Annotated in this window: 54 protein-coding genes, 1 tRNA gene and 1 pseudogene; 27 read left to right on the top strand and 29 right to left on the bottom strand. The window is 36.2% G+C overall.

Annotation, left to right across the window (positions count from 1 at the left end; translation table 11 throughout):
• Positions 1 to 42 precede the first annotated feature (42 nt).
• Complete coding sequence (locus tag JEP36_RS11010; RefSeq protein ID WP_198630197.1) at positions 43 to 810, top strand: L,D-transpeptidase family protein; 768 nt, start codon at positions 43 to 45, stop codon at positions 808 to 810.
• Here JEP36_RS11010 and JEP36_RS11005 read toward each other — a convergent pair.
• Positions 781 to 1,548, bottom strand: coding sequence for a class II glutamine amidotransferase (locus tag JEP36_RS11005; RefSeq protein ID WP_198630196.1), 768 nt, complete (start codon positions 1,546 to 1,548; stop codon positions 781 to 783). The two genes, JEP36_RS11010 and JEP36_RS11005, sit on opposite strands and share 30 nt — an antisense overlap.
• A gap of 53 nt (positions 1,549 to 1,601) precedes the next feature.
• Positions 1,602 to 2,180, bottom strand: coding sequence for a D-sedoheptulose 7-phosphate isomerase (gene lpcA, locus JEP36_RS11000; protein ID WP_006534804.1), 579 nt, complete (start codon positions 2,178 to 2,180; stop codon positions 1,602 to 1,604).
• Between the two features lie 238 nt (positions 2,181 to 2,418).
• On the opposite strand from lpcA, the gene fadE reads away from it, so the two are divergent.
• Complete coding sequence (gene fadE, locus JEP36_RS10995; RefSeq protein WP_198620984.1) at positions 2,419 to 4,866, top strand: acyl-CoA dehydrogenase FadE; 2,448 nt, start codon at positions 2,419 to 2,421, stop codon at positions 4,864 to 4,866.
• 109 nt (positions 4,867 to 4,975) lie between these two features.
• Here fadE and lysA read toward each other — a convergent pair whose 3' ends face one another.
• Entirely contained in the window at positions 4,976 to 6,217 is a 1,242-nt protein-coding gene (gene lysA, locus JEP36_RS10990) for a diaminopimelate decarboxylase (RefSeq protein WP_198626079.1), read from the bottom strand.
• A gap of 112 nt (positions 6,218 to 6,329) precedes the next feature.
• Between lysA and JEP36_RS10985 the strand changes: the two genes are divergently transcribed.
• A complete protein-coding gene (locus JEP36_RS10985) occupies positions 6,330 to 7,256 on the top strand; it encodes a LysR family transcriptional regulator (RefSeq protein ID WP_198630195.1) in 927 nt (308 codons plus the stop codon).
• Here the strand turns inward: JEP36_RS10985 and JEP36_RS10980 are convergent.
• Entirely contained in the window at positions 7,233 to 8,153 is a 921-nt protein-coding gene (locus tag JEP36_RS10980) for a LysR family transcriptional regulator (protein ID WP_198620987.1), read from the bottom strand. The two genes, JEP36_RS10985 and JEP36_RS10980, sit on opposite strands and share 24 nt — an antisense overlap.
• A gap of 105 nt (positions 8,154 to 8,258) precedes the next feature.
• Between JEP36_RS10980 and JEP36_RS10975 the strand changes: the two genes are divergently transcribed.
• Entirely contained in the window at positions 8,259 to 9,131 is an 873-nt protein-coding gene (locus JEP36_RS10975; protein ID WP_198626078.1) for an MBL fold metallo-hydrolase, read from the top strand.
• Positions 9,119 to 9,787, top strand: a complete 669-nt coding sequence (locus tag JEP36_RS10970) for a DsbA family protein (RefSeq protein ID WP_198620989.1) — start codon at positions 9,119 to 9,121, stop codon at positions 9,785 to 9,787. Before JEP36_RS10975 ends, JEP36_RS10970 begins: the two co-directional genes overlap by 13 nt.
• A gap of 107 nt (positions 9,788 to 9,894) precedes the next feature.
• On the opposite strand, the gene JEP36_RS10965 is transcribed toward JEP36_RS10970, so the two are convergent.
• A complete protein-coding gene (locus tag JEP36_RS10965; protein WP_198620990.1) occupies positions 9,895 to 10,548 on the bottom strand; it encodes a prepilin peptidase in 654 nt (217 codons plus the stop codon).
• 251 nt (positions 10,549 to 10,799) lie between these two features.
• Here JEP36_RS10965 and rsmE point away from each other — a divergent pair, with 251 nt between their 5' ends.
• From rsmE to ruvX, 4 genes are all read left to right on the top strand, one after another.
• Entirely contained in the window at positions 10,800 to 11,531 is a 732-nt protein-coding gene (gene rsmE, locus JEP36_RS10960; protein ID WP_196534276.1) for a 16S rRNA (uracil(1498)-N(3))-methyltransferase, read from the top strand.
• A 10-nt stretch (positions 11,532 to 11,541) separates the two neighbouring features.
• Positions 11,542 to 12,498: a glutathione synthase gene (gshB, locus tag JEP36_RS10955; RefSeq protein WP_109373905.1), complete on the top strand. Its 957-nt coding sequence runs from the start codon at positions 11,542 to 11,544 to the stop codon at positions 12,496 to 12,498.
• A 143-nt stretch (positions 12,499 to 12,641) separates the two neighbouring features.
• Positions 12,642 to 13,205, top strand: a complete 564-nt coding sequence (locus tag JEP36_RS10950) for a YqgE/AlgH family protein (protein ID WP_023581015.1) — start codon at positions 12,642 to 12,644, stop codon at positions 13,203 to 13,205.
• Positions 13,205 to 13,624 (top strand): Holliday junction resolvase RuvX, encoded by a 420-nt coding sequence (gene ruvX, locus JEP36_RS10945; RefSeq protein ID WP_198626077.1) that lies wholly within the window; start codon positions 13,205 to 13,207, stop codon positions 13,622 to 13,624. The genes JEP36_RS10950 and ruvX overlap by 1 nt, the downstream gene beginning before the upstream one ends.
• 48 nt (positions 13,625 to 13,672) lie before the next feature.
• On the opposite strand, the gene JEP36_RS10940 is transcribed toward ruvX, so the two are convergent.
• On the bottom strand, positions 13,673 to 14,677 hold the full coding sequence (locus JEP36_RS10940; protein WP_198626076.1) for a type IV pilus twitching motility protein PilT: 1,005 nt from the start codon (positions 14,675 to 14,677) through the stop codon (positions 13,673 to 13,675).
• A gap of 21 nt (positions 14,678 to 14,698) precedes the next feature.
• Between JEP36_RS10940 and JEP36_RS10935 the strand changes: the two genes are divergently transcribed.
• The 5 genes from JEP36_RS10935 to hemW are packed head-to-tail and all read left to right on the top strand — an operon-like array spanning position 14,699 to position 18,534.
• The gene (locus JEP36_RS10935; RefSeq protein ID WP_198630194.1) at positions 14,699 to 15,397 is read left to right on the top strand and encodes a YggS family pyridoxal phosphate-dependent enzyme; all 699 of its coding nucleotides are present in this window, start codon (positions 14,699 to 14,701) and stop codon (positions 15,395 to 15,397) included.
• A gap of 14 nt (positions 15,398 to 15,411) precedes the next feature.
• On the top strand, positions 15,412 to 16,230 hold the full coding sequence (proC, locus tag JEP36_RS10930) for a pyrroline-5-carboxylate reductase (RefSeq protein ID WP_109373901.1): 819 nt from the start codon (positions 15,412 to 15,414) through the stop codon (positions 16,228 to 16,230).
• Between the two features lie 18 nt (positions 16,231 to 16,248).
• Positions 16,249 to 16,806: a YggT family protein gene (locus JEP36_RS10925; protein WP_196534281.1), complete on the top strand. Its 558-nt coding sequence runs from the start codon at positions 16,249 to 16,251 to the stop codon at positions 16,804 to 16,806.
• 11 nt (positions 16,807 to 16,817) lie between these two features.
• Positions 16,818 to 17,411, top strand: coding sequence for an XTP/dITP diphosphatase (locus JEP36_RS10920; RefSeq protein ID WP_160230042.1), 594 nt, complete (start codon positions 16,818 to 16,820; stop codon positions 17,409 to 17,411).
• Positions 17,404 to 18,534 carry a radical SAM family heme chaperone HemW gene (hemW, locus tag JEP36_RS10915; protein WP_198630193.1) on the top strand — a complete coding sequence of 377 codons (1,131 nt, stop codon included), beginning with the start codon at positions 17,404 to 17,406 and terminating at the stop codon, positions 18,532 to 18,534. The genes JEP36_RS10920 and hemW overlap by 8 nt, the downstream gene beginning before the upstream one ends.
• Before the next feature lie 93 nt (positions 18,535 to 18,627).
• Here hemW and JEP36_RS10910 read toward each other — a convergent pair whose 3' ends face one another.
• The 5 genes from JEP36_RS10910 to trmB all read right to left on the bottom strand — a co-directional run bounded on the left by JEP36_RS10910 (position 18,628) and on the right by trmB (position 22,558).
• Positions 18,628 to 19,578 (bottom strand): siderophore ABC transporter substrate-binding protein, encoded by a 951-nt coding sequence (locus tag JEP36_RS10910; RefSeq protein WP_198630192.1) that lies wholly within the window; start codon positions 19,576 to 19,578, stop codon positions 18,628 to 18,630.
• A gap of 173 nt (positions 19,579 to 19,751) precedes the next feature.
• Complete coding sequence (locus JEP36_RS10905; protein WP_198630191.1) at positions 19,752 to 20,489, bottom strand: DUF2884 family protein; 738 nt, start codon at positions 20,487 to 20,489, stop codon at positions 19,752 to 19,754.
• A gap of 22 nt (positions 20,490 to 20,511) precedes the next feature.
• On the bottom strand, positions 20,512 to 21,438 hold the full coding sequence (glsB, locus tag JEP36_RS10900) for a glutaminase B (protein ID WP_198620996.1): 927 nt from the start codon (positions 21,436 to 21,438) through the stop codon (positions 20,512 to 20,514).
• 74 nt (positions 21,439 to 21,512) lie between these two features.
• Positions 21,513 to 21,839, bottom strand: coding sequence for a YggL family protein (locus JEP36_RS10895; protein ID WP_023581025.1), 327 nt, complete (start codon positions 21,837 to 21,839; stop codon positions 21,513 to 21,515).
• Complete coding sequence (trmB, locus tag JEP36_RS10890; RefSeq protein WP_109373894.1) at positions 21,839 to 22,558, bottom strand: tRNA (guanosine(46)-N7)-methyltransferase TrmB; 720 nt, start codon at positions 22,556 to 22,558, stop codon at positions 21,839 to 21,841. Before trmB ends, JEP36_RS10895 begins: the two co-directional genes overlap by 1 nt.
• Before the next feature lie 216 nt (positions 22,559 to 22,774).
• Here trmB and mutY point away from each other — a divergent pair, with 216 nt between their 5' ends.
• The 5 genes from mutY to JEP36_RS10865 all read left to right on the top strand — a co-directional run bounded on the left by mutY (position 22,775) and on the right by JEP36_RS10865 (position 27,907).
• Positions 22,775 to 23,815 carry an A/G-specific adenine glycosylase gene (mutY, locus tag JEP36_RS10885; RefSeq protein WP_198630190.1) on the top strand — a complete coding sequence of 347 codons (1,041 nt, stop codon included), beginning with the start codon at positions 22,775 to 22,777 and terminating at the stop codon, positions 23,813 to 23,815.
• Positions 23,816 to 23,844: 29 nt separating this feature from the next.
• Entirely contained in the window at positions 23,845 to 24,117 is a 273-nt protein-coding gene (locus tag JEP36_RS10880; protein ID WP_098943971.1) for an oxidative damage protection protein, read from the top strand.
• A 63-nt stretch (positions 24,118 to 24,180) separates the two neighbouring features.
• Positions 24,181 to 25,251 carry a membrane-bound lytic murein transglycosylase MltC gene (mltC, locus tag JEP36_RS10875; RefSeq protein ID WP_198620998.1) on the top strand — a complete coding sequence of 357 codons (1,071 nt, stop codon included), beginning with the start codon at positions 24,181 to 24,183 and terminating at the stop codon, positions 25,249 to 25,251.
• Positions 25,252 to 25,501: 250 nt separating this feature from the next.
• Positions 25,502 to 25,577 (top strand) — tRNA-Phe (locus JEP36_RS10870).
• A 1,073-nt stretch (positions 25,578 to 26,650) separates the two neighbouring features.
• Positions 26,651 to 27,907, top strand: coding sequence for a Zn-dependent hydrolase (locus JEP36_RS10865; RefSeq protein WP_196532201.1), 1,257 nt, complete (start codon positions 26,651 to 26,653; stop codon positions 27,905 to 27,907).
• Here the strand turns inward: JEP36_RS10865 and JEP36_RS10860 are convergent.
• Together JEP36_RS10860 and JEP36_RS10855 are read right to left on the bottom strand one after the other, a co-directional pair.
• Positions 27,901 to 28,785 carry a helix-turn-helix domain-containing protein gene (locus tag JEP36_RS10860; protein WP_109373888.1) on the bottom strand — a complete coding sequence of 295 codons (885 nt, stop codon included), beginning with the start codon at positions 28,783 to 28,785 and terminating at the stop codon, positions 27,901 to 27,903. The genes JEP36_RS10865 and JEP36_RS10860 overlap by 7 nt on opposite strands.
• A 274-nt stretch (positions 28,786 to 29,059) precedes the next feature.
• Complete coding sequence (locus JEP36_RS10855; RefSeq protein ID WP_198626071.1) at positions 29,060 to 30,256, bottom strand: ROK family protein; 1,197 nt, start codon at positions 30,254 to 30,256, stop codon at positions 29,060 to 29,062.
• 205 nt (positions 30,257 to 30,461) lie between these two features.
• Here JEP36_RS10855 and JEP36_RS10850 point away from each other — a divergent pair, with 205 nt between their 5' ends.
• The 7 genes from JEP36_RS10850 (at position 30,462) to JEP36_RS10820 (ending at position 40,792) form a co-directional block, all read left to right on the top strand.
• Positions 30,462 to 31,280, top strand: coding sequence for a purine-nucleoside phosphorylase (locus tag JEP36_RS10850; RefSeq protein ID WP_109373886.1), 819 nt, complete (start codon positions 30,462 to 30,464; stop codon positions 31,278 to 31,280).
• An 84-nt stretch (positions 31,281 to 31,364) separates the two neighbouring features.
• Positions 31,365 to 32,612, top strand: coding sequence for a nucleoside permease (locus JEP36_RS10845; protein ID WP_198619443.1), 1,248 nt, complete (start codon positions 31,365 to 31,367; stop codon positions 32,610 to 32,612).
• A gap of 203 nt (positions 32,613 to 32,815) precedes the next feature.
• Positions 32,816 to 34,435 carry a M10 family metallopeptidase C-terminal domain-containing protein gene (locus JEP36_RS10840; RefSeq protein ID WP_198630189.1) on the top strand — a complete coding sequence of 540 codons (1,620 nt, stop codon included), beginning with the start codon at positions 32,816 to 32,818 and terminating at the stop codon, positions 34,433 to 34,435.
• Positions 34,436 to 34,772: 337 nt separating this feature from the next.
• The gene (locus tag JEP36_RS10835) at positions 34,773 to 36,191 is read left to right on the top strand and encodes a serralysin family metalloprotease (RefSeq protein ID WP_198630188.1); all 1,419 of its coding nucleotides are present in this window, start codon (positions 34,773 to 34,775) and stop codon (positions 36,189 to 36,191) included.
• 167 nt (positions 36,192 to 36,358) lie between these two features.
• Complete coding sequence (locus tag JEP36_RS10830; protein WP_198626069.1) at positions 36,359 to 38,098, top strand: type I secretion system permease/ATPase; 1,740 nt, start codon at positions 36,359 to 36,361, stop codon at positions 38,096 to 38,098.
• Between the two features lie 16 nt (positions 38,099 to 38,114).
• Complete coding sequence (locus JEP36_RS10825) at positions 38,115 to 39,440, top strand: HlyD family type I secretion periplasmic adaptor subunit (RefSeq protein ID WP_198619439.1); 1,326 nt, start codon at positions 38,115 to 38,117, stop codon at positions 39,438 to 39,440.
• The gene (locus tag JEP36_RS10820; RefSeq protein ID WP_160230036.1) at positions 39,440 to 40,792 is read left to right on the top strand and encodes a TolC family outer membrane protein; all 1,353 of its coding nucleotides are present in this window, start codon (positions 39,440 to 39,442) and stop codon (positions 40,790 to 40,792) included. The genes JEP36_RS10825 and JEP36_RS10820 overlap by 1 nt, the downstream gene beginning before the upstream one ends.
• 498 nt (positions 40,793 to 41,290) lie before the next feature.
• On the opposite strand, the gene arnT is transcribed toward JEP36_RS10820, so the two are convergent.
• Together arnT and JEP36_RS10810 are read right to left on the bottom strand one after the other, a co-directional pair.
• Entirely contained in the window at positions 41,291 to 42,937 is a 1,647-nt protein-coding gene (arnT, locus tag JEP36_RS10815) for a lipid IV(A) 4-amino-4-deoxy-L-arabinosyltransferase (protein ID WP_198619438.1), read from the bottom strand.
• 409 nt (positions 42,938 to 43,346) lie between these two features.
• Positions 43,347 to 43,685, bottom strand: a complete 339-nt coding sequence (locus JEP36_RS10810) for a carboxymuconolactone decarboxylase family protein (protein WP_109373878.1) — start codon at positions 43,683 to 43,685, stop codon at positions 43,347 to 43,349.
• A 130-nt stretch (positions 43,686 to 43,815) separates the two neighbouring features.
• Here JEP36_RS10810 and JEP36_RS10805 point away from each other — a divergent pair, with 130 nt between their 5' ends.
• Positions 43,816 to 44,190: a DUF1992 domain-containing protein gene (locus JEP36_RS10805; RefSeq protein WP_198630187.1), complete on the top strand. Its 375-nt coding sequence runs from the start codon at positions 43,816 to 43,818 to the stop codon at positions 44,188 to 44,190.
• 80 nt (positions 44,191 to 44,270) lie between these two features.
• Here JEP36_RS10805 and JEP36_RS10800 read toward each other — a convergent pair whose 3' ends face one another.
• The 14 genes and pseudogenes from JEP36_RS10800 to JEP36_RS10735 form a co-directional block, all read right to left on the bottom strand.
• Complete coding sequence (locus JEP36_RS10800) at positions 44,271 to 45,845, bottom strand: AbgT family transporter (protein WP_109373876.1); 1,575 nt, start codon at positions 45,843 to 45,845, stop codon at positions 44,271 to 44,273.
• A gap of 560 nt (positions 45,846 to 46,405) precedes the next feature.
• Positions 46,406 to 46,723: a helix-turn-helix domain-containing protein gene (locus JEP36_RS10795; protein WP_109373875.1), complete on the bottom strand. Its 318-nt coding sequence runs from the start codon at positions 46,721 to 46,723 to the stop codon at positions 46,406 to 46,408.
• Between the two features lie 23 nt (positions 46,724 to 46,746).
• Positions 46,747 to 47,580 carry an MrpH family fimbial adhesin gene (locus JEP36_RS10790; protein WP_198619436.1) on the bottom strand — a complete coding sequence of 278 codons (834 nt, stop codon included), beginning with the start codon at positions 47,578 to 47,580 and terminating at the stop codon, positions 46,747 to 46,749.
• A gap of 20 nt (positions 47,581 to 47,600) precedes the next feature.
• The gene (locus tag JEP36_RS10785) at positions 47,601 to 48,152 is read right to left on the bottom strand and encodes a fimbrial protein (protein WP_196532213.1); all 552 of its coding nucleotides are present in this window, start codon (positions 48,150 to 48,152) and stop codon (positions 47,601 to 47,603) included.
• Between the two features lie 10 nt (positions 48,153 to 48,162).
• Positions 48,163 to 48,609 (bottom strand): fimbrial protein, encoded by a 447-nt coding sequence (locus tag JEP36_RS10780; RefSeq protein ID WP_406588704.1) that lies wholly within the window; start codon positions 48,607 to 48,609, stop codon positions 48,163 to 48,165.
• 56 nt (positions 48,610 to 48,665) lie between these two features.
• Positions 48,666 to 49,214 (bottom strand): fimbrial protein, encoded by a 549-nt coding sequence (locus JEP36_RS10775; protein ID WP_109373871.1) that lies wholly within the window; start codon positions 49,212 to 49,214, stop codon positions 48,666 to 48,668.
• Positions 49,215 to 49,225: 11 nt separating this feature from the next.
• Positions 49,226 to 49,984, bottom strand: a complete 759-nt coding sequence (locus JEP36_RS10770) for a fimbria/pilus periplasmic chaperone (protein WP_196532215.1) — start codon at positions 49,982 to 49,984, stop codon at positions 49,226 to 49,228.
• A 45-nt stretch (positions 49,985 to 50,029) separates the two neighbouring features.
• Entirely contained in the window at positions 50,030 to 52,651 is a 2,622-nt protein-coding gene (locus JEP36_RS10765; protein WP_198619434.1) for an outer membrane usher protein, read from the bottom strand.
• A 20-nt stretch (positions 52,652 to 52,671) separates the two neighbouring features.
• On the bottom strand, positions 52,672 to 53,232 hold the full coding sequence (locus JEP36_RS10760) for a fimbrial protein (protein ID WP_109373868.1): 561 nt from the start codon (positions 53,230 to 53,232) through the stop codon (positions 52,672 to 52,674).
• A gap of 87 nt (positions 53,233 to 53,319) precedes the next feature.
• Positions 53,320 to 53,847, bottom strand: a complete 528-nt coding sequence (locus JEP36_RS10755; protein ID WP_109373867.1) for a fimbrial protein — start codon at positions 53,845 to 53,847, stop codon at positions 53,320 to 53,322.
• 1,939 nt (positions 53,848 to 55,786) lie between these two features.
• Positions 55,787 to 56,107, bottom strand: a complete 321-nt coding sequence (locus JEP36_RS10750; RefSeq protein ID WP_109373866.1) for a helix-turn-helix domain-containing protein — start codon at positions 56,105 to 56,107, stop codon at positions 55,787 to 55,789.
• A 21-nt stretch (positions 56,108 to 56,128) separates the two neighbouring features.
• Positions 56,129 to 56,956 carry an MrpH family fimbial adhesin gene (locus JEP36_RS10745; protein WP_098943998.1) on the bottom strand — a complete coding sequence of 276 codons (828 nt, stop codon included), beginning with the start codon at positions 56,954 to 56,956 and terminating at the stop codon, positions 56,129 to 56,131.
• 21 nt (positions 56,957 to 56,977) lie between these two features.
• The gene (locus tag JEP36_RS10740) at positions 56,978 to 57,526 is read right to left on the bottom strand and encodes a fimbrial protein (RefSeq protein ID WP_198619433.1); all 549 of its coding nucleotides are present in this window, start codon (positions 57,524 to 57,526) and stop codon (positions 56,978 to 56,980) included.
• A 10-nt stretch (positions 57,527 to 57,536) separates the two neighbouring features.
• Positions 57,537 to 57,671 (bottom strand): annotated as a pseudogene (locus JEP36_RS10735) (fimbrial protein); the annotation flags it as partial.

Here is a 57,671-nt window from a genome sequence, read left to right as displayed (position 1 = left end):
CTACTTTATCAACAAATTTTAAGCTATTTTTCTGATAAAACCATGACCAGTCACGCAAAACAACTAATCAGTTTTTTAACATTAATGTTAATTTCTTTATTTGTTAACGCTGAAAATAATTCAAGTTTTCTAATGAAACCTGTTAAAAAAAGTACAGGTCAGCCTATCTATATTCAGATTTTCAAAGAAGAAAGCTTACTTGAACTTTATACGGAAAAATTAGATGGGCAATTAGAAAAAGTACGTACTTACCCCATTTGTAGCTATTCTGGAGGCCTTGGACCTAAAAAGTTTCAAGGTGATTTAAAAAGCCCCGAGGGTTTTTATCAGGTTAATTTCTCACAATTAAATCCGAACAGTCGATTTTACCGAGCTATCAACCTAGGATTTCCTAATCAATATGATAAATCAAAAGGATACACTGGCGATTTTTTAATGATCCACGGGGCTTGTAAATCGGTTGGTTGCTATGCAATGACAGATTCTGTGATGGATGAAATTTATCAGTATGCTGAATTGGCGCTACAAGGTGGTCAATCTACGATTAATATTCATATTTTTCCATTTAAAATGACCACTGAAAATATGAAGAAACATCAGTATTCAAAAGATATGGATTTCTGGCAACAGCTTATGCCAGCCTACCAATATGTTGAAGAACGCAAACAAATCCCATCTGTTACCGTTCAAAATGGACGTTATTTCGTTAATAGCACTTTGACTTCACCTAATAGTGTAAACCCTGTCCTTAACTTATCGAAAAATAGTGAAAGCAAATGGTTACAGAATACGCACACCACGATCAAATAAGACAAACCCACCAGCGGGAATACGCTGCCAAGATTCATTTCCAGTCAATGGTAATGTTGAAATAACAGAAACCACATCATCTGATTGTGTGTGTTGTTGGAAATCGATTTCTACATCTTGATCAAGTAATTTGGCTTTGCCGAAAGGTGCTTTACGCGTAATCCAATGTAAATTAGTTGAACAATATGCCATTACAAATCGACCATCTGACAACAGCATATTAAAAACCCCTTTTTGCTTTAATTGAGAGGCTAAAACAGCGATAAAACGAAATACAGCAGGCCAATTCACAGGGGTTCTTTTATAACGATTTTCGAGCTGATTTAAGATCCAGCAAAAAGCTTTTTCACTATCCGTCTGCCCTATGGCTCTAAAACGCCCCGTATCAAGAGATTGATAACCTTTTAGTTGACCATTATGTGCATAAGTCCAGTTTTTTCCCCATAATTCACGAGTAAAAGGATGGGTATTTTCTAAAGAGACATTACCTCGATTCGCTTGACGAATATGAGCGATCACAGCCTCTGATTTAATTGGGTATTCTTGAACAAAGCGAGCGACTGGTGAAATTGCACTAGCTTGAGGATCTTTAAATGTACGACATCCCAACCCTTCGTAGAAAGTAATTCCCCAACCATCTTTATGAGGCCCTGTCTTACCACCTCTTGGAATTAATCCACTTAGACTGAAATTAATATCTGTCGGTACATTTGCACTCATGCCTAACAACTCACACATCGCTCACTCCTTCTTGCCGATGTTTCTTGCTAATTTATAGCAATATCAACAAATTATTTTTCCATTTCTTTTTCAATTAATTGGATCAGAATATGGATAACTTTAATATGAATTTCTTGAATACGATCAGCGTAACCGAAATGAGGTACACGAATTTCAATATCTGCTGTACCGTCCATTTTTCCGCCATCTTTACCCGTTAGCGTAATGACTTTCATGCCTTTCTCACGCGCAGCACTAATTGCTTTGATGATATTGCCTGAATTGCCTGAGGTTGAAATACCCAGCAGAACGTCACCTTCTTTACCCACAGCTTCAACATAGCGAGAAAAGATATATTCATAGCCAAAATCATTACTTACACATGAGATATGGCTTACATCTGAAATAGCAATGGCAGGATAACCAGGGCGATTTTCACGATAGCGCCCAGTTAGCTCTTCTGCAAAATGCATTGCATCACAATGAGAGCCACCATTACCGCAAGATAATACTTTACCGCCTGCTTTAAAAGAATCTGCTAATAACACCGCAGCTTTTTGGATAGCTTCAATATTTGCGTCATCTTGAAGAAAGCGAGATAGCGTATCTGCTGCTTCTGTTAATTCACCACGGATAAGATCTTGGTACATAGGATTTTTACTCCAGAAAGGGTAATCGAAATTTTCTGTTTCTCAGTGTAACGGATTAAATGTCATGAAAGAAGATGCCTATTATAGACAAATGCTAACTTCTCTCATTTACGAATAATTTGTGAGCTATATTGTAATTAGAATGTAAATATATTGATAAAAGTTAGTGACTAGATTAGATCTAAATAACAAACAACAGGTCTGACCTCTGATCTCTTGCTAAATACAGGAGTTTATTATGACACTACTCAGTATCGTACTTTTTATCGTTCTTATTGGCTTACTTAGTTATCGCAAATTCAGTATCGCGGTAAGTAGCCTCGCGCTTATTGCTTATACATTAGTCATGGGTGTCGCCAATATTTGGAGTTACTGGTTACTCCTTCCCGTTGCATTGGTTTTATTACCCTTTACTATTCCTTCTATTCGTAGAGCCTATATCTCAGTACCTGCACTTAAAGCATTTCAAAAAGTCATGCCTTCTATGTCTAAAACAGAACAAGAAGCTATTGATGCAGGTACAACATGGTGGGAAGGTGAGTTGTTCCGTGGTGCTCCCGACTGGAAACAACTTCATAATTACCCTAAACCACAGCTAACAGCTGAAGAGCAAGCTTTCCTTGATGGCCCAGTCGAAGAAGTTTGTCGCATGACAAATGACTTTGAAATCACTCATGAATTAGCTGATTTACCTCCTGAAATCTGGCAATACCTTAAAGATAATCGCTTCTTTGCGATGATCATTAAAAAAGAGTACGGCGGGTTAGAGTTTTCAGCCTACGCTCAATCACGCGTATTGCAAAAGCTGTCAGGAGTGTCTGGTATTTTAGCCATCACCGTTGGTGTACCTAACTCTTTAGGTCCTGGTGAGCTACTGCAACACTACGGTACTGATGAACAGAAAAAACGCTATTTACCAGGCTTAGCCAAAGGGGATGAGATTCCTTGTTTCGCCTTAACAAGCCCTGAAGCGGGTTCCGATGCAGGAGCTATTCCTGATAGTGGTGTTGTCTGTATGGGTGAATGGCAAGGAGAGCAAGTGCTTGGCCTTCGTTTAACATGGAATAAACGCTATATCACTCTTGCTCCTATCGCGACCGTATTAGGATTAGCATTTAAATTACGCGATCCTGACCATCTATTAAGTAATGACGAGAACCCAGGCATTACCTGCGCGTTAATTCCAACTAATGTCAAAGGTGTTGAAATCGGTCATCGTCATTTCCCATTGAACGTACCATTTATGAATGGGCCAACTCGTGGTAAAGATGTTTTTGTTCCTATCGATTACATCATTGGTGGGCCAAAAATGGCAGGTCAAGGTTGGAGAATGCTGGTGGAATGTCTCTCTGTAGGTCGAGGGATTACTCTGCCTTCAAATTCTACTGGTGGATTAAAAAGTGTGGCAATGGCAGCTGGTGCTTATTCTCGTATCCGTCGTCAGTTCAAAATTCCAATTGGCAAAATGGAAGGTATTGAAGAGCCATTAGCACGTCTGGCTGGTAACGCCTATCTTTTAGATTCTGCAGCGACCTTAATTACTACGGGTATTATGCTAGGAGAAAAACCCGCCGTATTATCAGCTATCGTCAAATATCACTGTACTCACCGAGCGCAACGTGGCGTTATCGATGCAATGGATATCGTGGGTGGTAAAGGGATCTGCCTTGGACCATCAAACTTTGTCGCACGTTCTTATCAAGGCTCTCCAATTGCCATCACTGTTGAAGGTGCCAATATTTTAACTCGTAGCATGATCATTTATGGTCAAGGTGCTATCCGTTGTCATCCTTATGTATTAGATGAAATTGCAGCAGCACGAGACAATAACCTACATGATTTTGACCGCGCTTTATTTGGTCATATTGGTCATGTGGCAAGTAATACTTTACGTAGTTTGTGGTTGGGTATCACTAATGGTCGATTAAGTAATTCTCCTACTAATGATGAAACCCGTCGTTATTATCAACAAATTAACCGCCTAAGTGCCAATATGGCGCTATTGTCTGATGTTTCAATGGGAGTTTTAGGTGGAAGCTTAAAACGTCGTGAGCGTATTTCAGCACGTTTAGGTGACATATTAAGTCATATTTTTCTCGCTTCTGCCGCGCTTAAGCGTTATGAAGATGAAGGTCGCCATACCGCGGATTTACCTCTCGTACATTGGAGCGTAAAAGAGTGCTTATACCAAGCTGAAAATGCAATTGATGAACTGCTACGCAATTTTCCAAGCCGTGTTATCGCAGGCACCATGCGTGCAATTATTTTCCCACTAGGTAAAGCTCAAAAATTACCATCAGATAAATTAGATAGCAAAGTAGCACAACTTATCCAACAACCGTCTGAGACTCGTGATCGCATTGGTAGAGGTCAGTACTTAACACCGAGTGAGCATAATCCACATGGTTTAATGGAAGAAGCACTACTGGATATCTTAGCTGCTGAGCCTATTTTCGACCGCATTTGCCGCCTCTATGAGAAGAAATTTAGCTTTACTCAATTAGATAAATTAGCGGATAAAGCACTGGCTGATAAACGAGTAACTCAAGAAGAAGCCGATATCTTACGTAAAGCAGAACAGAGTCGCTTACGGAGTATCAATGTTGATGAGTTTGACTTTGATGCATTGGCGGTACCTGCAAAAAAGCAGAAAGCTGACAATCTCAAAACAGATAAAGCCGCTTAAAAATATATAGGGGAAGATGTTTCCCTATAAAACACAAACACCTCATCACTAAAATTGTCATGAGGTGTTTTTTATTTTTCAATGAAAGCATATTTAATAAAAAAATGAATTAGAGATCTAATTCCAACGCTAATAACTCTTCTATTGTTTGACGACGACGAATTAATTGGGGAACGCCCTCTGTTATCAACACTTCAGGAATAAGTGGTCGGCTATTATAATTTGATGACATTGAAGCACCATAAGCTCCAGTATCATGAATAACTAAATAATCACCTACCTGTGCTTGAGGTAATAAACGAGGAACAACAGTGCCTCCCTCCTGCTGAGTAAAAACATCTCCAGATTCACACAAAGGACCAGCCACAATCGTCTCTTGTAATTCTGTCATTGGTTTTATTTGACCATGGCTATCTAAAACTGAAATTTGATGATAACTGCCATACATTGCAGGGCGCATTAAATCACTAAATCCAGCATCCACCAGCACATAATGACGACTTCCCATTGATTTAACGGCTCTCACTTGTGAAATCAATACCCCTGACTCAGCCACTAAAAAACGTCCTGGCTCGATTTCTAACTCAACAGAATGTCCTAAGTGTTGTGCAATACGCTGACGAGCCTTATCCCATAAAGAAAAATAATGATCCAAATCGACTGTCGCATCACCCTCTTGATAAGGCGTTGACAATCCACCTCCTGCCGAAATAGCCTGAATATCAACTTGAGAGGTAAGCACTTGCTCTACCATTGCATCACAGACACTAGAAAGGTGTTGATAATCAACACCAGAGCCAATATGCATATGAAAACCAACTAGCGTTAAATTGTATTGTTGGATCACGGCTAACGCTTCAGGCACATCTTCATACCAAATACCATGCTTACTGTTTTCTCCGCCTGTATTGGTTTTTTGGCTATGTCCATGACCAAATCCAGGATTAATTCTTATCCAAACCGCATGCCCTTGATTGCGTTTACCTAATTGACGAAGCATATCAATGGAGCCAGCATTAACAGGAATATCTAATTCAACAACACGCTCAATGGTTTTTTCATCAAGTAAATCAGCCGTAAAGACAATCTCACTTTTTTCTCTACCTCCTTGATAACCCGCAACTAAAGCACGTTCAATCTCTCCTAATGAAACAGAGTCAACTTTAACACCCTGTGCTTTCATTAAACGTAATATATGAATATTGGAGCAGGCTTTTTGAGCAAAACGAACCACATCAAAAGATTTAAGCTGAGCAATACGCTGAGAAATCGTATCGCCTTGATAAATCCATAATGGCGTTCCATAAGTTTGTGCTAATTGGTATTGAGCCATAGTTATTGATGTTGTCATGTTATCTACTCATAAAAATCACGGGGGAATAAATTCATTATTTATTAACTTACAAGGGAATAAAAATATCAAATAAGCTACACTCTATTCATCCGTGATATAGGAATAGACAATGAAAGCTCCTTTTAATTGGCGGCATATTGAAATTTTTCATGCAGTGATGACCACTCAGAATCTAACTGAAGCCGCAGAGTTACTGAAAACATCACAACCCACTGTCAGTAGAGAGTTATCTCGTCTTGAGCATCTATTAGCATTTAAATTATTTGATAGAATAAAAGGCCGTTTACAACCCACAACTGAAGGGTTACGCTTTTTTGAGGAAGTACAGCGTTCTTATTATGGCTTAGATAGAATAATTAACGCAGCTGAAAATATTCGCCATTTTAACCAAGCAGAATTGAATATCACCTGCTTGCCCGCATTTGCTCAGTCATTATTACCTTCAATTTGCCGACAATTTCTAGATACATATCCTGATGTTAACTTAACCATTGTTCCGCAAGAATCCCCATTATTAGAGGAGTGGTTATCGGCTCAACATTATGATTTAGGATTGACTGAACACACTCAAACGCCAGCAGGAACGCGACAAGAAACGCTACTCACACTCAATGAAGTTGCAGTTTTTCCAAAATCACACCCATTGTGTAAAAAGCCATTGTTAAATCCTGCTGATTTTCAAAGCCAGCGTTTTATTAGCTTGTCTGCCAATGATAGCTACCGACAATTGATTGATACCGTTTTTATTAAAGATGGAATTACACGACAGCTAGTGATGGAAACACAAAGCGCCGCCTCTATTTGTGCAATGGTGAGTGAAAATATCGGCATTTCAATTGTTAACCCGATTACCGCACTTGATTACTTAGATAAGTCTATTTGTCTTCGTCCTTTAAGCTTTTCTATCCCCTTTACCATCAGCTTAATTACTCCAACACATCGCCCGTCATCACAACTTGTTTCCTATTTTATTGATGTGATGAAAGAGACATTATCAGATTACCCTAAGCAATTAACCCAAGCTTTTACCCGATAAAGCAAGCCAGTAAGGTGATGATGAAAACCACTCAACTAAGAAATCCAACAATACTCTGACAGCTGCGGGCATATTTTGCCGACTCGCTAAAACTGCATAAATCCCCATCGGCAAAGCTTGATAGTTAGCCAAAACTTGTTCTAATTCACCGCTTTCAAGATAAGGTTTGGCTGAATAATAAGGTTGTAGCGATATGCCGACTCCTTTTAACGTAGCTTGCAATAAAACAACTGATTCATTTGCACTTAAATTACCGCCAACAGGGACTGAATAACGTTCATCACCTAAATTAAATTCCCACAAGCTACGACCAAAAAATCGGTAAGTTAAACATTGATGCTGCGCAAGCTCATCTGGCGTTTGAGGTATACCTTTTTTTGCTAAGTAATCTTTATGAGCACACACCACTGAAAGACATGTCGCTAATGAGCGTGCGATTAAATTAGGCTCAAGGTGATTCGTAATACGCAATGCAATATCAATTCGTTCTTCTACCAAATTCACGGTTTGATTGGTAATTTGTAAATCAACCGCAATTAAAGGATAACGTTGCATAAACTCGCATATCGCCACTGACAAAATGCTATTTGCTAATGATTGTGAACTGGTAATACGAACAAGCCCGCTGATTTGATGACGTTCTTTCGGAATATTGGCAGGAATACGTTCAGCCATTTCTAATAGCTGTAAACTCTGTTCATATACCATTTCACCTACTGATGTTAGGCTTTGTTTGCGTGTCGTTCTATGCAATAAACGCACCCCTGCCCACTCTTCCATTTCATTTAAATATCGCGTCACCATCGCTCTAGACATACCTAGATAATCAGCAGCTTTTATCATGCTTCCCTGCTTCACAATGGTTACAAACACTTCTGATGCTTTTATTTTATCCATTTCATTTACTCGATTTACGCAACAATCAATTGCCTAAAATAGGGTTTTTCTCTTGTTTTATGCAACATATTATAGTCAGCAACAACATTATGGAGAAAACAAAAGATGAAAAAATTACTTCCTTTAACACTTGCAACTACCGCATTCTTCGCAACATCAGCGCTAGCAACTGATTTAACATTAGATATTTATAACCCAGGAGAAGCGAGTGTTTTTCCTGTCTCTTCTGAAATTATTTATGGCGATAAAGATGCCGTATTAATTGATGCACAATTTCAAAAAAATGATGCACAAGCGCTGGTTGATAAAATAAAAGCCTCTGGAAAAAACCTGACTTATATCTATATCAGCCATTCTGATCCTGATTTTTATTTTGGGTTAGATGTCATTACTAATGCATTTCCAAATGCCAAAGTGATTGCAACCGCCCCCACAATTAAAGCCATTAATGAAACACAAGCAGGAAAACTTGCCTACTGGGGGCCTGTGCTTAAAGAAAATGCCCCTCAGAAAATTATCATTCCTGAAGTACTAAAAGGTGATAGTTTTTCTTTAGAAGGTGAAACCATTTCAGTCAAAGGCTTAGACGGACAATCTCCAGATAGAACATATCTTTATGTTCCAAAACTTAATGCAGTAATGGGTGGTGTTTTAGTTTCTGAAAATATTCATGTTTGGTTGGCTGATACCCAAACTGTGGCAGAACGCCAACATTGGGTTAGTGCATTGCAGCAAATAAAATCACTATCCCCAAAAACCGTTATTCCTGGTCACTATTTACCAAAAGCAACATATGACCTACAAGCTGTTGACTTCACAATGAATTACCTAATTGAAGCTGAGAAAAATCTTGAAAAGACAAAAAATTCAGATGAATTTATTGCAGCAATGGAAAAAAATCATCAGAATTTAGCAGATAAATCAAGCCTAGAGCTTAGTGCAAAAGTACTAAAAGGAGAGATGCAGTGGCCTCAGTAGCAAGCAATACAGGTAATACCCAAGGTACTAAAATATTGCACTATATTTATGATCCTCTTTGTGGTTGGTGCTACGGCATTGCCCCTTTGATTGAAGCAGTAAGCAATGCATTTCCACATTCCATTAAGCTACATGGTGGTGGATTGTTTACACCCGCAAGAGTAGTAACGGGTGGTCAATCATGGAAAGAGCATGTCACGCCAATTGATGACCGTATTAGTCAATTATCTGGCCAAGTTTTTAGTCATGCGTATCGTGATTGCCTTGGTAATACGGAGATGGTATTAAATTCACTGCTACCTATTTCAGCTATTCTTGTTGCCGAAAAAATGGGAAACCGTGATGTTTATTTACTAAAAGCATTACAAGAGGCCTATTATCTTGATGGTTTAAATATCAGTGACAAAGACACACTGCTATTTATTGTGAAAAAACTTGGCTTTGATGTTGAACAATTTGCATCCTTATTATCTGACATCAGCAATAACCAAGTTCAGCAACATTTAAACCAAACACAACAATTAATGCACCAAGTTAATGGTCGTGGTTTTCCGACTTTATTTATTGAAGATAACCAAGGTTATCGCCTGATATCGATTGAAAAATATTTAGGTGATACAAAACGTTGGCAGCAATTTATAAAAGAAAATCTATAATCTTCTTTTCAGTGTGCTGATTAATTTCCGCACACTGCCTTCTTTATTTCGATTTTTACTATTATATTTTTTGTTATAAATGCCTAACCAGAACAGATTGAAATCAACTAATTAAAGGAGTTATAAGACGAAAAATAAAAACCTAATATCATTAATGTTGAAAATGAAAGACAAGAGCCAAATGCTACTTTTTTTAAAAACTCTTTCGTTGTGAGCAATACTCCGCAATACACACTTAATCCCAACAAAGAGCCGAGTAATAAAATATAAGGTAATTTTTCAAATCCACACCATGCACCTATCGCACTAAATAGTTTCACATCACCAAAACCTAAAACACATTTTTGATAGATCAAATATCCCCATAAATAGATGCCATAAAAAAGCCCTGCACCACCTAAAAAACCATAAAAAGCATGATCAAAAGGTACTATCCCAAAGGTTGTGTAATTGCACGATAGCCCTAAAAATATTAGCCAATAAGTCAATGTATTAGGCAAAATAAAATAGTCAGCATCAAAGAAAGAGAGCATTAATAAATAAAAGCTTAATACAGAAAGTATTATCAATAAAGAAAGCGAATAAATTGAAAAAAACCAATATAAACAAATAATAATATAACTTATAGCAAGTTGTTTACGACGGGTTTTAGGTAACAAAAATAATAGTAAAAAAGGCAGACAAAACTTAATAAAAACAAGAAACTCATTCAAAAAAGAGAGTAAAGGTGTTTTTATAAAACAACAACGGCTTAATGGCATAAATATCTACTCCTTAGATACCTCGTTATCCCTGTTAAACGACTGTATAAGAGTCTCCATTTAATACCGAGAATTTTCTTTATAATAACAATGAAAACATGAAATTTTGCGACAAAACACGCAATAAGATCCGCGCTATACTAACGATAAAAGCAAAGTGATAACTTGCATGCCATAATGTCATGCGTATGATGCATATCACATATTTTATTTATCACGGTTAACCATCTTTTACGTAAGGGTTTCACGTTATGCGTATTCCTCGCATTTATCATCCAGAACCACTCACAGCAGGTACTCAAACAGCATTAGATGAAGAAGCATCTAATCATGTTGGGCGTGTATTAAGAATGTCTACTGGGCAAAAACTGGCACTATTTGATGGTTCAAATCAAGTATTTGATGCTGAAATTATCGAAAGCACAAAGAAGTCAGTCACTGTGCAAATTAATGATGGCATTGTTGATGATAAAGAATCCCCTCTCGACCTCCATTTAGGGCAAGTGCTTTCACGAGGCGAGAAAATGGAGTTTACTATTCAAAAATCAGTTGAGTTAGGTGTTAATACGATCACTCCACTGATCTCAGAACGCTGTGGTGTTAAACTTGACCCTAGCCGTTTAGAGAAAAAGCATCAGCAATGGCAAAAAATTATTATCTCGGCATGTGAGCAATGTGGCAGAAATAGCATTCCACAATTAATGCCAGTGATGTCATTAGAAGAATGGTGTGCTCAAGATGATGGTAGTTTAAAACTCAATTTACATCCTAGGGCTAACCAAAGTATTAATACCTTACCCTTACCGGTTAAAAAAGTGCGCTTATTGATTGGCCCTGAGGGTGGACTTTCTCCTGAAGAAATCGCCATGACAGCAGAGCACCATTTTACTGATATTTTATTAGGTCCTCGTGTATTAAGAACTGAAACAACAGCACTCACCGCAATCACCGCTTTGCAGGTTCGGTTCGGCGATCTGGGATAAAGGAGAAGTAATGATTAAATTAGGTATTGTGATGGACCCAATTTCATCCATCAAAATCAAAAAAGACACCAGCTTTGCCATGCTATTAGAAGCGCAACGCCGTGGCTGGGAAATTCATTATATGGAGATGAACGATCTTTACCTACACCAAGGTGAAGCACGCGCTCACACTCGTTTACTCAGCGTAGAAGAGAACCCAGAAAAATGGTTTGAATTTGGCCAAGAGCAGGATATTGCTTTAGGTGAATTAGATACTATTTTAATGCGTAAAGATCCGCCTTTTGATACCGAATTTATCTACGCAACCTATATTTTAGAACGTGCTGAAGATATGGGAACACTGATAGTCAATAAGCCACAAAGCTTACGTGACTGTAATGAAAAACTCTTTACTGCATGGTTCCCGACATTAACACCCGACACATTAGTCACTCGTGAAGCTAAGCATTTACGAGCTTTCCATGAAAAACACGGTGATGTTATTTTCAAGCCACTAGATGGTATGGGTGGTGCATCAATCTTCCGCTTGAAAAAAGATGATCCAAACGTAGGTGTTATTATTGAAACATTGACAGAACATGGTCATCGTTTCTGTATGGCACAAAATTTCCTACCTGAAATCGTTAACGGCGACAAACGTATCCTTGTTGTTGATGGCGAACCAGTGCCTTATTGCTTAGCTCGAATTCCTGCAAAAGGCGAAACGCGAGGTAACTTAGCTGCTGGTGGTCGTGGAGAAGCTCGTCCATTAACAGAAAGTGATTGGGCAATTGCGCGTCAAGTTGCACCTATTCTTAAACAAAAAGGTCTTATTTTTGTCGGACTAGATGTTATTGGCGATCGTTTGACTGAGATTAACGTTACAAGCCCAACCTGTGCCCGTGAAATTGAAGCAGCTTATCCTGATATTTCTATTACAGGCATGTTAATGGATGCTATTGAAGTGCGCTTAAACAAGAAAAACTAACTTTTAGACACAGAGATTAACGGGTTTAAAAGTATGAACCTAGCCCCCACATATTAATCAATAAGCGGTATACATTAAGAAATACAATGTATAAAAGGGCTAGGTTTTTTTAATAAAAATGATCAGGGAACAGTACTACTATTATGAATTTACTTAACCATTTTCTTATTGCTATGCCTTCATTAAGCGATCCGTTATTTGAACGCTCGGTCGTCTATGTTTGCGAACATAATGAAAACGGTGCGATGGGCTTAATTATTAATAAACCTATCGAAGATATCTCTGTGGAAGGTGTATTAGATCAATTGGAAATTTTTTCGACTGATAGAGACGAAGCAATTAGCTTACAAAAACCGGTGATGTCAGGAGGCCCAGTTGCAGAAGAACATGGTTTTATCTTGCATACTCCAGTTTCAGGTTTTAGTTCTAGCATCAAAATTAGTGACAGCACAATGATCACAACTTCCAAAGATGTATTAGAAACCCTAGGTACAGCAAGGCAACCAGAAAAAACATTAGTCTCTCTAGGTTATTCCAGTTGGGAACAAGGCCAATTAGAGAAAGAGATTTTAGAAAATAGCTGGCTAACAGTTGAAGCCTCACCTCAAATTATTTTTGATACCCCTATTGCTGAACGTTGGCATAAAGCCGCTGAATTAATTGGGATTAATATCCACACCATTTCACCAATAGCGGGTCACGCATAATGTCAAACAGAACGGTAATGGGCTTTGATTTCGGCACTAAAAGCATTGGTGCCGCTATTGGTCAAGAAATTACAGGAACCGCTAGACCTTTAGCCTCATTTAAAGCAAAAGATGGTATTCCCGATTGGACTCAAATCGAAAAAATCATAAAAGAGTGGCAACCTGATTTAGTGGTTGTCGGCTTACCTCTTAATATGGATGGCACCGAACAGTTAGTCACAACTCAAGCTAAAAAGTTTGCTAATCGCCTTCATGGTCGATTTGGTGTACAAATTGCGTTGCATGATGAACGCCTTAGCACCGTAGAAGCTCGCGCTCATCTTTTTGAACGTGGTGGTTACCGCTCCTTAGATAAAGGCAGTGTAGATGCAGCATCTGCCGTTATTATTCTTGAAAGCTGGTTTGAACAGCGATCCTAAAAAATAGGTTCCACTTCGTGATCCCAACCTATTTTTACTTATAAGTTATCATTCAGCTTGAATTAAACCTTCATGTTGGCGTTGCTGCCGACTTAACATGAAGGTTTGCATTCCGTATTCACTACCTGTTTGCATTAATGTTGTCACTTGGTGGTATTTTCCTTCTCTTATAAGATGTGAAATACCCTGCGTAACCTGCATTATTTCAAATAACGCCACACGCCCACCTTCAGTTGAAGGCACTAACTCTTGTGAAATTATCGCCCTTAAACTGCACGCTAATTGCGATGAAATCCATTGTCGCTCATTACCTGTAAAGACATTAGTGACGCGCTCAAGCGTTTGTACTGCTCCTTGAGTATGCAATGTTGCCAGCACCAAATGCCCTGTTTCTGCTGCCGTTAATGCCAACTGAATACTTTGTGCATCTCTTAACTCACCCAACATAATGACATCTGGATCTTGGCGTAGAGCACTCTTTATTGCATTTGCAGTATGTTGAACATCTCGCCCTATTTCCCTTTGCTGTACAATGCTTTGCTTATTGCCATGTATAAATTCAATAGGATCCTCTAATGTCAAAATATGCTGACGTTGATATTGATTTAAATGGTTGATCATTGCGGCTAATGTCGATGATTTTCCACTTCCTGTTGCACCAGTCACTAAAATAAGTCCATGAGAATAATTATCTAATAATGTTGAAACCGACTTGGGTACTCGAAGTTTATCTAAAGAAGGAATTTGTGTTTCAATTATTCTTAATACTGCTGAGACACCTTTTTGTTGGCGAAATAAATTAATACGAAGTCGTTGCCCACAAGACAGCGTAAGTGCCGTATCAACCTGCCCTTCATGCTCAAAAGTTTGCTTTTGAGCATCACTTAAAAAAGGCTTGAGCCACGTGAGTAGACTATCGGAAGTGATAGGTTTACATTGATTTTGTTGATAAAGTATTCCATTGATCCGCAATCGAGGTACATCACCACAACAAAGGTGCAGATCCGAAGCGTTATGCTTTACACTATATGCAATTAAATTTTCCATTTTCATCTTATTATCTCCTGAGTTGCCATGAATACTATTAAACAGAATCTCGTCAATGTCAGGTCTCACATTGACACAGCAGCGCAGAAATGCGGCCGTTCTTCAGAAGAAATAACACTACTTGCAGTGAGTAAAACCAAACCTGTGAGTGACATCGAAAAAGCAATAGCATGTGGACAAACTGAATTTGGTGAGAACTATGTCCAAGAAGGTGTTGATAAAATCCATTATTTTGCTAATAACCACACCTTAGTTTGGCACTTTATCGGCCCTTTACAGTCAAATAAAACACGCCTTGTTGCTGAGAATTTCGATTGGTGCCATACCATTGATAGATTAAAAATCGCTCAAAGATTAAGTGACCAACGTCCTGACTCATTGCCAGCATTGAATGTACTTATTCAAATAAATATCAGTGATGAAAATAGTAAATCAGGTATTAATCTGAGTGAGCTTGATGGGTTAGCAGCACAAATTTCTATTCTTTCAGGCATTAAATTACGTGGATTAATGGCTATTCCAGCACCTGAAAGCAAGTATGACAAACAAGTTGAAGTGCTAGAAAAAATGCATCTCGCATTTAAGCAATTACAATCTCAATATCCCAATATAGATACGTTATCTATGGGAATGACGAGTGATATGGAAGCAGCTATTGCTTGCGGTTCAACACTCGTTCGTATTGGTACAGCAATTTTTGGCGCAAGAGATTACGCGGCTAAGTAGAAATAGAGGTTTATATGGAACATCGTAACATCGCTTTTATTGGCGCTGGAAATATGGCTCAGGCCATTATTGCAGGATTGGTTCAAGGTGGATATCCAGCACATAAGATAACCGTCAGCTCACCTTCTGCCGTTCGCCGTGAACCTTTAGAAAAAGAGTTCGGCATTCATAGTACTAATGACAATATTGATGCCGTTCAAAAAGCGGATGTTATTGTGCTGGCAGTAAAACCACAAATGATGGAAGAAGTTTGTAAGCCCTTACAAAATATCGATATGAGCAAAAAGTTAGTCCTTACTATCGCTGCTGGCATCCCTGCCACACGTTATAACGACTATTTTGCGACCCAATTACAGCTTGTTCGCATTATGCCAAATACTCCAGCACTGGTAGGTAAAGGCTTAAGTGGTATGTTTGCGCACAATTCACTTTCATCTCAAGATAAACAGTTTGCCGACGAATTAATGAAAAGTGTCGGAACAACTGTTTGGGTAGAGCAAGAATCTGCCATCAATGATATTATCGCCGTTGCTGGTAGTGCACCCGCTTATTTCTTCTTGTTTATGGAATCAATGCAACAAGAAGCTGAACGTTTGGGTTTTTCTCCTGAAGTAGCAAGAGCTATTGTGCAACAAGCCGCAAGTGGTTCTACCGCCTTAGCTGAGAAACAACATATGTTGCCTTTCTCAACTTTACGAGAGCAAGTAACATCAAAAGGTGGAACGACAGCGGCTGCACTTATGCAGTTTTATGAAGGAAAATTACCTGAAAACGTCGCTTCTGCCATGCAAGCTGCGATTAAACGTGCGCAAGAAATGGAAAAACAATTTTAATTTCATCAGGGCCAACTAATGAATTTTTTAAATTTCGTCATTCTGACTCTTCTTCAACTCTACACATCCGTACTTCTATTACGTGTTTGGATGCAATGTGTTAGAGCTGATTTTTATAATCCTTTTTCACAATTTATCGTCAAGATCACACAGCCAATTGTTCGTCCATTAAGAAGTGTTATTCCTTCTATTGGCCCTATTGATACCGCGTCAGTCTTATTAGCCTATATACTCATTCTGCTTGGTATTATTATTCCATCTTACTTATCAGGAACATCAATTCCTTTCGCTTTAATGTTCCCATTTGCCTTTATTGAACTGCTCACAGCAGCAGGTAAGATGATTTTCTGGTTGATTATTATCCGAGCAATCCTTAGCTGGGTAAGCCAAGGTCGTAATCCAATTGATCACCTTTTATTTCAATTAACAGAACCTTTAATGGCACCAATTCGTCGTGTAATTCCGGCAATGGGTGGCTTAGATTTCTCTGCAATGATTGTTATTCTGGTACTTTATGCCTTGAATTATCTGCGTGTAGACGTTTTACAATGGCTACTTAGCGTAACGCTTTACTAAGGATAACTCTCATGCAAAAAGTCGTTCTCGCAACAGGAAATCCAGGGAAGGTCAAAGAGCTAGCCTCTTTGCTTTCTGATTTTGGTTTAGATATTGTTGCCCAAACAGAGCTAGGTGTTGATTCAGTGGAGGAAACGGGCTTAACCTTTGTTGAAAACGCGCTGATCAAAGCACGTCATGCGGCAAAAGTGACAGGTCTTCCAGCCATTGCTGATGACTCAGGTATTTCGGTAGATGCTTTAGGCGGTGCTCCGGGTATTTACTCAGCACGCTATGCGGGTGTTGATGCAAACGATCAGCAAAATCTGGATAAATTGCTTGATGCAATGAAAGATGTACCTGCTGAAAAACGCCAAGCGCAATTTAACTGTGTATTGGTTTATATGCGCCATGAGAACGATCCAACTCCGCTGATTTTCCACGGTATATGGCATGGTGTATTAAGCACAGAAATGCACGGTGAAGGTGGATTTGGCTATGATCCTATTTTCTTTGTTCCTGAATTAAATTGTACGGCGGCGCAATTAACTAAAGAGCAAAAAAATCAGCATTCGCATCGTGGTAAAGCACTTAAATTAATGTTGGATGCCCTTAAGAATGCTTAAGTTGCCCCCATTAAGTTTGTATATTCATATTCCTTGGTGTGTACAAAAATGCCCTTATTGTGATTTCAACTCACACACCTTAAAGGGAGAAGTACCACATAAGGAATATGTGCAACATTTACTCAATGACTTAGATGCCGATCTTATTCACGTTGGCTCCCGTGAAGTCCAGACAATATTTATTGGTGGCGGTACACCTAGCTTATTAAGTGCTGAATCGATGGCTGATTTACTCTATGGAGTGAAAGAGCGTATTGCTGTTAGCTCCAATGCAGAAATCACCATGGAAGCTAACCCAGGAACCGTAGAAGCGGAACGCTTTGCTGGATTCCAACGTGCTGGTGTAAATCGTATCTCTATTGGTGTACAAAGTTTTGGCGACGACAAGCTTATCCGCTTAGGTCGAATTCATGATGCAGATGAAGCTAAAAATGCGGCTCGTTTAGCCAAAGAATTAGGCTTACGTAGCTTTAATTTAGATTTAATGCATGGATTACCAGACCAATCATTATCTCAAGCGCTTTCGGATTTACAGCAAGCAATAGCGTTATCTCCGCCACATTTGTCTTGGTATCAATTAACCATTGAACCTAATACACAATTTGGCTCTCGCCCACCTAAATTACCTGATGACGATATGCTGTGGGATATTTTCTCAGAAGGCGATAAATTACTGACAGCAGCAGGTTATCAACAATATGAAACATCGGCATATTGCAAGCCAGGATTTCAGTGTGAGCACAACCTAAACTATTGGCGTTTTGGTGATTATTTAGGTATCGGTTGTGGTGCTCATGGGAAAATAAGCTTTGAAGATGGTCGCATAATGCGAACAGTAAAAACCAAGCACCCTAAAGGTTTTATGGAAGGTCGCTATCTCGATCAGCAAAATTTTGTTGATAATGATGACCGTCCATTTGAATTTTTTATGAACCGTTTTCGCCTATTAGAAGCATTTCCAAGACAAGATTTCAGTGATTACACTGGGCTTTCAGAAGAAGTGATTCGCCATCAAATAGATGAAGCTTTGGCGTTGGGTTATATCAGTGAAACTGACTCTCACTGGCAAATAACCCCTCACGGTAAGCTATTTTTAAATTCATTACTTGAGCTATTTCTTTAATATTGCTGATTTCAAATAGCTAATTTTAAAATACCCATACTGTTATTCACAATATGGGTATTTTTTATTTATGATAAAACGATCATAAAAGTCTTAGAATGCGCTTTCTACCGCTTCAATCTGCTTAGTTAAGCTGTCTAATCCACCGCCAGAGAGATACCAAAGATCTGCTTGCAGATAAACAATATCGCCATTTTTATAAGCAGATGTCGTTTTAATTTCATCATTTTCAAAAGTAGCTTTTTCTAATTTATCAGTACCAATCGCTTCACTACGATCCACAATGAAAATCACATCAGGGTTTGCTTTTGCGATCATTTCAGAAGTGACAACTCGACGTTTATCTTTATCTTCTTCAGCTACAGGGGGTAATTCGGCTTTCTTCACTTTAACCACATCATAAATAACACTTTGGTTATTTGGCATTAAATTGCCTGCATTATGCAGTAACACTAAAACTTTTTTATCAGACTCTGCCGCTTTTTTCTGAGCCTGCTCAATCACTGTATTCAGTTTTGTCAGTTGCTCTTGGGTTGCTTGTTGCTTATCAAACAACTCTCCCATTAATTTAATATTCGCTTCAACTGAATCAAGATAATTAGCGCTATTGGTGCCTAAGTTAACGGTTGGTGCAATTTTCGCTAAAGCCTCATAAGAAGCGCCTTGTCGACCCGTAATAATAATTAAATCAGGTTTAATTTCGGCTAATTTTTCTAAGTCAGGCGCTTTCATACCACCGACATTAGCCACATTACTTGCAATACTTCCTTTAATATAAGCAGGCGCATTACCTAATGGTAACCCCACCACTTTATCAGCTAAACCTAACTGAACTAAAGAATCATATAAACCAAAATCAAATAGAACAACTTTTGAAGGGTTCTTAGTAACCAACGTTTCACCCAACAGGTGTTTAATCACCATTTTGTCATTCTGCTGACTAATAACTTGGTTAGGTTGGTATTCGATTGGCGTTTTGCTTAACGCTGAGAAACTCGTTACAGAAAGGATAGATGCGATAACTAAAGGAAGGATCTTCTTCATTAATTTTGCCCTGTTTAAGTGGAATACTCAAACAGGGCATTCTAAACAGCTCTCCCCACAAGTCAATTGAACAAGAATGATTTTCATTATTATTTTCAATTATTGTGAATCCGCCATTTGTAAAGCTTATTAATTATCTGGTTAATAACCCAATCATTAGAGAGACGGCTCAGCTACTTCTTTAATGCATTAATTAATTCAACACGTTGATTTTCCATCTGTGTGATTTTGCTACAAGCTTGCTGACCAAATTGAGTAAACGCAGCTTCTTGCTGCTTCCACTCCTGATCTATGATCTTTTGAAAACCATCTAAGCTTCCTAATAATCCGCCTAAGGCTTTTTTACTGTCGCCACCTGCAGCGGCTAATAACTGTTTTTTCCCCAATTCATTAATGCTGTCTTGCAACATACCACCAAGGCTGCTTTCTACGATTTCACGGCCTTTAGCTTCAACTTCTTTAATGGCTTGAGAATGGAACGTAATGTTATTCGGTTCTATGCTGACCACTCTATCCATTTGCTGATTAAGATCTTTCTCTAATCTACTTAATCTATTGAGGATATTGCTTTCTTTACCAAAAGCTTCAATCACTACTTTATCAAGCACTTTGCGAGAATCTTGCAGTTTTACCCCAGTTTCAGTTCTTAGCCAAGGTACGTCTCGTCTTACTGTGGCTTGATATTTTTTTGCTAATTCTTGTTGTTGTGGTGTCAATGTGGCACTTTTTTCATTTTGAAATAATGTGCCATCAGGATAAATCACCATTAAACCATGTGAACCAGCGACTTCAACAAATTCAGAGGTTATGCGTAAATCATCTTTTGGCATTACAGCACAATCAAAACTTGGTGATGCATTTGCTGTACCCGCAATAAAAAACAGTGTGACAGCAATATTTCTTAAATTCATAACAACGCTCCTGAAAACACACCTAAAAAATTGAACGCCCGACTTTGTTTGCTAATAATTCAAGTGCTGCACAACCTGCTAATGAGTTACCTGATTTATCCAGCTCTGGTGACCAAACTGCAACCGTAAAAGCATCGGGAACGACTGCAATAATGCCACCACCCACGCCTGATTTTCCGGGAATACCAATACGAAATGCAAATTCACCTGCACCATCATACATGCCACAAGTTAACATTAACGCATTTATTTGTCGGGTTTGTCTTGGCGTAATAATCTGATTTTTATTAACCACACACATACCTTGATTAGCTAAATAGCTAAAACATCGTACTAACTCGGTGCAACTCATCTCTATGGAGCAATAGTGAAAATAAGTTTCAAGCACCGTAATAACATCATTCTCAAAATTACCAAAAGATTTCATCAGATAAGCGATTGATGCATTTCGGCTAAGATGCTCCATCTCTGATTTTGCAACCACTGAGTTATAGCAAATATCTGGAGTATCAGTAAGAAAACGGATCACTTCTAACATTCTTTGCTTAGGCGCACTAAGTCGAGACTGCAACATATCAGTGATAACAATGGCACCCGCATTAATAAAAGGATTGCGCGGTATTCCCTTTTCCATTTCTAGCTGTATCAAGGAATTAAAAGGCAGACCTGATGGCTCTTTTCCTACACGTTGCCAAATTTCATTTTCTTCATAACGTGTTAAAGCAAGCGTTAAGCTAAGTACTTTAGAAATAGATTGAATCGAAAAGCGCTTATCTGCCATGCCTGATTGATAGAGTTCACCATCAACCGTATAAACAGCCATAGCAAGCTGTTCTGGAGGTATTTGAGCCAATGCGGGAATATAATCCGCGACTTTTCCTTGCCCGATTAATGGGCGAATTTGTTGCAAAATATCTGACAGTAATGCGTTAGATAACGTTGTAGTCACAGTCCCTTCCCCAGACAGACAAGGGCATCCTTTTGGATGCCCTTGTAATTATTTGCTAAATGTATAACTTTCTATCAATCCCACCAAACATCAAATAGTTCAGAGGTCTGTACATCTTGCATTTTGCTTTCTTTGAGGAAGTTTTCGACTAATTGGCGATGTTCTTCTGTACATTTACCAATTTGTTGTAAGCAGATTAAGCCTTCCCAGCTCAGGTAACCACTTGCATCAAATGCCAGCCCGTTTGGCTCAATAACTTTGAGGATCAGTTCATCAACAAAGCGATCTACTTCCTCAATTGGGGTATTTTCTGGGAAAGTCCATTTAACTGAGAAACCTAATTCCTGAAATTCATCGATACGCATTTTTTTGCGTAAGCGGCGACTACGTTGTTTAGCCATTATTTTACCCTCTTAAACATAAGATCCCAGACTCCGTGCCCTAAACGATGACCGCGTTTTTCAAACTTAGTCACAGGTCGTGTTTCTGGTCGTGGTACATAATCCTGAGTTTCTGACAAATTCTGATAACCCTCAACACTTGTCATCACTTCAAGCATATGTTCTGCATATGGTTCCCAATCTGTCGCCATATGAAAAACACCGTCTAACGTTAATTTTTTTAAAATTAATTCTGCAAAAGGCACTTGAACAATACGGCGTTTATTATGACGCGCTTTGTGCCATGGATCAGGGAAGAATAGCTGAACCATTTTTAAACTATTATCTGGGATCATATGATTGAGCACTTCAATCGCATCATGACACATGACTCTCAGATTACTTAATTGCTCTTCTTCAGCATTTGCAAGACAAGCTCCAACACCCGGTGCATGTACTTCAATACCGAAATAATTATTTTCTGGTGTATTTTTTGCCATAGTCACGAGCGATGCGCCCATGCCGAAGCCAATTTCTAAAATTACAGGCGCTTCGCGTCCAAAAACCTGACTGAAGTCGATGGGTTCCGGTTGATATTCAATACCAAAGACAGGCCACTGTGTTTCTAATGCTTGCTCTTGACGAGGAGTCAAACGACCTTGTCTACGAACAAAACTACGAACGCGTCGTAAAGCACGCCCTTCTTCATTGAATTCCGGAGAAATTACATTCTTGATCATGTCTAATACTGTCAGTCGTTAGGCCAATTATTTACTTAAAATCGTTATAATGTCGCTATAGTACAACTTAACCGACATTATCCAAAGATCACTAAGTTTAGCAAGAGTCACTCATAGAAGCATCACTCTATAAGATAAATATTAAGAGTGTTTACAGTTTATTCTCTCTGTGGTGCAATCTTACCTTAATCAGAACATGAGTTAATAAAATAAAACATGATGGAAGCTCAGCAATTTTCGCAAGTCGTGCTCAATTGGTATCACAAATATGGGCGTAAAACGCTCCCTTGGCAGCAAGAAAAAACGCCTTATCACGTATGGTTATCTGAAGTAATGCTGCAACAAACTCAAGTTGCTACGGTTATTCCTTATTTTGAGCGTTTTATTGCACGTTTTCCTGATGTTAGCGCATTGGCTAAAGCACCTCTTGATGAAGTGCTTCATTTATGGACAGGACTTGGTTATTACGCAAGAGCCAGAAACCTACATAAAGCAGCACAACACATTGTAGATAAACATCAAGGGCAGTTTCCTGATACCTTTGAGGACGTTTGTGCCTTACCTGGTGTTGGACGTTCAACCGCCGGTGCTATTTTATCGTTATCACTGAAAAAACCTTACCCAATTCTTGATGGTAATGTAAAACGTGTTTTAGCACGCTGCTATGCTGTCGAAGGCTGGCCGGGTAAAAAAGAGGTTGAAAATAAGTTGTGGGAGATCAGCGAAAACATCACTCCAACTGAAGGTGTAGAGTATTTTAATCAGGCAATGATGGATTTAGGTGCAATGGTCTGTACAAGAAGTAAGCCTAAATGTGAATTATGCCCATTAAATACTGGCTGTATCGCTTATGCTCAAAATAATTGGGCGGATTATCCTGGGAAAAAACCGAAAAAAGTCATCCCAGAAAAAACAACTTATTTTCTTATTTTACAATATGATAATCTTGTTTGGTTAGATAAAAGGCCACCAGCAGGAATATGGGGCGGGTTATTTGCCTTTCCTCAATTTGAAACAAAAGCGCTTTTAGAACAGTGGCTAGCCGAGCATGGGCTCGATAATAATAAATCAGAGCAACTGATTTCATTTAGACATACTTTTAGCCACTTTCATTTAGATATTGTGCCAATTTGCGTAGAACTCTCAGCGTTTACCTCTATGATGGAGGCGCAAAAAGGACTTTGGTATAACTTACAGACACCTGCAACCGTAGGGTTAGCAGCACCTGTAGAGAATTTACTTAGACAATTAGCCTAAGCTAATCCCTGCGATATTGAGGATTTATTATGAGCAGAACTATTTTTTGTACTTTCCTTAACAAAGAAGCTGATGGACTTGATTTTCAGTTGTACCCAGGAGAAATTGGAAAGCGCATTTTCAATGAGATCTCAAAAGAAGCATGGGCTCAATGGATGACAAAACAGACCATGCTTATCAATGAGAAAAAACTTAACACCATGAATCCTGATGATCGCAAACTATTAGAACAAGAAATGGTGCGATTTTTATTCGAAGGCCATGATGTTCATATTGACGGTTACACACCACCTGAAAAATAATATTCACTTTTCCAGAGCCTTTAAGGCTCTGGTATTTTATTCACCATAGCGATGCAATTGACCATGAAAAAAATCCTTCTCTTGCTGATTATCGCCCCTCTACTCATTTCATGTAGTAGCCAACCACCAAAAACATTTGAACCTGATTACGCAAAGGATACCAATGCGTTCGATATTCTTATGGGGCAATTTGCCAATAATATCGAAATGATTTGGGGTATGAAGGAAGTATTAATCGCAGGCCCTAAAGATTACGTAAAATATACCAATGCTTATAAAACACGTAGCCATATTAATTTTGAAGCAGGTACAATTACGATAGAAACTTTAGGTGATGATGCGCCTCAATTCCAATTGCATAAGGCGATAGTCACAACGTTATTAATGGGTGAAGATCCAGGTTCTATTGACCTCTACTCTGACGTTAATAATATTCCTCACAGCACTGAACCGTTTTTATCTGGGCAGGTTCTTGATAATACGGGACAACCTATACGCTGGGAATGGCGAGCCAATAAGTTTGCAGATTATCTGATTGCCAATAAATTACAAAAACGCCAATCTGGTATGAATACCATTTGGTATGTCACCATTAATCTTGTTCCTAATCACCTTGATAAACGTGCTCATAAATATTTACCGCTCGTTCAACAAGCTGCGGCTAAATATGGGGTTGAACCATCACTGATCTTGGCAATTATGCAAATTGAATCAAGTTTTAACCCATATGCCGTGAGTAGTTCTGATGCGCTAGGTTTAATGCAGATTATGCCAGCAACGGCTGGACGAGATGTATTCCGAATGCAAGGAAAATCTGGGCAACCAAGTCGTAGTTACTTATTTGATCCAGCTAATAATATCGATGCTGGTGCGGCTTATATCTCAATTCTGCAAAATAGCTACCTTGGCGATATCAAAGATCCTGTTTCGCGCCGTTACGCCGTGATACAGGCTTACAACGGTGGTGCAGGTAGTGTGTTGCGGATATTCCACAACGATAAGAAACAAGCTGCTGCCATGATTAACAACTTAGAGCCAATGCAGGTGTATACCACATTACGTAATAAACACCCTGCCGACCAATCTCGTCGTTATCTTGAGAAAGTCAGTACAGCTCAACGTAACTATCGTTAGTTGATGCTTAATCCAAAAAACAAAGCTTCCTCAATGAATTTGGGGAAGCTTTTTTGTTATTGAGACTTAATAAACGATTTTATCGTCATGTATTTTTTGAGTATTGCAAAAGACTTTAGCTTTATTTTTACTCATCTCCCACGACAAATAGCGTTTTAATACCCAATGAGTTTAAAAAAACAGCAATCGAACGGTTTTGTGATAAATAACGTTGACGAGCAAGGCGATATCGGGTTTAATACGCCCCGTTGCCCGAATAGCTCAGTCGGTAGAGCAGGGGATTGAAAATCCCCGTGTCCTTGGTTCGATTCCGAGTTCGGGCACCATCTTTCATTTGTTCGTCAGTGAGTTAAATTACTGAGAGGGCAAAAAAGCTAAGATAAGACACAAATTTAACGTAAGTTATCTGTTGTTAAAATTAATCAAAAGCTTTGAATAAACAGTCTTGCTCAAACCAAGGCTGTTTTTTTATTTGTAACTTTTACTTTCTTTCCTAACTCTGTAACTCTGTTCTAGCAATCAAAAGAATCACCAATATATTGATAGGCAAATTTCATTGCTATTCTTCTTAAATAACTGGATTCTCTTCTTAATGTATCGCTATATACATCACTATAACTATAGTCTAGTTCATACTCAGTCATTTCTTTCACATCCTTATTTAAAATAAAAACTTAAGTAATATCTCATCCAAATTATCGGCTATTATAGTGTAATATTTAATAATTCTTATTAATAGTAAATATTTAGTTTTCTACTTAGCAGAGAGATAAAAGTCCATTTAACCAAAGCAATAAAATAAATAGACTATAAATCTAAATATATAAGATAGGTTATTATTTATTTTTATAATTATAAAATTAATTTTATATAAAGACCTCTATATATTTACATGGTATTTATGATATTTACAGGAAAACCCAACATTCCCCTGATAATGTTATAAATATTATTTATATATAAAAAATGATATCTTTATTAATACGAAAAGTCAGGGATATTTTTAATTATCTTTTATTATTAGTATATAAATCACAATTTAAATAACTCTTAAAATAATAAATTTACCACCAATAATAATTCTTATTTTCATTTTGAAATTAAAAATATAATTTTAAATATACTTAACATAAAAAAGCGATCGCTTTTATAACATTTATAATACAATTTAAGTTCATTTAAGAAATACCCCTGCTATATATCTCTTTTTAATTGAAACCTACCTCACAGAATATGAAATTCACCTTAATTGTCATTGACGAAATATAGCTTCAGCAGTAAATATAATAAGCAATGATTATAAAAACAGTGACCATCTTTAAAGATGGCTTTTTTAATCCTTAAATTGTCTCATTTTTTAGACAAATAAATATTACAGAAACCACGGGAGAATTCTCTTATGACTCAACAAGATACAGCAACTCATTATTCAATTGATGATATGAAAGCATTAATTGAAACAATGCAGATTTATAAAAAAGACAACAGTGGCAAAGGGATAACTCGTATTGCTTATGGCGAAGAAGATGAAGCCGCCCATCTGTACCTTGCTGGTTTAATGAAAGAAGCGGGTCTTGAAGTTTATCGTGATGGTATTGGTACACTTTACGCACGTTTACCAGGTAAAGATCGTTCACTACCCGCAGTAGGTACAGGATCTCATCTTGATACAGTCCCTCAAGGCGGTGCTTATGATGGAGCTTTAGGTGTTATTGCAGGTTTTTATGCATTAATGCAATACAAACCACAACAACTTAAACGTGACCTTGAGCTTGTTGTTTTTCGTGCGGAAGAATCTAGCCGTTTTGGCTTTTCGTGTATTGGCAGTAAAGTATTAACAGGAAAAATAGATAAAGCTCGCTGGGAACAAAATAGAGATGATGACGGCAATAACTTCTTTGAAGTTTTAAAATCTTTAGGTTATCAGCATGATAATTTGGATAGTTGTTTAGTCAAAGCTGATCGTTATAGTGCCTTTGTTGAGCTTCATATTGAGCAAGGTAAACGCCTTGAGAATGACAAAAAAACTATTGGTATTGTCAATGGTATTGCGGCACCAACTCGTTTTTCAGTCACTGTTAATGGTCATGCGGATCACTCTGGTGCAACGCCTATGTATCAACGCCAAGATGCGTTAGTGGCAAGTGCAGGGATTATTACCGATATCAACCGTGCAGCATGCACTGAAGCAGTTTATGGCACTGTAGGTACAGTGGGTAAACTCAATGTTGTGCCGAACTCCATGAACGTCATTCCAGGACAAGTAAAATTCTCTGTTGATATTCGTGGTATTGATACTGAAAGTATTCAACGTGTTGTACAACGCCTAAATAATAGTGTGGAAAAAGCAGAAAAAGATTTTGGCGTCTCTATTGATGTTCAACCGATTTCTGCTGAATCGCCAGTCAAACTAGATGATTCAATTTGCCAAGTTATTGAAAGCTTGTGCCAGAAACACGATATCAGCTATATGACAATGCTAAGTGGTGCTGGCCATGACTCAATGAATATGGCGTCACTTTATCCAACTGCGATGATCTTTACACCTTCAGTTGCCGGTATTAGTCATCATCCTGATGAGTTTACCGAATTTAGTGATATTGCTGTCGCTGCAGATTTATTAGCAGAAACATTAGGCACATTAGCCAATCAATAATGACTGACTATTTGTTTTAGAAGGTTAATTGCATCATCTCCCTTGGTTGCTTTTAACCATAATTTATCAAAGAGGGATTGATATTGAAATATCGCCTCAGTTGAAGAGGTTACAGTAGCAATGCCCGTACTGACATTAGGAAATTCACCTAAACGGAACGGGCTAACGGCTAAAGAAAGAGGGACTTTGTCTTGATAAAATAATTGGAAAGTTAAAGACGGCATAGTATCTGAAATAATTGCAATATTAAGATAACTATTTTTTTGCTCTAACTTTTCAATTAAATGAAGAATTTCGTTTTTTGCTCGTTGTTTTCTTTCTTGTTGCAGTGTTTTAGTTAAATTAACCGAACCTAGCATGCCAACATAAAGAAATTTTTCAATTTGTTGCTGGCTAATAAGGTTATAAATATGGGGCGAATGTAAGGACTGATGTTTCTTACGCTCTTTTAAAATAGACAAAACTTCCTGTTGTTTTTCAGACAAAAGATTTAAAGGTGATGCCTCTGTTAGCATTTCAACCAATGTTTTGTCATAACAATCTGAAGTTAATAAGTAAGAGAAAGGTTCGAAGTGGGTATAAATATGTGAAGATTGACTTTCAAGTTGGCGCATTCGTTCAAAAAAGCCATTTGCACTTGAATAATATTCAGTATTAATACCCAACAAACTGGTTAACGAGGTATTTAATAATCTAGCAAGATTATCAAGTGTCTCAATTTTAACAATTTCGCCTTTTTCTAACCGATACACAGCAGCACGAGAAATACCCAAGCTTTCTGCTACATCTTCAGCTTTTAATGAAGAGGCTATGCGGTAAGCACGCAAGCGATAGCCAATGGCTTGATAATCTATTTTTTCTCTAGGTATGTAAGGCATATTTATAATTGGCTCCCAAATGCACAAAGTACCAGGGTAAAGTAACGGCACAATAATAAGATGTTAGTTCAGATAGTTTAAATTAAACCAAAAATAAAAAGAATCACCTTTCTCACAATGAGGTAAATAAAAAAAGTTTGCAGTAAAAAGTTAGTCTATATCAATAAACCTGTCTCCTAGCAGGTAACCTCACCAGGGTTAAAGCAGTAAAAACAAACAACAATAAAAAAACTAAAAGGCGATGTAATTGATATTACACCGCCTTTTTCATTATTTAATTAACTAAATGCTCTAATACCATAGCGCCAGCGCCTTGAGAAACGATTTCATAAGCGTGGCTTGCTGGATAAACTTCTGTTTTTATATTTGGGAAAAGAGCGAGTTTAGTTTCAATCGTTTTTTTGACGGTATCAAAAAACGTATATTTAGGTATTAATGTTCCGCCACAAACAACAATATCAGGTTGGAGCATTAAAATAGTATTTGCAATAGCAAGCCCATAGTAATAAGCCGCTTCTTCTAATGCATCAATACACAGAGGATCTCGCATTTCTATTGCTTGAAAAATCGTGTGATAGTTAATTTCATCATCGGTACTGACCAGAGAAGTTAATAAGGAGTGCTTTCCCCGCCTTATTTGATGAATAATACTATTTTTTATGGCGTCTAAAGAACACAATGTATTTAAACAACCATAAGAGCCACATTCACACAATAGCCCTTTTACATCAATCGTCATATGACCAAAACAATTCATCGTCGCTGAGGTATCAGTTAAAAACTGATTACCAATAATGGCACATCCTCTTACTTCGGTATCACAAGAAGTAAATAAAAATCGTTGTGTTTTTTGGCGATAATATAAACGAAATTCAGCTAAAGCAGCAAAATGCACTCCACTTCCCACTGTGACGTAAGTAGGAATTTTTTTACGTAATAACGCCTCTAATTCACTGAATTCTTCATCGAGGGATTTTGAAGTCAATTGATGTTCGACAACATGCTCAATAGAAATTCCTAACCCTAAAACTTTTTCATAGCTGATGTTATTTTTTAATAACAAGGCATCAATTTTAGGTAATAGCTTATCTGTCATCTCATATGCAGATAAGTAAGGTTCTGGCGATATTTTAATTTTATCCAACATATTAAGTTTCAGATCCATCAACACAATGGTTGAATAGACCTTACTTAATTCAATACCGATTAAAAATACCCCTTCTGTATTGATATTATACAAAATAGGTTTTCGACCACCCGTTGATTCACCTAATTCTGCGGTTGTAATTAATTGAAGAGCATTTAACTCGTCCAGTAGTCGAGCACAAGTAGCAGGCTTCATTTGTGCCAATTCAGTGAGTGTTTCTGTTTTTATTGGGCCATTTTCTGCCACTAATTTATAAAGGCTTTTAAGTTTCAATGCTTTTGAAGTCTTAGAAGACTGAAGTTCTTTTAAATTTTTCAATAGCATAGCCATTTCCTTTATTAAATTATTTAGCCACTCAAAGAAGAATATCGCTATCTTACTGTAAAAAAAGCAATAGTTCCTTAGTCAAAACAAACAACATGATCTTAATCTCAAAATGAGAAAAAGTAAGTTGTTCATTTCTGTGTATCAGGCAAAGTACTCTCAAGCACAATTAAAAATGTAATGACGATTTACATAGGAGAGAGTCATGCACCAGATTTCTGAAATTAATAAAGCAAAAGAATTTGTTCAATCTAAAACCACAGAAAAACCAACTATTGGGATCATTTTAGGATCAGGTTTAGGTCCTTTTGCCGATACATTAGAAGATGCCGTACATATTCCTTATCACACCATTCCACACTTTGCAGCATCAGGAGCTGTGGGGCATGCAAATGAATTAGTGATTGGTAAAATTGCAGGAAAAACAGTTGTTGCAATGAAAGGTCGTTTTCATTACTACGAAGGTGTATCGCTCGATGAAGTCACCTTTCCTGTTCGTGTAATGAAAGCATTGGGTGTTGAAAAGCTGATTATCACTAACGCATGTGGCGCTGTAAATACAGATTTTAATCCTGGTGATCTAATGCTAATTACGGATCATATTAATCTAACTGCAAATAACCCACTGATTGGGCCAAATAACCCTGAATTAGGTGTTCGTTTTCTAGATGTAAGTGAAGTTTATAACAAAGCTATGCGCCAAATTGTTATTGATATTGCCAAAGAGCAAGACATTACCTTACGTCAAGGTGTTTATGCATGGTGGACAGGGCCAACTTATGAAACCCCAGCAGAAATTCGCATGATAAGAACATTAGGTGCCGATGCCGTAGGCATGTCAACCGTTCCAGAAGCACTTATTGCTCGCCATTCAGGTATTGATACCATTGGTATTTCATGCTTAACCAATATGGCTTGTGGCATTTTAGAACAGCCTCTTAGTCATGATGAAGTTATTGAAACCGCAGAACGTGTGAAATCTACCTTCTTAAAACTGATCAGTGAAGTGATCGCTCGCTTATAACTTTTTATCAATAAAAGAAAAAGTGGAGAATAGATAGCTGCCTATGCTCCACTAAAATCAATATCCCCAACAGTGGAGATTGTTATGGGTATAAAAATACAGCTCAAAGGCATGATGTTTATGCAATATTTTATCTGGGGAAGTTGGTTAATTACCCTAGGTGCATACATGATGCAAACATTAAACTTCACTGGGATTGAAGTTGGATTAGTTTATGGCTCTAAAGGCATTGCTGCTCTGATTATGCCTGGTTTATTAGGTATCATTGCCGATAAATTTATTCCTGCAAATCGCTTATATATCATTTGTCATCTTATTTGTGCTGTTGCTTTATTCTTTGCGGCATCAGTGACTGATCCAACAATCATGTTCTGGGTTATGTTCATTAATGCATTAGCATTTATGCCAACTATTGCGCTTTCAAATTCAATTGGTTATTTTTGCTTAAATAAACACAAGCTAGATTCTGTTGCTAATTTTCCCCCTATTCGTGTTTTCGGTACGATAGGTTTTATTATCGCCATGTGGTGTGTAAGTTTATTTAAATTAGAACTCAGCAACACTCAATTATATATTGCATCAGTAGCTTCTCTTTGTTTAGCTCTCTATTCATTTTGCTTACCTAAAATTCCAACAGCCCAGCATAAACAATCAACCTCTTGGGCATCTCGTTTGGGATTAGATGCCTTTGTTCTATTCAAAAAACCTATAATGGCAGTATTCTTTTTATTTGCCATGCTATTAGGTGCGGTACTTCAAATTACCAATACTTTTGGTAGTCCTTTTATTCATGATTTTGCTAAAAATCCTGAATTTGCTGATAGTTTAATTGTTCAATATCCATCAATTTTATTATCAGTATCACAAATGGCTGAAGTTGCCTTTATTTTAGCAATTCCTTTTTTCCTAAAACGCTTTGGTATTAAAAAAGTCATGTTAATTAGTATGATTGCATGGACTTTACGTTTCGGATTATTTGCCTATGGCGATCCATCTCCTTGGGGATTTGTATTGCTAATGCTTTCAATGATTGTTTATGGTTGTGCATTTGATTTCTTTAATATTTCAGGCTCTATCTATATTGAAAATGAAGTTAATCCTGAAATAAGAGCCAGTGCTCAAGGGTTATTTATGACCATGGTCAATGGTGTTGGTGCATACGCAGGCTCTATTTTAAGTGGTATGGTCGTTGATCATTTTACAGTTAATGGAATGAAAGACTGGCAATCTATTTGGTTAATTTTTGCATCCTATACACTTATACTTGCTATTGTATTTATATTTGCATTTAAAGAAAATAAGGTGAGTAATTATAAAAAAGATTTTTCATAATTAACTTATATACTCCTCCTTTTAAATGATAATAAACCTTTATTGGTTTATTATCATTTTTACTTTTTTCAATATAAATATTATTAAATCGCCTCTCTTTTTTCAAATGAAATCCATTTTTAAAAGAAATTTAATATTAAGAAAAATAAAATAAGCATGCTTTAACATGGAAAATGTTTATAAAAAAAGGATATTTATATATTATGAATGCTATTCATCAAAATGACCCTTTAGAAAATAGTGATATTATCAATTTAATAAAGAGTTTTAAACCTCTACGCAGATGGAAAAAACAAGATCCTAATAGTGATTTTACTGAAGTAACATATAGTTTTCCTGACTGGAGCAATTTAAGGGGTGAAGAATATAAAACCATTACAACATTAAATCAATATCAACAAGAGCTTGCCGAAAAAACATTACAACTATGGGCTGACATTGCCAATATTACATTCATTAAGAAAGACAATAAATATGATACTAATATTAAATTTGGTGTTTATAATAATATAAATGAACTAACGAAAGATAATTCTCATCTAGTCGCTGGTGTTGCAACATTCCCATTAAATAATATAGAGCCAGATAAAAAAATAGAAAAAATCACTGATTACAGTATAGGAGGACATGTTTGGATTAATATATCTTCAACTACACGTATAAAAAAATTCAATAAACATGAAATAACACCAGAGCAAAAAAATGAAATAGATTTATTTAAAGAAAAATCAGACAATATAAAATATTATTATATAGAAACAGATACTCATATTACTTTATATAAAAACAATAATGAAAATGGTCATATAAATAATCAACCTATAATATTACAAAAAGGAAATAAAGAAACTCAAACTTATATACATGAAACTGGACACGCTCTTGGTTTACCACATACCTTTAGAGTGAATGATCATAATAATCCTGATATTGAAGAAAATAGTTTTAAATATTCTATAATGTCATACCGCCACCCAAAAACAAAAGAAGCTGATTTTGTTGGATTATTTCCTATGTCTCCATTATTAATCGATATATATGTTATTCAAAAGTTCTATGGCGTAAATCTAACGACACGAACAGGTGATACTATTTATGGTTTTAATTCTAATACGCAAAGAGACTGTTATAGTTTAACTTCATCAGATGATGTCATTATTAGTTGTATTTGGGATGCCGGTGGCTGTGATACTCTTGATTTTTCAAAATATAATTTTGAGCAGAAAATAGACCTTAACCAAGGTGCTTTCTCTGATGTAGGTGGGCTAAAAAGTAACATTTCTATTGCGTATGGAACAATAATTGAAAATGTAATAGGAGGAAAAAACAATGACCACATCATTGGTAATGAAGTAAACAACCACTTAATTGGTAATCAGGGTAATGATATTATTTATGGATATGATGGGGATGATAAAATTTTTGGCGGTAAAGGTAGTGATGCACTTTATGGTAACGAGGGCAATGATTTCATTAATGGAGAAGATGACTGCGATATAATTTCTGGAGGTAATGGACATAATACGCTGTTCGGAGGAAAGAATGCTGATATGTTTTTTTTCGAAATTAGCAACAAGACAAATAGCCATAATAAAATTATGGATTATCATATAAATGAAGATTTCCTTATTTTTTTAGATGAAAACAAAATAAGCCTAAATATCAAGAAACTTATATCTCAAAATTCAATCTCGCTTAAGATGAGTTTTCAAGAAGAAGATAATTTAACAAAATTAGCAATAAAAACAAAAGAACAACTAGAAGTTCCAAATTTAACAATAGATATTGTTGGGAATTTCAGTTATGAAGATCTATTTTATTAATATAATTAATTACCTTAAAAAATAACAAAAATTTATAAGGCTTGTATTTACCCAAGCCTTATAATAAGAGAATGAAATACATTATAAAATCATGACGGAATTATATAATAACATTAAAAAACATCTCTCTAGAGAAGATAACCTAAAATTTATTTACTTAGTAAAATTATTCTGACTTAAAACACACCTCACTTCACAATTATTTAAAAACTTATTTTTCCCCTCTAGATTAATATCAATAAATAGCTATCTTTATTATCGCTGGTGTTCGCCAGATAATTAAACTATTTTCAACATGAAAATAAACCTAACCTAAACTTGATATCCGGAGGATATTATGGGTTCTTCTTTATTAAAAAAAGCAGTAGGATTATCTAATGTTTCTGACTTATTAGATAAAAGTGGAATTTTTTATAATTTCTCAGCTAAGACTCTACCTTCTTTTGATTATGATACTGCTGGAAAACATATTGCACGCGAAAATTCCACATGGAATGGGAAATATGTTATTGGACAAGCGGCAGAAGTGACATATTCATTCCCAACTTGGGCTGGTAAAAAGTTTAATGATTTTGGTGATAAAAATCCCTATGGATTTAATTCAGTACAAAAAGATCATGCAAGACAATCTTTAGATGCATGGTCTGATATTGCAAATATCAAATTTACCGAAGTAGCGCCAGGTGTAAAATCAGATATTACTTTTGGTAATATTACTGATCCAAACGGCACATTCCAAGCTTATGCGACGTTGCCAAATACCTATAGTTATGGACGTGATCTTTCAGGCCAAGCTTGGTTTAGTGACTATTATTATGCTGGTAATACAACACCTGAATTAGGTAATTATGGTCGTTTAACTATTATCCATGAAATTGGCCATGCACTTGGTCTAATGCATCCTGGCGATTATAACGCAGGGCAAAACGTACCTGGCTATTTAAAGTCTGACTACGCTGAAGATAGTCGCCAATATACTGTTATGAGTTATTGGGAAGAATATGAAACAGGTGCGCACTTCCAAGGTGCTTATGCAGGCGCTCCTTTACTTCATGATATTTCAGCAATGCAATATCTTTATGGCGCAAATACCACAACCAGAACAGGTGATGATGTTTATGGTTTTAACTCAAACACAGGTATTGATTATTACACTGCAACAAGCAGAAACGATAAATTAATATTCTCTGTTTGGGACAGTGCTGGTAACGATACTTTTGACTTCTCAGGATATTATCAAGATCAAGTTATTGATTTACGCGAGGGTCATTTCTCTGATGTTGGCGGACTACAGAAAAACGTTTCTATTGCACAAGGTGTAACAATAGAAAATGCAATCGGTGGCTCTGGTAATGATATTATCTACGGCAATGATGCTGATAATATTCTCATCGGCGGTGGCGGTAACGACATACTGTATGGTGGCGGTGGTCAAGATACATTATGGGGTGGTACAGGTAGCAATACCTTTGTTTATAAAGAGATCACTGACTCTCTGGTATCTGCCGCTGACAAGATAATGGACTTCAAATCAGGTATTGATAAGATTGATTTATCAGCATTAATCGAAAATACCTTTAGCCATAAACTCCTTAACTTTGTTGATAATTTTACAGGTCGCTCGGGTGAAGCAACCATTAAATATGATCAATCAACAAACTCAAGTGAACTTGCTATTAACGCTTATGGTTACAGCCCTGATTTCAAAATTGACATTGTAGGATTTGTTAATTACGAAACTGACTTTATTGTTTAATTTTTCATTGGGTAGGAGAGAGATATTTCTCCTACCTTTCTTTTACCTATAAGGAGTTATTTTTATATTATCTTATTAAAAAAAAGATAAATTGATCACTCCATATTGATAGAAGAAATGCAGTAAATAGCAATAAAACAGATAGGAATAAAATCAGGAATAACATTATGTCAGCAAGCAAAAAAAATAATGAAATAACAAATATTATAAAAGAAAGAAAGAAAGTATTTCTTTCCATTGGAATATTTACAGCCTTAATAAATATTTTAATGTTAGTTCCTTCTATTTATATGTTGCAAGTTTATGATCGAGTCTTACCATCAGGTAATGAAATGACTTTATTAATGCTAACACTCATTATGTTAGCATTATTTATTTTTATGGGAGGATTGGAATACTTAAGAAGCATTATTGTCATTAGAATGAGTAACAAACTTGATTTATCCTTAAGTTCAAGAATTTATACTGCTGCATATCAAGCAAAATTAAACAAAACGCCCAGTATTAATTCCTCTTTAGCATTTAATGACTTAGTGACTATTAGGCAATTTATTACAAGTCACGCCATTTTTGCTTTTTTTGATTTACCTTGGTTCCCAATCTATCTTCTCGTTATCGCATTATTTAATCCATGGTTAGGATTATTTGCATTATGTGGTGCGCTCGTTTTATTTTCTTTGGCTATTCTTAATGAATACTTGTCTCGATCATCATTAAAAAAAGCCAATGAGTTTGCTAATCAAGCTCAGGTAATACAAGGTCATCATTTTGAACATCCACAGCCTATTGAAGCAATGGGAATGCTAGGTTATTTACGTAACCAATGGCAAATTGCTCACTTTAAATATCTACAAGCACAAACTCATGCAAGTGATAATGCAGCAAGTATCAATGCAATAACAAAAGTCACCCGAATGGCACTGCAATCTTTAATGCTAGGATTAGGTGGATGGCTAGCAATAGATAATACAATTAGCCCAGGAATGATGATCGCAGGATCAATACTATTAGGTCGCGCTTTAGCGCCAATTGAACAAGTTATTGGTGTATGGAAAAACTGGGATAGTAGTAAAGAAGCTTATAAAAGGTTAACCACACTATTAAAAACGTATCCTGAAGAAAATAAAAAAATGGCGCTACCTGCTCCTAAAGGTGAATTAACAGTAAATATTAATCAAGCTCAATATCCTCAAACGGAACGCACACTATTAAATAATATTCATTTTTCGCTAAGCCCCAGCGATGTACTTGGCATTATTGGCCCGAGTGCTTCAGGAAAATCCTCTTTAGCTAAATTTATTGTTGGCATATGGGAAGTTAAAACGGGCGCCATACGCCTTGATAATGCAGATATATACCAATGGAATAAAAGTGAAGTTGGCCAATATATCGGATACCTTCCTCAAGAAATCGCCCTTTTCCCTGGCACGATTGCCGAAAATATTGCTCGCTTTTCTGAAATAGATCCTCAAAAAGTCACTCAAGCTGCAATGATGGCAAATGTTCATGAAATGATTTTACGTTTTCCTGATGGTTATGAAACCATTATTGGTGCTCATGGTGAAGGGTTGTCAGGAGGACAACGACAACGTATTGCGTTAGCTCGCGCATTATATGGTAACCCTGCTCTAGTCGTTTTAGATGAACCCAATTCTAATTTAGATGATTTGGGCATTAAAGCTCTAATGCAAGCAATTCAAACACTTAAGCAAAATAAAAAAACCGTTATATTAATCACTCATCAAAAACAATTACTCTCAGTAACCAATAAACTCTTGGTTCTTTTCGATGGTCACACCAAATTATTTGGCTCTACAACAGCTGTTGTTGCTGAGTTAAATAACTCATCAGTAATAAAGAGTACGCCAACACCAGCAACTACACCTATTACTCAAAGCAATATTTAATATTGAGAAGATTATTATGATCACAAAAAAAAATGAAATCGATATTGTTCATGGTATTTCAGATGATCCTAGAAAATTCTTAATAATAGGATGGTCAGTTATTCTTTTAGGTCTTGCTATTTTTATTTTTTGGGCTGCCTTTGCTCCTTTAGATAAAGGCGTATCTGCAAAAGGAAATGTTTCAATTTCAGGTAATAAAAAGAGTGTTCAAGCTTCCGTAGAAGGTATTATCACTGACATTTTAGTGAAGAATGGTGATAACGTAATCGAAGGCCAAACGCTTATTCAATTAAGCCCTATTCAATCGAAAGCTTTAGTCAAATCTTTATCTGATCAATATGATAATTTGCTGATTACTCAACAACGCTTATATGCTCAATTAAATGAAAAAACAGAGTTTATCTTAGATCCCAATGAAAAATATTATTCTCCTTCAGAGAATTTAAATAAATTATCTCTACTGCAAAATAAACTACTTAATGAAAAGTATATTGAATTGCATAGTGAGATAAATGGCTATAAAGCTATTATTGATGGTATCTCTAATCGTTTAGTTCATTTAAAAAGATCTACGTTAAATAAACAACATCAAATTGATAGCTTAAAAATTCAAATCAAAGATTTATATACTCTTGCTAATGAGGGCTATATTCCCCGTCATCGTTATCAAGAAATTGAGCGTGAACTTGCTGAAAATAATAACCACCTTAATGATACATATGGACAAATAAGTACATTAGAAAAACAAAAATTGGAATATCAACAAAAAATATTGCAACGTAATGCTAATTTTTACCAATCGGCACGTACTGAACTTAACCAAGTTCAATTACAAATAAGTGAAACAGAAAAACAACTTATCATTGAAATAGATAAACTAAAAAAGATGCAAATTACTGCCCCAATTTCGGGAATAGTAATGGATTTATCTGTTTTTACCCAAGGTGGCGTTGTAAGAACAGGTCAAACATTAATGGAAGTTGTTCCTCAAGATCATCAATTAATTATTGAGGCACGTTTAGCACCTCACCTAATTGATAAAGTTACCCTTGGTCTTCCTGTTGATTTAATGTTTAGTGCATTCAATCAAAATACAACACCTAAAATTCCTGGAGAGGTAACATTAATTTCAGCTGATAGACTTATTGATGAAAGAACAACAGAACCTTATTACCAAGTATTTATTAATGTTAAAGATAATGCTCTTCTTACAGACAATAAAAATAAATTAAAGGCTGGAATGCCAGTTGATGTATTTATTAATACAGGCGATCGCTCATTACTAAATTATCTCTTCAAGCCTGTTTTAGATAGGATCCATACTTCATTAACGGAAGAATAATGATGCAAATAAAAAAACTCTCAACCATTTTATTTATATGGATGCTAAGTTTTCACGCTTTGGCGATCAATTTATCTGATCTTTATTTCTTAGCAGTAAAAAATGACCCTACGTTTAATGCTGCGATTAAAGAACAGGTTGCGGGTAAAGAGTATGAAAATATTGGATTATCTCAATTACTCCCAAGCGTACATGTAAACTATCAAAACAACCCACGAAATTGGCAACGAAAAGTTTATCCTATTAATACGAATCAAGGGGAAATGGAAAGAACAGAATATCAAAATTATCAAAGCCATTCTATCAGTGCAATTATTAGCCAACCACTTTTTGATTACACTGCATTTAGTGATTATAAATCATCGGTAATAAAAACATTATTATCAGACAGCCGTTATCAAGTAAAATTTTCCGAGCTAGTGATCAGATTAGTAGATAATTATATAGAATTGGCTTATGCACAGGATAAATTATTATTAAACCTTTCACAGCAAGAGATTTATAAAAAACAGCTAACATCAAGTCAGCGTTTATTCGAATTAGGTGAAGGAACAAAAACAGATATTTCAGAGATCCAAACGCGATTATATTTAACTCAATCTCAATATACAGATATTCAGCTTGAATTAGATAATGCTAAAAATAAACTAAGTTCAATGATTGGCACGCCACTACCTTATGCAGAACATATAGCAAAATTAAGCAGTAATCGCTTTATATTACAACCTATCACACCCAATAATTACGAGTCATGGGAAAATGAGGTTATGCAAAGCAACCTCAATATTCAAACAGCTCGTTATGAAATGGCAATAGCAAAACAAGAAGTAGAGAAAAATCGAGGTGAATTTTTCCCAACAGTACAACTCTATGCCTCTTACTCTAATAGTGATTCCGATAGTAATAATACTGTAAATCAAAAATATCAATCAGCGAATGTTGGTTTTTATGTCAGTTTGCCTTTATTTAATGGTGGAAAAACAACAGCTTCGATGCGTCAATCTACTGCATTGTATCAAATGAGTGCTTTTGAAAGAGATTCAATTATCCAACAAATCACGCAAGAACTACGTCATCAATACCAAATATGTACAACGAGTAATATTAAATTGAATGCTTATGAGCAGTCCGTTTCCTCTGCTAAATTACAATTAGATGCGACTCAAAAAAGTTATATTGGTGGGCAGAGGACAATGGTTGATGTTCTTAATGCTGAAGAATTATTATATCGCGCTCAACAGGATTTGATTAAAGCTAAATATGATTATATTCAGGCTTGGACATTATTACATCAATACACTAATACATTAGATATTGAAAAAATAAAATTAATTGAAGGTTATTTTCAATAGAGTTGTTAAATTGTTTAATAAGAGATATGAATATAATTATAAAAGTCCTAGATCATGGAATAGATATAGGACTTTTAGTTATAAGCAATAGTTAATCACTTATTTTAGCTAGCGGGTATCATCACTTCTTTTTAGTACCGTACAACGTTAATACACGGTGAGTAAGAGCAATTGATGCTAGACCGATAAAACATTCAGCTAGGAAAATCAGCATAAATTACCCCCATTCATAAGTACATTTTGTTTGGGCGGGGGTTCTGATAAAGTAAAGTGACTTGTCATATAGTGCTTAGCTAACTCCGATTTAATGGACACATTTTAAACCTACCATTAAAACTAAAAAGAGCAAAATATATTTCTCAACAAAATCCATTTTTGGGCTTTGATCACATAAAAACAACACAAAAAATCAAATTTATGTCATTTTAAAAGCCGAAGTTAAATTTATTTGCTCTTTTATAACCGTCTTTTGAAAAAATAAATAATATTTAAAATCAGTCAATTAAAGAAAACAAATGTTAAATCACCCTGTTTTTCTACAATAGGTTTTACCTTTAACTGGCTTATAACAGATAATATTTCTTTTCGCTCTGGTCGGACTAAAATAATCGCAAGCCCTTGATAGTTATTCTCTTCAATTAAGTTAACTAGCTGCTTAAGATCATAATATTTATTTTGCACATCAGGATATGCCAGACCATAAGCAAGCTCCCCTTTCGTCTCTGTTAAACGAATATCAGTGCGTTTTAACCCCCATGCTAAAGACGTTCCGATCCCAACTTCATCAGTTAAAATATAAGGCTTATCTGCTAGCTCACTATAATAGTAATTAATTGCCTTTTCAGGGGTGCTTTTGCTTTCTACTTTATGAGGAATAGCATACCCAATTGCTAAACTTAATCCTATCGAGCAAAATAAAGTCAGTAAGCGTGTGGGTTTAAAGAAAGAAGCAATCCCTATCACACTCCAAAATAAGAAGCCCACAATACCCAGCAACGCTTTATATTGCTCATTTGTTTCATATAACGTAAATCGTGTAGAGAGAAGCGAATAAACAATAATAGAGACGCCTACAAGCCCAAAAACAGTATTTATGATCGCATTAATATTATGAATTTTTTCATTTTGTTTATTTTTTAGCTCTTCCATATAATGTGCAATCAAGATAGAAAGTGGCACAAAACAAGGCAGCATATAGGTTAATAACTTACCGCTGGAGGCAGAAAAGAAAGCAAAAAACAGGAATAACCAAAACGAAAAATAAAGAGTTCCTTTCTTCAAGAAAATAGCTGATTTAATAGCCCCAAATAAGAACCCTAACCAAGGCAAAATACCCAAAATGATAATAGGTAAATAAAACCACATAGGTTGTGATCTTGCTGATCCCTTTTCAACAAAACGTTGAACATGCTCAACCCAAAAGAAGTAGTGCCAATAATCAGGTGCCTGAAGTGCAACTGAAATCACCCATGGACCAGCAATAATAACCATAGAGATAAGCGCTATTGGTGTATAACAAAGGACTTCTTTAAAACGAGATAAGCTAATTGCAGTCACAAAAAAAACTAATGCAGGTAATACAACAGCAATAAAACCTTTGGTTAGAAAACCTAATCCACAGAAAATACCAACGAGAATATAAGCTTTAATTCTACTCTTTCTATTAGTTGCATGTAATCCAGATAAAAAATAATACATTGTTGCCGTGACAAACATTGTCACGATAGGATCAAGAATATTGTAAGTACCAATAGCTAACACAAGAAACGAGGATAAAAAAACTACCAGTGCATTAAACGCCAAAGTACGGTTATGCCAAACTAGCATAGCAGCACGATAAACAAATAAGCCGGTTAATAAGGTTGAAGTTACAACGACAATACGAACAGAAAAATTACCGCCGCCAAATAACCATTGTGCAATACTGTTTAGCCAATACCCCAATACTGGCTTTTCAAAATAACGAATATCCAGCATATAAGGTACAGACCAATTACCTGATGCAAGCATTTCTCGACTAATTTCAGCATAACGGATCTCATCTGGTTGCCAGAGCAGTCGCGTTTCGAGAGGAATTAAATAAGTTAAAAATATAAAAATAAAAAGTAGAAACCATTTATATCTTTCTACAAAATCAACACGCATATATTCCTCGTTAAAATAAAACAATATCACCTTATATGAACTATTCACTTAGAATAGCTATCCTATAAAAGATTCAATTATTATTTATTAAATTATAATTAATTAACACATTGCTTTATTTTCAACCAACGACAAAGATACTAAAAAAACAGTATTATCAATACTAATCAATAAGATATTGATAAAATTTAGTTAGTAATTAAAATAACGACACATTAATTTTTTATTAATCTTTTTTAAGTAACAGCAAGTTTTTTATCAAAAATCTACCTAAATAGTATTAAATTAAAAAATGAAGAATAAAGAATTAAACATAAACATAAAATAAACAAAGTATATAAATAAAAAAACCAGAAGGAACTTATTCTGGTTTTTGATTACTTTGTTTAATTATATGATGATAAAAATCTTATTTACTAAACTCTTTAAAAGCGCCCATGGTGTTGGATGCATACATAACTGAAGGGCCTCCCCCCATATAAATAGCAACGCCTAATGCTTCAGCGAGTTCTTGTTCTGTTGTGCCAAGCTCCACAAGTGTTTTTGTATGAAATCCAATACAACCATCACAACGATTTGCTACAGCAATTGCAATGGCGATCAGTTCTTTTGTTTTTGCGTCTAAAGCACCGTCTTTACCACCCGCTTTTGTTGTACTCATAAAAGCTTTCATCACTTCTGGAATATTTTGAGACAATGCCCCCATGTTACCTGCAATGTCTGTTACTATTTCTTTGTACTTGCTCATTTTTGATCCCTTAATAATATACTTATTTATATAATATAAAAATATATTATCAAACCATATAATATAAGCAAGGGAATTTAATTTGAGGTGATCTTTTTTATTGTGATAGTTACCGAAAAAGAGGTTTAAAGTGTCTATTTTAGACGAGTGGGCTGAACGCCATATCGAAAAAGCGTTACAAAAAGGAGAACTTTCATCACTTAAAGGTGAAGGAAAACCGCTGATCCTTGATGATAATAGCCATGTTCCAGAGTCACTTAGAGCAAGCTATCACTTATTAAAGAATGCAGGTTTTTTACCACCTGAAATGCAAGATAGAAAAGAAGCCTTATCTCTAGCTGAAATCTTAAGCACATTAAATGAAACCGAAATAAACAATGGATCACTGCAAAAACGTTTGGCATTACTTGAGTTGAAATTACAGCAGGCTGGTTTAGATACTCAATTTTTACATGCGGACTATGCCACACAGCTGACAGAAAAATTGACAAATCATAAAAAATAAACCGATCAAAAATAATGAAATATCAGCATAGAAAAAGCCTATACATCCCTGTATAAGCTTCTTTCATTTATCGCAGAGAATTAACCTGCTGTTGGAGAATAATACGTTGGTGAGCCAGGCCCTACTGGTAAATTGAATACAAATACCCATAAGTAGAATAATAATGACCAACCAATTAAGAAAATAACGGAATATGGCAACATCATAGAGATCATCGTACCAATACCTGTGTCTTTCTTATATTTTGTTGCAACTGCTAATATCAAACCAAAATAACTCATCATTGGTGTAATGATATTAGTAACAGAATCTCCTATTCGATATGCTGCTTGGATTGTCTCAGGCGCATAACCTGCAAGCATTAACATGGGTACAAAGATAGGCGCGGTTACAGCCCATTGAGCCGAAGCCGAGCCAATCATTAAGTTAATAAAAGCACAGATTAAAATAAAACCTAAGAACAGTAATCCACTTGGCATATCAATGCTATTAAGTAATGCTGCACCTTTGACAGCAATAACCTGACCGATGTTTGTCCAACCAAAAAACGCAACAAACTGAGCCGCAAAGAAAATAATGACCAGATAAAGCCCCAATGTGCTCATCGAATTCGCCATAGCATCAACGATATCTTTATCTGTACGCATTGTCTTAGCAACCCATCCGTAAACAATACCCGGAATTGCAAAGAATAAGAAAATAAAGACAACAATAGATTTTAAGAAAGGAGAATTACCAATTAGCCCTGTTTCTTGGTTTCTTAATATGCCATTTTCAGGAACAACCGTTAGCGCCAAAATCACGCCCATAACAATAAAGGTTCCTGTTGCCGCCCATAATGCTTTCTTTTCTAGTGGCGTAACTTCAGCAGCATTCCTTAAATCATTTTCTTCATCATCAAGTTCATTACCGTTATAAGGCCCTAGTTGAGGCTCAACAATTTTTTCTGTAATGAAGTAACCTAAGAAAGTAATAAGGAATGTACTGACAAACATAAAGTACCAGTTTGCTTCAGCACCAACGATATAAGTTGGATCTATAATGCGCGCGGCTTGCTGCGTAATACCCGATAATAACGGATCTATCGTCCCTAAGAGTAAGTTAGCAGAATAGCCACCAGAAACTCCTGCAAATGCAGCCGCTAAACCAGCAAGAGGATGCCGTCCTAACGAATGAAAGATAATCGCTGATAACGGTATCAATACCACATAACCCAATTCAGCTGCAGTATTTGACATAATACCAGCGAAAACAATCGCCAACGTGGTCATCTTGCGAGGTGCTTTCATTACCACTAAACGCATAACCGCAGATAATAAACCTGCTCGTTCAGCAATGCCGACACCTAATAACGCCACCAGCACCGTACCTAAAGGCGCAAATCCAGTAAAGTTTGTGACAATATTTGCCAATATACGGCGAATACCATCAGCATCTAATAAGCTGATAATGTGAATATAGCCATCTTCTGCGCGTCCTTTGGCGCCTTCTGGTCGGGGATCTTGTACCGTAACACCGAAGTATTCACCAACTGCCGAAGAGACAAGTAAAATAGCAATTAAAATAATAAATAAAATAACGGGATGGGGTAGCGCATTTCCTAGCCATTCCACTGTGCGAAGAAAGCGACTGCCTCCCTGTTTTTTTGTTTGCATCATTTATCCTTTTTATAAAAAAACAGAAAATGCACAGTACACAACCCTTTTTATTATGACTATCTGTTAATCCTATTTATAAATGCTTTATTTAAGATAAACATCATAATAAAGTTATCAAATAAAATATTTTTCACCTTAATAAACAATAAAATAAAAATAAATCACACAATTACAAATCACTTACATTAAAATTAATTTATAATATCTAAAATTAAAAAATGTGCATAAGGTAACACTTTTTAACAATATTTTGATTAATTGTTAACCTTTGGTAGTTAAAGATCTGCTGAAATAATGGGAAGAATCGAATCAATACTCTGATAAACCTGATAGTAACGGACGAAATTACTATAAAGAGGAAATTAGTGGCGAATAAAAATACAAAATAGGTTAAAAATGAGTTTATTTGTAACGCAAAAGATAATAAACCAACCATCATTTAAACAGCAATAAAATAAAAAAATCGACAATAAATAATTATTATGGATAAAAAAGAAGGCAAGATTTCTCCTGCCTTCTTCTGTATAACTTAAACCCAGTGTTAAAAATATCTGTAATTAGAAAATAAAATCGGGTGTGGATTCCGCCATAAAATATGTAGATTTGCGGATATTTTTATCTTCCGTTTCAGCTTCAACATGAAAACAATCTTCAAAGAACCAGTATATTGGAGTTTTTAAATAAACAGCTAATGTCACAAGGTAACTTAGGTCTATTTTATTTAACCCTCTTTCATAACGTGAGAACTGTTGTTGGCTAATTCCCAATTTATCAGCAATGTGAGCGCCTGTATAACCAAGCTCTTTGCGTTTTTTCTGTATTCTTTGACCAACTAACTCATTCACATTGATGTTTATAAGATCATAATCCATCATCGCGTTTTCCAACTTCGTTTATATTAAGGCATTGCCAAAATTAATGTACCTACCCCAGAAAATGAACCAGGAGCAACTCGACCATAAGGACGTAATATAGAGCTAACAACTACAGGTGTTGCTCTCCCCGCAGGTACAAAAATTGTCTCACCATTTTCACCGGGTCTATTATTAAGATATAAATCCGCAAATAGGCTACCGTCTGGACGTAATCTGACATTTGGACCATCTAGAGATGAGGCATAAACAACAACCGATAAATCTTTATTGCACGTCACTCGAATTGTTTGTGAACGTTTATTCTGTGTTGAGTCGCCTAGTTTATCTTCATCAATGTCGCCATAGTTGAGGTTGACAGAACCATCAATTATCTCACAAGCCCCAGCAGGAGGTGGTGCAATACCGCACATTGATCCTGGAAGTAGTAATTTTGTCGTTCCGGTTTCATAAAATAAACCAACACACTCTTGAATTTCACTATTAGGCACCCCTGAGTGGTGAGCTACAGTAGGTGACGTAGGAAAACTTTGCACTCGCATAACAGCATCACGCAATTCCGCCATAGTGCGATATTTTTGCGCCCCTGTTAAAACTGTTCTTGTCGCTGCCCCACCTTGTCCTGATGCATTATGTCGATGATTAATCGTAATTTTACAAGATGCGCCACCATAACAAGGATTCAAGGTCATCGTTGTTTCAGGATCCCAACGTTGAATAATGAAAGTATAATTTGCAGAGGAAGGAGTAAGAACTTTAGATTCCGTAATATAAGAAAAAATAGAAGCCATTGATGACGCAGAAAAGAGCATCATCACACTAAATAAACATAATGCTGATAATCGTTTTGGGGTAAACATATTAACCTCAATCTTAATAATTAATCATAATTCAGGTGGAATGTGGCTATAGCACTAAAACGACCTCGTTTTATTGATTCATTAGCAATAGCATTAGGCTCGGCTTGTATAAAAGCTCGGAACCTTAAAATAGAATCTCCTGAATTTAAGGCAATATTGCTTGTTTCCTGATTAATCCGCAGTGGACTGCCATCAGAGTTTTCTAACCCTATGGCAATACCTTCAGCTTGACTTCCTGTACTTAATGCAAGAAAACCTTGCCCAACCATTGCCTGATTTTCAGTACCACTAAATGTCACTCTCACCCTTTTATTAATAGAAAGGTCACATTCTGATAAATGAATTTGAAAATTTTGGCTATTTGTTCTACCTGCGCCAATATAAAACGTTTTATCAGGCACATTACCAAATTCTAGAGAAATGGTTTCATCCCCCGGTTTAATCACACAAGGTTCATCAACTAATGTGCCATAAAGTCGCATATTATTCGGTGCTGCATTGGCAGCTGTAAATATTCCTATTAGAAGCGTAAGCCCGCAAATAACAGGAAGCGGCAATGTTTTAAGCTTCATTTTCACACTCCTATTGATATTCTGCGAGCAACGTTGCTGTTACTTCAAATGGGCCTTCTACTAAAGTACTTCCTGGTCTTTTTACCGGTACAGCTTGAATAATAGGTGGCTTATCTGGTGAGATAACAAACCGCTCATTTAAAATAAAAGGCTCACCATTGCGAGTCATATGAATCGCTAAATCGGCAATATTAGTTTGTAATCCTGCATCATCAAACTGGCTTTTAGGGCCAATAATAGAAAGCCCCAGATCCCACCCTTTAATATTGGGATCGCACTTTAATTTGTAATTCACGGGTTGGGTGTAATTAATGCCATCAACTCTATGAATACCAACGTTATGGCCAAAATAAACTTCAATTAAGTTATTATTTTCGATCACACAAGGAGGCGGAATTAATAATGTTCCAAATAATTTCATATTCGGTTCATCCGCACTGACAAATAAAGGCGACATGACGAGTAATGTTGTCAGACAAACCTTTTTTAAATTAATAAGCATGTACTGACTCCTTACTGATATTCTACTCGAAGCGTTGCAGTAGCGTAAAAATCACCTCCAGTTAATGATGCAGAATAATCACGAACAGGAATTGCCTCAAATTGAGGAAAGTTAGGATAAGTGAAATTCACTTCTTGCCCCAATCTTAATAATTTATTTTGGTAAAGAATACGTACCCCTAATCCTGTAATATTTGTGGTCAAAGCATTTGAATCAAACCCAGTACCATTTCCAGAAATAGAGACTTTCATTGTATTTGTTGGCATTTTTCTACATTCAGCACTATAGGTAATAGGCTTTTTGTAATTAACACCATCAATACGCGTACTCATGACTTCACCAAAATCAACCTCAATCGTTTTTCCTCCATTGATAACGCAAGGAGGTGGAGCGATAACATTACCCGAGATATAGACATATACAATCCCAGGTATAGTGCTACCCGCTCTCGCTGTAGGTGGTGTATTTGCAACAGCAGCTGAACTCAGGACACCAGTAAATGTTGTCATTAATAAAATCAACACTGCTTTGCTTGTGTTAAACCGCTGTTCCATATCCATAAATAAACCTATTAATTTCCGATTGCTGTTTCTACAACCTTGCACTCATTGCCACTACAGCTAAATTTCAAACGAGGGCGTCCACCGTAATCATTGATATAACTAAGTACAGGAGATGCACCAAGTGTAGAAGCTTTCAAATTAAGATCTGCGCTACTTTTTGGATCAACCATTAAAGGCGTAAACCCAGTAATACTTTCACCTTTTAACCCAGTTAACCCATCGACAATTGTCACAAAGTAAGGGGTTGGATTATTTACCTGATAAGTATCACCTTTTTTCGTTAAGGTGATTTTTTCCTGCCACGGATTAGTTAAATCCGTTTGTGTGGCATAAATCGCAGCAGGGCGATAAAAAAGTTTAATGCGTGTTTGTAATGCAATTTGCAGTACATTAGGCTTATCACTACGTGGTGGAATTTCACGTAAATTAAAATAAAACACGCTTTCTCTATCTTGCGGTAATTTCGCAATATCGGGTAAAGCCTGTATTTTTATTTGGCTCTTATCACCTGGTTCAATACGTTGAATAGGCGGTAGAACGATTAAAGGGCTTTCTACTTTTTGCCCATTCACATCTTCCATCCAACCTTGAGCTAAATAAGGCGATTCTTTATTTTGATTGCTGACATTAAGGCTGACTGATTTATCAGTACCATTAAAAATGACACGAGTTCTATCCAATGCAATTGCAGCAATGGCTTGCTGAGTAAATACCATGCCTGTCAATAAGGTTGTTGCTACAATGAATGAGCGCTTTAATAACATCATCTTTAATTACTCTTTTGTTTATAAAATCGTTTAATTTTTCCCTTCTCAACCTTCAGTTTTGACTAATTGTGGCTGAGATGGTGATTCGGTTCTCTCTTGTGCTGAATAAGAGATTGATGGAGTGTCCCCACACGTTAATAATAGTGAAGAAATAAAGATACCTTCATCTAATTTAGGTACTTGTACTTCACACTGTTTTTTACCACTCCAACGTACATCTAAAATATCACCAGAGTTTATTCCACTTAAATAAACATTACCGCTATCATTCACGATGCCCAGTTCTCGGCCTTTTTCTGTGGTAATGCTAGCGCCAAATGGTGGATAACTACCGTCTTTCATGCGGACAATCGCCATCGCTTTTTGCCCTGAAATAACGTCAAACTCACGGTAACCTATCGCCCCTTCGGTCAGGGTTAATTGTTGAATTGAACGCACTGCATCAACATCATCAGGTAATTTATCTAAATCAATTGTTGCGCTACTCCGATAGTAATTATTGATATCTGGAAGTACCGCTTTACCAAAATAGTTAGTATGGCTCACAGCCCCTAAACTTCTAATTGGTACATCAGCCACACCATTAGTATCGACCAATAAACGCGCAGCTCCTGGCATTGCAGTACGATGGAATGCTCCGCCTTTAGGTGTTAACGTTGCTCCGCCTTGTAGCGAAAGTGATGCTGAGGTATTTTCACCTTGAATATGACTCGCACTCGCTGTTACCAATGCTGTATCGCCATAACGCGTATAATAAGCATCAGCAGATGGACGACCACGGCTACTTAACCCCGCACCTAAGCGATAGTTATTATTGTCATCGAGGCGGTCAAAATAGCTCACATTATGAGAGTTACCATGCTTATTAATCACGGTGTTATAGCTAATTGTGGCTTTATCGCTCCAAGGCATGCTGACATTTAGATAAATACCATCATCATTCGTGCCTTTAAATTTATTGCGGTAAGCCGATAAATTGATATTGATATTTTTAAAACTACCAATGTCCATAAACTTAGATAAAGATAAGTTGTAATAATCGTTATTAGGCTTATTCCAATAAGTTTGATGGTTATAGTTAAGATAAGCACTCAAGCCTAAATCTGGGAATTGCTTACTTAATGTTATGGTATAAAGCTCTTTATTATTATCTCGATTGTTATCACGATAACGACGATCCAGATATTGCTCCATACTCATAAAATCACGTTCAGAGAAACGATAACCTGCGAACGTTACTTGACCATTAATCGCCTCAAAACGTTTTGAGTAACTGACTCGATAAGAACCACCATGATAATTCTTATCATCATTCGGAATTTTTGCCCATGAATGTGTGGCATCAAACGAAATTGCCCCCAGAGCCATCAAGTCACGACCAATACCTAAAGAAACAGAGTTATAATCTCCCGCAACTAATGAACCGCCATAGAGAGACCAACCATTACTCACCCCCCATGAAAATTCACCCATTGCAAATACAGGCCCTTCAGCCTTGTGATCCATATCTGAAGGTTTACCTGCCGATAGCTTATATTGCACTCGACCTGGGCGTGTTAAATAAGGAATACTTGCTGTATCCATTTGATATTCTTGTACTGAGCCATCTTGTTCTTCAACACGAATATCTAACTTACCACTTACCGCATCATTAAGATTTTGTATACGGAAAGGTCCTGGCGCGACCTGAGTTTCGTAAATGACACGACCTTGCTGGCTAATCGTCACTTTTGCGTTCGACTTTGCAACACCAGTGACTTCAGGTGCATAACCTCTTAAATTAGGAGGTAACATCTGATCATCCGTTAATAAACTAATACCCGTAAAACGGAAGTTATCAAAAATATCAGAGCGTGAATAAGTCTCACCCATAACAAGGCGAGCACCCCATTGGGTTATTGCTCTATAAAGGTAATATTGACTCCAATCCCAATTATTCTCAGTACTGCCATTCATGCCTGTTGTGTGTTGATAGTTTGCTTGCCAATCCGCACGAAAACGCCAAACACCTAAGTTAGCACCCGCAGTACCACTACCTGTAACTTGTTGTCTTTGTTTACCATTAGCAGGATCGGTCACATTAGCATTCAGGTTATAGTCAAAAATAAGCCCTGAAATACCTTCATCCCAACGAGATGGTGGATCCCAATCGTCGGTTGCATACTCAACATAAGCTTGAGGAATAGTAACAATAAAACTACCTGCACCTAAGTTAGTACTTGTTGTCATACCTGGTATCGATGACTCGTCAAGACAGGAGCCATCATCTTTCCAAGTTACCGCTTTGAGCCACTCAGGTTTCAATGTAAATTGATTGACTAATTCACGAGGAATACAAGGAATACTCGCTTTAGGATCATTTGCGGGGACAATATAATTAATGGTGTAGAGATCAGGTAATTCATTATTGTTAACTTTAACAATAAATTCATACTTACCGGGCATAATATAGCCGGCACGAGAAAAATCTGATAAATCAATATTTTGTTTATCTTTTAGATCAAGAATATCAGAGTTAAACTCGATATCACCGGCTGCAAATACCATATTAGAGGCACTCGCCATACCAGCAATAATTAAATAGATCAGTGCTGCTACAGGTCGAATTGTATGCTGATTACTCTTTTTTTCTGCTTTTCTTGAAGCAGTTTTGAATGATTTAGCCATAAATAATCCAACCAATCCATTTAATAATATTCGAGTTTAAAACGCAGGGTTGCTTGATAATTACCTGCTCGTGGAATGTCGTTATTTTTAACAAGCCTTGCTTGATACAACAAAGACAACGATTTAGTATCGATATCCACAGGAGGTAAAGGTTTCCCTGGTGTTGCCAATCTTCCGTAACGGTCAGCAATAGCTAACGAAGCACCTTTGGCGTCGCCGAAAAGTTGGAATAATCCGTTCTGTGCAGGGCCTTCAAAAGTAGCAATAAAACGAGGACGTTCAGCTTGTGTACCTTTTTGGTCAACAAGGGAACATTCTGTTAATCGAATAGAGAAATGTTCAATAGGTCCTTGGCCTTCAACAGCTAAGGTCGGAATAGACACGGTACTCAAAGAGATAACTTGCTCTCGACTTCCTGCCGAGATAGTACATGTTGGCTCTAATATAGAACCTTGTAGACTAACCACGCCGAATCGCTGATGTGATTTTACATCTTGTTTTATATCGGTCACTGCCATTACAGGCTTAACAAATAATCCTGTTGTAACAAGTAATAATAGTGGCACCATCTTGCGATTCATTGTTTTCTACTCCATAAGATAAACCATAAAAATACAGCTAAAGATAAAGCCCTATACATCCTTATACAGGGCCTAAAAGGACATCTATTATTGGTAAGTCAATGCAAAAGTAGCGATTGCAGTAAAGTCACCAGGTACAGCTGCATCTGTTGCAGAACCTTGTAAGTAAGCAGCAAAGTTCAGATCATTTGAACCGTCACGAATAGTTTGAGCTTTTGTTGGTTCACCTAATTTAATTTGTGTACCACCAGCATCAGTAATAACAACTGCTGCATTTTTCGCTAAACCTTCGATGCCTAAAGAGCCTGGCAGAATAGCCGCTGCTTCAGCACCAGTGAAGGTAGTTTGAACTGTTTTATAAGTTTCAGTAGAGCATTGCAGTAATTTAATTTTGAAAGTATTAGAAACACTACGGCCGCCATCTTTCAGTGCATTTGCTGAAACTTGTCCTAGTGGAACACGTTGGTCGCCTGAGTTAGGATCAATTGAACATGGAGCATCAATGATTGAACCCCAAAATTCTACAGTACCATGACCTTGATCAGCCGCGAATGCAGAACCAGCAGCAACAGTTAAGCCTAAACCTAAAACTAAACCTAATTTATTTAATTTCATCTTTATGTTTCCTGAAAATATAAGAACGAAGATATTTAAAATAATAAAATTCAATATAAGCAAATTGCTTAAATGAATGTCACACTAAATAAAGTTTCTATATTTTGATAAAGTTCACCCAGCCAATTTCATATTTAATTATGAAATTAGATAAAGGAAGCGTATCAAGTTGGATATATTATTCTCTCTGGTTTTATTTAAGTCAAACCACCCCAATTTCATTAAGTCTATTTTTATTAATTTACTGATATTAGGTGTATTTTTTACATTTTCATACAAAATATTACTTTTTGAAAATGACGGAAATGGACTTTAAAGCCAAATCGACACTCTTAAAAAGAGATATACAAGATTTAAATTCTGCTATTTTGGAATTTAAAGTGAAAAGATCTGATTGTCTTTTTACGAATAGGATTAATTGTCAATTAAATAACATTTCCTTATTTATTTATTTTAACTCAATATAACTAAAATTTTACATAATGAAACAAATCAGACTTAATTCATTGATTTACAAGTAGATCAAAATAATGGATTTGTTAATTTATTTATTATCATTATTTAATCCCATGTATAAACCACATTAAATAACTCCTTTAATGATAATCCAAAATTGAAATAAGCATTAAAAATAAAACACAAAATAAACATAAACATCTGTATTTAATATAAAAATTAATAGTTACATTTTTTATAGTTACGTATATTTACAATAAACAAAATAAAAAGAGCAGAAAAATCATAAGTAATTGATTTACAATTTATTATATAAATAAACTAATCAAGAATAGAGTATTTTTATAATAATTTAACACTTGAACTTAAGTGTTTTCACTTAGGAAGTTAAGGTCATAAAGCGAGTTTTTTGTACAAATTGCATTTTTTGATTAAGAACACCCTTATAAGTTAACTAACTGATAATTCAAAAAAGAAATTCGTGTAACGCCTATTTTTTTCTCAGAAAAACCTAAAAATTTAATCATTTGATTGAGAATAATTACGCTTTTTTTGGGTAAAAATTTTAATGTATTTATTAAGAGCGGCTTCAAAAATTTAAATTAATTATTTATTGGCTCCTTGACTATTTTACGTATTGCTACTAATTTCATTATTAGTTTATTCATATTATTAAATCCCCATAGAATCCACATTTTCTTATCCAAATAGAAACACAGTAAAATACATTTTATTTACATTACGAATTCATTAATTTAACATTACCCATATAATGCGTATAAATATTAGTCGTTATTACTTGTTTTTTAATTATCAAATTTTTTTCAATAAGAATATTGATGTTTTTTTTATTTTTACGATAAATTAGGAATAATTTTATATTATCTGAATAGATTTAACTCATTTTCGAATAGTTAATTAATCTAAAGAAGTAAGTTTTAAGGTATATATTGGAAACAATCCTTTATAGACTGAATAATAACAAGTTAATAATTTAAATAAAAATAGAGAATTACATTAGCATTATTTAATTATTTAACTAATAACGTCTTAATAAGAATATCATTATTAGAGTATCTTTATTTAATAAATTAAGTTAGCTTTATTTATCTTTTTCACGATGAAATAAAAAAAAGACATTTTCAACCTAATAGAAATCGATATTCTCTAAATACTCGCTTTAAGAGTATTCCTATCCTACATTTCAAGAAAAATACCTGTGTTAGATAATTATCATCATCATAAAATGACAATTTTATATTTATGCCCCATTTTCTTCTCTATATAAAAGAGTAAAAATTGATTATCCGTTCCTTCCTTTTTGCTGATCACACTATCAATAACTCGAGTTTGACTAACGGTACTTAGCTTTTTTAGCATAAAAAAAGGGCAGGGTTTCCCCTGCCTTACCAATTTGGTAATCAATCAAAGAAAAAGCATACGCTCTAAAACACCAAGTTTGAGTATCCTTTAGCGATATGCATTAGTATAAAAAAACATCAGGCATCGCTTCAGCAATGATGCTACTTCGTTTATCGGTACATTGATTTTCTGATGACGATTTTGATATAAAACAGTCTTCAAAAAACCAATAAATAGGTGTATTTAGATAGTTGGCTAATAGAACAAGATAACTTAAATCTATCTTGTTCATCCCGCGCTCATATCGAGAGAATTGCTGTTGACTTACACCAATTTTCTCAGCAATTTGCATACCGGTATAACCTAATTCTTTACGCTTTTTCTGAATACGTTTTCCAACCAACGCATTAACATCAATATCTGTAAAATCGTAATTCATCATAATATTCACCCATTATCATGATTAAGGCATCGTTAAAATAATTGATCCTGAACCAGAGAAATAGCCCGGTGCAACGCGACCATTTGTATGTAAAGTAGAACTTACTTTTACAGGCACTGAACCGCCAGCTGGAACATTAATTATGCTACCGGTCTCGCCTGGATAATCATCAAGAAATAAATCAGCATATAAACTGTTGTCTGAACGTAAAGGCACTCTCCCATTATCTGAACCTGATGCAATAACCATGACTTTCATCGCTAAATTACAAGTAACATTGATATTCTGATAACGCTGAGCACCTTCTAAACTATATTCATCTATATCACCATAATTAAGGTTTACAGCACCTTCTGTTATTTTGCAGGCACCAACAGGTGGCGGTGCGATACCACATAATGATCCCGGCAATAAACGTCCACTCGGTGATATTCCACTTGAATTTGGTTGATAAAATAATCCCACACATTCCTGATTAGAATTTAAAGCAGGCCCTACGTGATTTGTCTTTCCTTCAAGTGGAAAGGATATATTTCTTAAAACTTCCTCTCTAACTTCAGCCAAAGTACGTAACTTCTCAATTCTTGTGATAAGTTGCTTAGCTGATCCACCAGACCCATCAAGATCATGTTTATGGTTAATCGTTACATAACAAGTAGACCATCCATAACAAGGATTTAATGTTCCCGACGTTTCAGGATCCCAACGCTGAATAACATAGGTATAGGTTGCATTTGAGGGTGTTCCTGTCGATTCAGTAATATAAGAAAAGATAGATGCCATTGCGGGTGCCGAAAACAACAAACCTATTGCAATACATAAAGCCGGAAATCGCTTTAATATGGACATATAAAACCTCAACCCTAATAATTAGTCATAATTCAAATGGAATGTGGCGATTGCACTAAATGGGCCGCGTTTAATGGATTGGTTAGCAATCGCATCTGGCTCCCCTTGAATAAAGGCATAAAAATTTAAAATCGTGTCATCCGCATTTAACGAGAGTTTGTCTGTTTCTTTATTAACAGGTAGCGCATTTCCATTTTCAGATTCCAGTCCAACAGCAATACCCGCCGCTTGACTGCTTGGGCTAATCGCTAAAAAACCTTGTCCTGCCATAGCTTGATTTTCATCCCCTTTGAAAGTGATCTTGACGCTTTTACCAATCGTTAAATCACATTCAGACAAGCGTATTTGAAACAACTTGCTTGGTGTTCTTTGATACGCATAAAGGTTCTTGTCTGGTATATTGCCAAAATCTAATTCAACGGTTTCGTCACCAGGCTTTATGGTACAAGGCTCGTCAACTAATATGCCGTGAAAACGCATATTGTCTGGCGCTGAGAAAGCGGTTGATATTAATCCCGTAAATGTGGCAAGACCCAATATGAACGGGATCGATAACCTTTTTATATTCATCAATACGCTCCTATTGGTATTCAGCAAGCAGTGTTGCCGAAACTTCAAATGCACCTTCAGGCAAAGTGCTACCCGGTCTTTTAACGGGCACCGCTTGGATCACGGGAGGATTATCGGGTGATATCGCAATACGCTCGTTTAATTG

The sequence above is a fragment of the Proteus sp. PR00208 genome (assembly GCF_016238545.1).
Lineage (GTDB): Bacteria > Pseudomonadota > Gammaproteobacteria > Enterobacterales > Enterobacteriaceae > Proteus.
This window is presented reverse-complemented; position numbering and strand designations above follow the sequence as displayed.

What these genes read in the sequence shown, in the direction of transcription:
- JEP36_RS11010 (WP_198630197.1), top strand. Translation starts at nt 43, where the DNA reads ATGACCAGTCACGCAAAACAACTAATCAGTTTTTTAACATTAATGTTA.
- JEP36_RS11005 (WP_198630196.1), bottom strand. Translation starts at nt 1,548, where the DNA reads ATGTGTGAGTTGTTAGGCATGAGTGCAAATGTACCGACAGATATTAAT.
- lpcA (WP_006534804.1), bottom strand. Translation starts at nt 2,180, where the DNA reads ATGTACCAAGATCTTATCCGTGGTGAATTAACAGAAGCAGCAGATACG.
- fadE (WP_198620984.1), top strand. Translation starts at nt 2,419, where the DNA reads ATGACACTACTCAGTATCGTACTTTTTATCGTTCTTATTGGCTTACTT.
- lysA (WP_198626079.1), bottom strand. Translation starts at nt 6,217, where the DNA reads ATGACAACATCAATAACTATGGCTCAATACCAATTAGCACAAACTTAT.
- JEP36_RS10985 (WP_198630195.1), top strand. Translation starts at nt 6,330, where the DNA reads ATGAAAGCTCCTTTTAATTGGCGGCATATTGAAATTTTTCATGCAGTG.
- JEP36_RS10980 (WP_198620987.1), bottom strand. Translation starts at nt 8,153, where the DNA reads ATGGATAAAATAAAAGCATCAGAAGTGTTTGTAACCATTGTGAAGCAG.
- JEP36_RS10975 (WP_198626078.1), top strand. Translation starts at nt 8,259, where the DNA reads ATGAAAAAATTACTTCCTTTAACACTTGCAACTACCGCATTCTTCGCA.
- JEP36_RS10965 (WP_198620990.1), bottom strand. Translation starts at nt 10,548, where the DNA reads ATGCCATTAAGCCGTTGTTGTTTTATAAAAACACCTTTACTCTCTTTT.
- rsmE (WP_196534276.1), top strand. Translation starts at nt 10,800, where the DNA reads ATGCGTATTCCTCGCATTTATCATCCAGAACCACTCACAGCAGGTACT.
- gshB (WP_109373905.1), top strand. Translation starts at nt 11,542, where the DNA reads ATGATTAAATTAGGTATTGTGATGGACCCAATTTCATCCATCAAAATC.
- JEP36_RS10950 (WP_023581015.1), top strand. Translation starts at nt 12,642, where the DNA reads ATGAATTTACTTAACCATTTTCTTATTGCTATGCCTTCATTAAGCGAT.
- ruvX (WP_198626077.1), top strand. Translation starts at nt 13,205, where the DNA reads ATGTCAAACAGAACGGTAATGGGCTTTGATTTCGGCACTAAAAGCATT.
- JEP36_RS10940 (WP_198626076.1), bottom strand. Translation starts at nt 14,677, where the DNA reads ATGAAAATGGAAAATTTAATTGCATATAGTGTAAAGCATAACGCTTCG.
- JEP36_RS10935 (WP_198630194.1), top strand. Translation starts at nt 14,699, where the DNA reads ATGAATACTATTAAACAGAATCTCGTCAATGTCAGGTCTCACATTGAC.
- proC (WP_109373901.1), top strand. Translation starts at nt 15,412, where the DNA reads ATGGAACATCGTAACATCGCTTTTATTGGCGCTGGAAATATGGCTCAG.
- JEP36_RS10925 (WP_196534281.1), top strand. Translation starts at nt 16,249, where the DNA reads ATGAATTTTTTAAATTTCGTCATTCTGACTCTTCTTCAACTCTACACA.
- JEP36_RS10920 (WP_160230042.1), top strand. Translation starts at nt 16,818, where the DNA reads ATGCAAAAAGTCGTTCTCGCAACAGGAAATCCAGGGAAGGTCAAAGAG.
- hemW (WP_198630193.1), top strand. Translation starts at nt 17,404, where the DNA reads ATGCTTAAGTTGCCCCCATTAAGTTTGTATATTCATATTCCTTGGTGT.
- JEP36_RS10910 (WP_198630192.1), bottom strand. Translation starts at nt 19,578, where the DNA reads ATGAAGAAGATCCTTCCTTTAGTTATCGCATCTATCCTTTCTGTAACG.
- JEP36_RS10905 (WP_198630191.1), bottom strand. Translation starts at nt 20,489, where the DNA reads ATGAATTTAAGAAATATTGCTGTCACACTGTTTTTTATTGCGGGTACA.
- JEP36_RS10895 (WP_023581025.1), bottom strand. Translation starts at nt 21,839, where the DNA reads ATGGCTAAACAACGTAGTCGCCGCTTACGCAAAAAAATGCGTATCGAT.
- trmB (WP_109373894.1), bottom strand. Translation starts at nt 22,558, where the DNA reads ATGATCAAGAATGTAATTTCTCCGGAATTCAATGAAGAAGGGCGTGCT.
- mutY (WP_198630190.1), top strand. Translation starts at nt 22,775, where the DNA reads ATGATGGAAGCTCAGCAATTTTCGCAAGTCGTGCTCAATTGGTATCAC.
- JEP36_RS10880 (WP_098943971.1), top strand. Translation starts at nt 23,845, where the DNA reads ATGAGCAGAACTATTTTTTGTACTTTCCTTAACAAAGAAGCTGATGGA.
- mltC (WP_198620998.1), top strand. Translation starts at nt 24,181, where the DNA reads ATGAAAAAAATCCTTCTCTTGCTGATTATCGCCCCTCTACTCATTTCA.
- JEP36_RS10865 (WP_196532201.1), top strand. Translation starts at nt 26,651, where the DNA reads ATGACTCAACAAGATACAGCAACTCATTATTCAATTGATGATATGAAA.
- JEP36_RS10860 (WP_109373888.1), bottom strand. Translation starts at nt 28,785, where the DNA reads ATGCCTTACATACCTAGAGAAAAAATAGATTATCAAGCCATTGGCTAT.
- JEP36_RS10855 (WP_198626071.1), bottom strand. Translation starts at nt 30,256, where the DNA reads ATGCTATTGAAAAATTTAAAAGAACTTCAGTCTTCTAAGACTTCAAAA.
- JEP36_RS10850 (WP_109373886.1), top strand. Translation starts at nt 30,462, where the DNA reads ATGCACCAGATTTCTGAAATTAATAAAGCAAAAGAATTTGTTCAATCT.
- JEP36_RS10845 (WP_198619443.1), top strand. Translation starts at nt 31,365, where the DNA reads ATGGGTATAAAAATACAGCTCAAAGGCATGATGTTTATGCAATATTTT.
- JEP36_RS10840 (WP_198630189.1), top strand. Translation starts at nt 32,816, where the DNA reads ATGAATGCTATTCATCAAAATGACCCTTTAGAAAATAGTGATATTATC.
- JEP36_RS10835 (WP_198630188.1), top strand. Translation starts at nt 34,773, where the DNA reads ATGGGTTCTTCTTTATTAAAAAAAGCAGTAGGATTATCTAATGTTTCT.
- JEP36_RS10830 (WP_198626069.1), top strand. Translation starts at nt 36,359, where the DNA reads ATGTCAGCAAGCAAAAAAAATAATGAAATAACAAATATTATAAAAGAA.
- JEP36_RS10825 (WP_198619439.1), top strand. Translation starts at nt 38,115, where the DNA reads ATGATCACAAAAAAAAATGAAATCGATATTGTTCATGGTATTTCAGAT.
- JEP36_RS10820 (WP_160230036.1), top strand. Translation starts at nt 39,440, where the DNA reads ATGATGCAAATAAAAAAACTCTCAACCATTTTATTTATATGGATGCTA.
- arnT (WP_198619438.1), bottom strand. Translation starts at nt 42,937, where the DNA reads ATGCGTGTTGATTTTGTAGAAAGATATAAATGGTTTCTACTTTTTATT.
- JEP36_RS10810 (WP_109373878.1), bottom strand. Translation starts at nt 43,685, where the DNA reads ATGAGCAAGTACAAAGAAATAGTAACAGACATTGCAGGTAACATGGGG.
- JEP36_RS10800 (WP_109373876.1), bottom strand. Translation starts at nt 45,845, where the DNA reads ATGCAAACAAAAAAACAGGGAGGCAGTCGCTTTCTTCGCACAGTGGAA.
- JEP36_RS10795 (WP_109373875.1), bottom strand. Translation starts at nt 46,723, where the DNA reads ATGATGGATTATGATCTTATAAACATCAATGTGAATGAGTTAGTTGGT.
- JEP36_RS10790 (WP_198619436.1), bottom strand. Translation starts at nt 47,580, where the DNA reads ATGTTTACCCCAAAACGATTATCAGCATTATGTTTATTTAGTGTGATG.
- JEP36_RS10785 (WP_196532213.1), bottom strand. Translation starts at nt 48,152, where the DNA reads ATGAAGCTTAAAACATTGCCGCTTCCTGTTATTTGCGGGCTTACGCTT.
- JEP36_RS10780 (WP_406588704.1), bottom strand. Translation starts at nt 48,609, where the DNA reads ATGTCGCCTTTATTTGTCAGTGCGGATGAACCGAATATGAAATTATTT.
- JEP36_RS10775 (WP_109373871.1), bottom strand. Translation starts at nt 49,214, where the DNA reads ATGGATATGGAACAGCGGTTTAACACAAGCAAAGCAGTGTTGATTTTA.
- JEP36_RS10770 (WP_196532215.1), bottom strand. Translation starts at nt 49,984, where the DNA reads ATGATGTTATTAAAGCGCTCATTCATTGTAGCAACAACCTTATTGACA.
- JEP36_RS10765 (WP_198619434.1), bottom strand. Translation starts at nt 52,651, where the DNA reads ATGGCTAAATCATTCAAAACTGCTTCAAGAAAAGCAGAAAAAAAGAGT.
- JEP36_RS10760 (WP_109373868.1), bottom strand. Translation starts at nt 53,232, where the DNA reads ATGAATCGCAAGATGGTGCCACTATTATTACTTGTTACAACAGGATTA.
- JEP36_RS10755 (WP_109373867.1), bottom strand. Translation starts at nt 53,847, where the DNA reads ATGAAATTAAATAAATTAGGTTTAGTTTTAGGTTTAGGCTTAACTGTT.
- JEP36_RS10750 (WP_109373866.1), bottom strand. Translation starts at nt 56,107, where the DNA reads ATGATGAATTACGATTTTACAGATATTGATGTTAATGCGTTGGTTGGA.
- JEP36_RS10745 (WP_098943998.1), bottom strand. Translation starts at nt 56,956, where the DNA reads ATGTCCATATTAAAGCGATTTCCGGCTTTATGTATTGCAATAGGTTTG.
- JEP36_RS10740 (WP_198619433.1), bottom strand. Translation starts at nt 57,526, where the DNA reads ATGAATATAAAAAGGTTATCGATCCCGTTCATATTGGGTCTTGCCACA.